The 57,671-nt window shown below is 30.8% G+C and carries 54 protein-coding genes, 1 tRNA gene and 1 other annotated feature; of the genes, 40 read left to right on the top strand and 15 right to left on the bottom strand.

Translation table 11 applies throughout. From position 1 onward, the window contains the following. Window positions 1–141: 141 nt before the first annotated feature. The 4 genes from CLOST_RS07455 (at window position 142) to CLOST_RS07440 (ending at window position 4,300) form a co-directional block, all read left to right on the top strand. On the top strand, window positions 142–816 hold the full coding sequence (locus CLOST_RS07455) for a Crp/Fnr family transcriptional regulator (RefSeq protein WP_013361671.1): 675 nt from the start codon (window positions 142–144) through the stop codon (window positions 814–816). Window positions 817–829: 13 nt separating this feature from the next. Continuing rightward, on the top strand, window positions 830–1,744 hold the full coding sequence (locus tag CLOST_RS13570; RefSeq protein WP_013361670.1) for a C40 family peptidase: 915 nt from the start codon (window positions 830–832) through the stop codon (window positions 1,742–1,744). Window positions 1,745–1,788: 44 nt separating this feature from the next. Further along, window positions 1,789–2,742: an HD-GYP domain-containing protein gene (locus CLOST_RS07445; protein ID WP_013361669.1), complete on the top strand. Its 954-nt coding sequence runs from the start codon at window positions 1,789–1,791 to the stop codon at window positions 2,740–2,742. A gap of 157 nt (window positions 2,743–2,899) precedes the next feature. Further along, complete coding sequence (locus CLOST_RS07440) at window positions 2,900–4,300, top strand: aminopeptidase (RefSeq protein ID WP_013361668.1); 1,401 nt, start codon at window positions 2,900–2,902, stop codon at window positions 4,298–4,300. Between the two features lie 236 nt (window positions 4,301–4,536). On the opposite strand, the gene CLOST_RS07435 is transcribed toward CLOST_RS07440, so the two are convergent. Then, window positions 4,537–5,427: a selenium metabolism-associated LysR family transcriptional regulator gene (locus CLOST_RS07435; RefSeq protein WP_013361667.1), complete on the bottom strand. Its 891-nt coding sequence runs from the start codon at window positions 5,425–5,427 to the stop codon at window positions 4,537–4,539. 184 nt (window positions 5,428–5,611) lie between these two features. Between CLOST_RS07435 and CLOST_RS07430 the strand changes: the two genes are divergently transcribed. The 6 genes from CLOST_RS07430 (at window position 5,612) to CLOST_RS07405 (ending at window position 11,898) form a co-directional block, all read left to right on the top strand. After that, on the top strand, window positions 5,612–7,714 hold the full coding sequence (locus CLOST_RS07430; protein ID WP_013361666.1) for a cell division protein FtsA: 2,103 nt from the start codon (window positions 5,612–5,614) through the stop codon (window positions 7,712–7,714). A gap of 37 nt (window positions 7,715–7,751) precedes the next feature. Beyond that, the gene (locus tag CLOST_RS07425) at window positions 7,752–8,030 is read left to right on the top strand and encodes a chorismate mutase (RefSeq protein ID WP_013361665.1); all 279 of its coding nucleotides are present in this window, start codon (window positions 7,752–7,754) and stop codon (window positions 8,028–8,030) included. 31 nt (window positions 8,031–8,061) lie between these two features. After that, window positions 8,062–8,598 (top strand): TDE2712 family protein, encoded by a 537-nt coding sequence (locus CLOST_RS07420; protein ID WP_013361664.1) that lies wholly within the window; start codon window positions 8,062–8,064, stop codon window positions 8,596–8,598. A 29-nt stretch (window positions 8,599–8,627) separates the two neighbouring features. Then, window positions 8,628–9,821 carry a BaiN/RdsA family NAD(P)/FAD-dependent oxidoreductase gene (locus tag CLOST_RS07415; RefSeq protein WP_013361663.1) on the top strand — a complete coding sequence of 398 codons (1,194 nt, stop codon included), beginning with the start codon at window positions 8,628–8,630 and terminating at the stop codon, window positions 9,819–9,821. 142 nt (window positions 9,822–9,963) lie between these two features. Beyond that, window positions 9,964–11,118, top strand: a complete 1,155-nt coding sequence (locus CLOST_RS07410; RefSeq protein WP_013361662.1) for a double-cubane-cluster-containing anaerobic reductase — start codon at window positions 9,964–9,966, stop codon at window positions 11,116–11,118. 9 nt (window positions 11,119–11,127) lie between these two features. Beyond that, window positions 11,128–11,898 (top strand): acyl-CoA dehydratase activase, encoded by a 771-nt coding sequence (locus tag CLOST_RS07405; protein WP_013361661.1) that lies wholly within the window; start codon window positions 11,128–11,130, stop codon window positions 11,896–11,898. Window positions 11,899–12,023: 125 nt separating this feature from the next. Here CLOST_RS07405 and CLOST_RS07400 read toward each other — a convergent pair whose 3' ends face one another. Further along, the gene (locus CLOST_RS07400; protein WP_013361660.1) at window positions 12,024–13,001 is read right to left on the bottom strand and encodes an asparaginase; all 978 of its coding nucleotides are present in this window, start codon (window positions 12,999–13,001) and stop codon (window positions 12,024–12,026) included. A gap of 313 nt (window positions 13,002–13,314) precedes the next feature. Between CLOST_RS07400 and CLOST_RS07395 the strand changes: the two genes are divergently transcribed. From CLOST_RS07395 to CLOST_RS07380, 4 genes are read left to right on the top strand one after another with little or no spacing between them, the layout of a single operon-like run. Continuing rightward, complete coding sequence (locus CLOST_RS07395; protein ID WP_013361659.1) at window positions 13,315–13,920, top strand: lactate utilization protein; 606 nt, start codon at window positions 13,315–13,317, stop codon at window positions 13,918–13,920. 9 nt (window positions 13,921–13,929) lie between these two features. Continuing rightward, window positions 13,930–15,081, top strand: coding sequence for a cysteine desulfurase family protein (locus tag CLOST_RS07390; protein WP_013361658.1), 1,152 nt, complete (start codon window positions 13,930–13,932; stop codon window positions 15,079–15,081). Window positions 15,082–15,100: 19 nt separating this feature from the next. Beyond that, window positions 15,101–16,285, top strand: coding sequence for a tRNA uracil 4-sulfurtransferase ThiI (thiI, locus tag CLOST_RS07385; protein ID WP_013361657.1), 1,185 nt, complete (start codon window positions 15,101–15,103; stop codon window positions 16,283–16,285). Continuing rightward, on the top strand, window positions 16,278–16,628 hold the full coding sequence (locus tag CLOST_RS07380) for a phage holin family protein (protein ID WP_041487146.1): 351 nt from the start codon (window positions 16,278–16,280) through the stop codon (window positions 16,626–16,628). Before thiI ends, CLOST_RS07380 begins: the two co-directional genes overlap by 8 nt. 90 nt (window positions 16,629–16,718) lie before the next feature. On the opposite strand, the gene CLOST_RS07375 is transcribed toward CLOST_RS07380, so the two are convergent. Both CLOST_RS07375 and CLOST_RS07370 read right to left on the bottom strand, forming a co-directional pair. After that, complete coding sequence (locus CLOST_RS07375) at window positions 16,719–18,167, bottom strand: aminoacyl-histidine dipeptidase (protein WP_013361655.1); 1,449 nt, start codon at window positions 18,165–18,167, stop codon at window positions 16,719–16,721. Between the two features lie 77 nt (window positions 18,168–18,244). Continuing rightward, window positions 18,245–19,381, bottom strand: a complete 1,137-nt coding sequence (locus tag CLOST_RS07370) for an HpcH/HpaI aldolase/citrate lyase family protein (RefSeq protein WP_013361654.1) — start codon at window positions 19,379–19,381, stop codon at window positions 18,245–18,247. Window positions 19,382–19,559: 178 nt separating this feature from the next. On the opposite strand from CLOST_RS07370, the gene CLOST_RS07365 reads away from it, so the two are divergent. Together CLOST_RS07365 and CLOST_RS07360 are read left to right on the top strand one after the other, a co-directional pair. Next, complete coding sequence (locus tag CLOST_RS07365) at window positions 19,560–19,970, top strand: hypothetical protein (protein WP_013361653.1); 411 nt, start codon at window positions 19,560–19,562, stop codon at window positions 19,968–19,970. Window positions 19,971–19,987: 17 nt separating this feature from the next. Beyond that, window positions 19,988–21,943, top strand: coding sequence for a molybdopterin-dependent oxidoreductase (locus CLOST_RS07360; RefSeq protein ID WP_013361652.1), 1,956 nt, complete (start codon window positions 19,988–19,990; stop codon window positions 21,941–21,943). Between the two features lie 61 nt (window positions 21,944–22,004). Here CLOST_RS07360 and CLOST_RS07355 read toward each other — a convergent pair whose 3' ends face one another. From CLOST_RS07355 to CLOST_RS07340, 4 genes are read right to left on the bottom strand one after another with little or no spacing between them, the layout of a single operon-like run. Then, window positions 22,005–23,228 (bottom strand): FAD-dependent oxidoreductase, encoded by a 1,224-nt coding sequence (locus CLOST_RS07355; protein ID WP_013361651.1) that lies wholly within the window; start codon window positions 23,226–23,228, stop codon window positions 22,005–22,007. 9 nt (window positions 23,229–23,237) lie between these two features. Beyond that, complete coding sequence (locus CLOST_RS07350; RefSeq protein WP_013361650.1) at window positions 23,238–23,771, bottom strand: YeeE/YedE thiosulfate transporter family protein; 534 nt, start codon at window positions 23,769–23,771, stop codon at window positions 23,238–23,240. A gap of 45 nt (window positions 23,772–23,816) precedes the next feature. Beyond that, the gene (locus CLOST_RS07345) at window positions 23,817–24,041 is read right to left on the bottom strand and encodes a sulfurtransferase TusA family protein (RefSeq protein ID WP_013361649.1); all 225 of its coding nucleotides are present in this window, start codon (window positions 24,039–24,041) and stop codon (window positions 23,817–23,819) included. A 42-nt stretch (window positions 24,042–24,083) separates the two neighbouring features. Beyond that, window positions 24,084–24,794, bottom strand: coding sequence for a YeeE/YedE thiosulfate transporter family protein (locus CLOST_RS07340; protein WP_013361648.1), 711 nt, complete (start codon window positions 24,792–24,794; stop codon window positions 24,084–24,086). 228 nt (window positions 24,795–25,022) lie between these two features. Here CLOST_RS07340 and CLOST_RS07335 point away from each other — a divergent pair, with 228 nt between their 5' ends. Then, window positions 25,023–25,919 carry a LysR family transcriptional regulator gene (locus CLOST_RS07335; RefSeq protein WP_013361647.1) on the top strand — a complete coding sequence of 299 codons (897 nt, stop codon included), beginning with the start codon at window positions 25,023–25,025 and terminating at the stop codon, window positions 25,917–25,919. Here the strand turns inward: CLOST_RS07335 and CLOST_RS07330 are convergent. Beyond that, a complete protein-coding gene (locus tag CLOST_RS07330; protein ID WP_013361646.1) occupies window positions 25,916–26,134 on the bottom strand; it encodes a sulfurtransferase TusA family protein in 219 nt (72 codons plus the stop codon). The genes CLOST_RS07335 and CLOST_RS07330 overlap by 4 nt on opposite strands. 119 nt (window positions 26,135–26,253) lie before the next feature. Here CLOST_RS07330 and rffA point away from each other — a divergent pair, with 119 nt between their 5' ends. From rffA to CLOST_RS07300, 6 genes are read left to right on the top strand one after another with little or no spacing between them, the layout of a single operon-like run. Then, complete coding sequence (gene rffA / locus CLOST_RS07325) at window positions 26,254–27,402, top strand: dTDP-4-amino-4,6-dideoxygalactose transaminase (RefSeq protein WP_013361645.1); 1,149 nt, start codon at window positions 26,254–26,256, stop codon at window positions 27,400–27,402. Next, window positions 27,399–28,151 carry a glycosyltransferase family 2 protein gene (locus CLOST_RS07320; protein WP_013361644.1) on the top strand — a complete coding sequence of 251 codons (753 nt, stop codon included), beginning with the start codon at window positions 27,399–27,401 and terminating at the stop codon, window positions 28,149–28,151. The genes rffA and CLOST_RS07320 overlap by 4 nt, the downstream gene beginning before the upstream one ends. Before the next feature lie 5 nt (window positions 28,152–28,156). After that, window positions 28,157–29,383 (top strand): ATP-grasp domain-containing protein, encoded by a 1,227-nt coding sequence (locus tag CLOST_RS07315; RefSeq protein WP_013361643.1) that lies wholly within the window; start codon window positions 28,157–28,159, stop codon window positions 29,381–29,383. Window positions 29,384–29,405: 22 nt separating this feature from the next. Next, window positions 29,406–30,383 (top strand): ABC transporter substrate-binding protein, encoded by a 978-nt coding sequence (locus tag CLOST_RS07310; protein ID WP_013361642.1) that lies wholly within the window; start codon window positions 29,406–29,408, stop codon window positions 30,381–30,383. Then, window positions 30,376–31,131 (top strand): ABC transporter permease, encoded by a 756-nt coding sequence (locus CLOST_RS07305; RefSeq protein ID WP_013361640.1) that lies wholly within the window; start codon window positions 30,376–30,378, stop codon window positions 31,129–31,131. The genes CLOST_RS07310 and CLOST_RS07305 overlap by 8 nt, the downstream gene beginning before the upstream one ends. Continuing rightward, window positions 31,131–31,853, top strand: a complete 723-nt coding sequence (locus tag CLOST_RS07300; RefSeq protein WP_013361639.1) for an ABC transporter ATP-binding protein — start codon at window positions 31,131–31,133, stop codon at window positions 31,851–31,853. The genes CLOST_RS07305 and CLOST_RS07300 overlap by 1 nt, the downstream gene beginning before the upstream one ends. Here the strand turns inward: CLOST_RS07300 and CLOST_RS07295 are convergent. Then, complete coding sequence (locus tag CLOST_RS07295) at window positions 31,838–33,493, bottom strand: ArnT family glycosyltransferase (RefSeq protein ID WP_041487144.1); 1,656 nt, start codon at window positions 33,491–33,493, stop codon at window positions 31,838–31,840. The two genes, CLOST_RS07300 and CLOST_RS07295, sit on opposite strands and share 16 nt — an antisense overlap. Window positions 33,494–33,681: 188 nt before the next feature. Between CLOST_RS07295 and CLOST_RS07290 the strand changes: the two genes are divergently transcribed. Continuing rightward, window positions 33,682–34,653, top strand: a complete 972-nt coding sequence (locus CLOST_RS07290; protein WP_013361638.1) for a rhodanese-like domain-containing protein — start codon at window positions 33,682–33,684, stop codon at window positions 34,651–34,653. Between the two features lie 202 nt (window positions 34,654–34,855). Beyond that, the gene (locus tag CLOST_RS07285; RefSeq protein WP_013361637.1) at window positions 34,856–35,788 is read left to right on the top strand and encodes a cation diffusion facilitator family transporter; all 933 of its coding nucleotides are present in this window, start codon (window positions 34,856–34,858) and stop codon (window positions 35,786–35,788) included. Here CLOST_RS07285 and ilvB read toward each other — a convergent pair. The 4 genes from ilvB to CLOST_RS07265 all read right to left on the bottom strand — a co-directional run bounded on the left by ilvB (window position 35,785) and on the right by CLOST_RS07265 (window position 40,348). Then, window positions 35,785–37,428: a biosynthetic-type acetolactate synthase large subunit gene (gene ilvB, locus CLOST_RS07280; RefSeq protein ID WP_013361636.1), complete on the bottom strand. Its 1,644-nt coding sequence runs from the start codon at window positions 37,426–37,428 to the stop codon at window positions 35,785–35,787. The two genes, CLOST_RS07285 and ilvB, sit on opposite strands and share 4 nt — an antisense overlap. Window positions 37,429–37,434: 6 nt before the next feature. Beyond that, window positions 37,435–39,093 carry a dihydroxy-acid dehydratase gene (gene ilvD / locus CLOST_RS07275; protein ID WP_013361635.1) on the bottom strand — a complete coding sequence of 553 codons (1,659 nt, stop codon included), beginning with the start codon at window positions 39,091–39,093 and terminating at the stop codon, window positions 37,435–37,437. Continuing rightward, on the bottom strand, window positions 39,093–40,079 hold the full coding sequence (gene ilvC / locus CLOST_RS07270) for a ketol-acid reductoisomerase (RefSeq protein ID WP_013361634.1): 987 nt from the start codon (window positions 40,077–40,079) through the stop codon (window positions 39,093–39,095). The genes ilvD and ilvC overlap by 1 nt, the downstream gene beginning before the upstream one ends. Before the next feature lie 65 nt (window positions 40,080–40,144). Continuing rightward, entirely contained in the window at window positions 40,145–40,348 is a 204-nt protein-coding gene (locus tag CLOST_RS07265; RefSeq protein ID WP_013361633.1) for a hypothetical protein, read from the bottom strand. A 67-nt stretch (window positions 40,349–40,415) separates the two neighbouring features. Beyond that, window positions 40,416–40,649: a binding site (T-box leader), on the bottom strand. Window positions 40,650–40,929: 280 nt separating this feature from the next. Between CLOST_RS07265 and CLOST_RS07260 the strand changes: the two genes are divergently transcribed. From CLOST_RS07260 to CLOST_RS07205, 12 genes are all read left to right on the top strand, one after another. Next, window positions 40,930–42,945 carry an NAD(P)/FAD-dependent oxidoreductase gene (locus CLOST_RS07260; protein WP_013361632.1) on the top strand — a complete coding sequence of 672 codons (2,016 nt, stop codon included), beginning with the start codon at window positions 40,930–40,932 and terminating at the stop codon, window positions 42,943–42,945. Beyond that, window positions 42,938–43,873: a polyprenyl synthetase family protein gene (locus CLOST_RS07255; protein ID WP_013361631.1), complete on the top strand. Its 936-nt coding sequence runs from the start codon at window positions 42,938–42,940 to the stop codon at window positions 43,871–43,873. The genes CLOST_RS07260 and CLOST_RS07255 overlap by 8 nt, the downstream gene beginning before the upstream one ends. A 2-nt stretch (window positions 43,874–43,875) precedes the next feature. After that, the gene (locus CLOST_RS07250; protein WP_013361630.1) at window positions 43,876–44,796 is read left to right on the top strand and encodes a UbiA family prenyltransferase; all 921 of its coding nucleotides are present in this window, start codon (window positions 43,876–43,878) and stop codon (window positions 44,794–44,796) included. A 148-nt stretch (window positions 44,797–44,944) separates the two neighbouring features. Next, window positions 44,945–46,006: a hypothetical protein gene (locus tag CLOST_RS07245; protein WP_013361629.1), complete on the top strand. Its 1,062-nt coding sequence runs from the start codon at window positions 44,945–44,947 to the stop codon at window positions 46,004–46,006. Window positions 46,007–46,030: 24 nt separating this feature from the next. Then, on the top strand, window positions 46,031–47,062 hold the full coding sequence (locus tag CLOST_RS07240; protein WP_231853127.1) for an FAD:protein FMN transferase: 1,032 nt from the start codon (window positions 46,031–46,033) through the stop codon (window positions 47,060–47,062). A gap of 158 nt (window positions 47,063–47,220) precedes the next feature. Beyond that, entirely contained in the window at window positions 47,221–48,099 is an 879-nt protein-coding gene (locus CLOST_RS07235) for an MBL fold metallo-hydrolase (protein ID WP_013361627.1), read from the top strand. A gap of 125 nt (window positions 48,100–48,224) precedes the next feature. Next, window positions 48,225–49,553 (top strand): aspartate kinase, encoded by a 1,329-nt coding sequence (locus CLOST_RS07230; RefSeq protein WP_013361626.1) that lies wholly within the window; start codon window positions 48,225–48,227, stop codon window positions 49,551–49,553. 780 nt (window positions 49,554–50,333) lie between these two features. Next, entirely contained in the window at window positions 50,334–50,822 is a 489-nt protein-coding gene (locus CLOST_RS07225; RefSeq protein WP_013361625.1) for a hypothetical protein, read from the top strand. A 488-nt stretch (window positions 50,823–51,310) separates the two neighbouring features. Then, on the top strand, window positions 51,311–51,520 hold the full coding sequence (locus CLOST_RS07220) for a hypothetical protein (RefSeq protein WP_041487143.1): 210 nt from the start codon (window positions 51,311–51,313) through the stop codon (window positions 51,518–51,520). 74 nt (window positions 51,521–51,594) lie between these two features. Further along, window positions 51,595–52,086 carry a hypothetical protein gene (locus tag CLOST_RS07215; protein ID WP_013361623.1) on the top strand — a complete coding sequence of 164 codons (492 nt, stop codon included), beginning with the start codon at window positions 51,595–51,597 and terminating at the stop codon, window positions 52,084–52,086. A gap of 58 nt (window positions 52,087–52,144) precedes the next feature. Further along, entirely contained in the window at window positions 52,145–52,549 is a 405-nt protein-coding gene (locus CLOST_RS07210) for a hypothetical protein (RefSeq protein ID WP_013361622.1), read from the top strand. Between the two features lie 25 nt (window positions 52,550–52,574). After that, on the top strand, window positions 52,575–53,060 hold the full coding sequence (locus CLOST_RS07205; protein WP_157858291.1) for a hypothetical protein: 486 nt from the start codon (window positions 52,575–52,577) through the stop codon (window positions 53,058–53,060). A 505-nt stretch (window positions 53,061–53,565) separates the two neighbouring features. On the opposite strand, the gene CLOST_RS07200 is transcribed toward CLOST_RS07205, so the two are convergent. Continuing rightward, window positions 53,566–53,651 (bottom strand) — tRNA-Leu (locus tag CLOST_RS07200). 201 nt (window positions 53,652–53,852) lie between these two features. Here CLOST_RS07200 and polA point away from each other — a divergent pair. The 3 genes from polA to CLOST_RS07185 are packed head-to-tail and all read left to right on the top strand — an operon-like array spanning window position 53,853 to window position 57,628. Further along, entirely contained in the window at window positions 53,853–56,486 is a 2,634-nt protein-coding gene (polA, locus tag CLOST_RS07195; RefSeq protein WP_041487142.1) for a DNA polymerase I, read from the top strand. Further along, window positions 56,473–57,090 (top strand): dephospho-CoA kinase, encoded by a 618-nt coding sequence (coaE, locus tag CLOST_RS07190; protein WP_157858290.1) that lies wholly within the window; start codon window positions 56,473–56,475, stop codon window positions 57,088–57,090. The genes polA and coaE overlap by 14 nt, the downstream gene beginning before the upstream one ends. A gap of 13 nt (window positions 57,091–57,103) precedes the next feature. Next, a complete protein-coding gene (locus tag CLOST_RS07185; RefSeq protein ID WP_162091643.1) occupies window positions 57,104–57,628 on the top strand; it encodes a lytic transglycosylase domain-containing protein in 525 nt (174 codons plus the stop codon). The last annotated feature ends 43 nt before the right edge of the window (window positions 57,629–57,671 follow it).

Below are 57,671 nucleotides of genomic sequence, written 5' to 3'. Positions count from 1 at the left end.
TTGTTCTATTCTTAGTCATTGTATATTTAATCCTCATTGCTAAGAACAGCTTGAATCTAAACAAAAGAGTTAACAGGCTATCTAGTAAAATCAATAATATATTAAATAAGTATAATCTATAGAAAATAGGTGTAGGAAACTATGGATACTAGACTATATAATTCTTTGCGTAAAAGCATTATATTTAAGGAAGTTTCTGAATTTAATTTTAATGAGATAGTTAACGAAATTCCGTTTAGAATTCTTGATTATAAAAAAAATGAAATACTATTTTTTGAAGGTGATGATTGCAATTCTATAGGGATAGTTATAGATGGAGAAGTGGAAGTTAATAAAGGCCTTACAATTGGGAAAAAGGTCAATATTACTAAAATTAAAGCTGGTGATATGTTTGCTGAAGCTGTAGTTTTTTCTCAATATCATAAATTTCCAGCTACTATTGAAGCTTCTTCTGACTCAAAGGTATTATTTATATCTAGGGAAAACATAGTGAAAATGTGTTCTAAATACCCTGATTTTATAGAGAAGTTTATGGGGATTTTATCAACCAAAATCAGTATTTTGAATAATAAGGTGTCTCTTCTTTCTATGAAAAGTATCAGACATAAGATATTATTTTATATTTCGAAAGAAGGAAAGCAAGATAAAAATGGGCATTTATCAATTAAGATAGCAAAACAGGATTTGGCAAATAAAATTGGCGTTGAAAGACCATCCTTATCAAGAGAATTGATTAAGATGCAAGATGAAAATATGTTAAATATGGATGGAAAAAAAATAACTGTTATTTGTGATATCAACGAATATTTAATATAAAGGACGAAATGCTATGAAAAAAGACAACTTAATTTTAAAACTTGGAGTATCTATAATAATTTTTAATCTGTTTTCTTCATCAGCTTTTGCCCAGACAAAAGCATTGGTTACTGCAGACATCTTGAATGTAAGAACTTCACCACAAATCAACTCAGAAATAATTGGAAAGATTCCAAAAGGAGAATTTGTTACGGTTCTTGAATCTGGGGAATGGTCAAAAATAGATTACTACAGCCAAGAGGCTTATGTTTCATCACAATATCTTACTTATAATGGTAATTCTATAGATATTATAAACGATGTTTCTACTCAGACTTATTTTGAAGAAAATTATTTTGATGATTTATCTAAAGTACTTTTTGACCATAATGCTTCAAACTCTACAAGCTATAATTTACCTAAAGAGGTAATGGACAATACTAAATATACTGAGCTAATGAAAAGCAATCCTTTATTCGAGTATGCCTTTAAGCAATTAGATAAACCATATGTTTATTCAATGGCAGGACCAGAAAGCTTTGATTGTTCTGGTTTTACCTACTATATTTATAAGGAAATAGGAATAAAAATACCTAGAACCTCTGAGCAGCAATCTCAAAAAGGGCTTAATGTTGATAAAAGTAGCCTTATGCCTGGCGATTTAGTTTTTTTCGATACTAGAAGTGTAAATAATAGTTTTGATATAACTGATTCCTATGAAGATAGTGAGCAATACATCGATATATTATTTCAAAATGAGCTATCGTCATTAAGAAATCAAAAAACTTCATCAAACTCATTTATTCCGGAGAAAGTAACCCATGTTGGTATGTATATTGGAGATAATAAGTTTATTCATGCCTCATCTGGAGGGAAGAAAGTAATTATAAGTGATCTTACGACTGGATATTATAAAACTAGATATTTATTCTCAAAGAGATATTTATAAAGGGATAATGCCATTAATTTATAGAACTGCGGAGGCATGCCTATATGTATAGAAATAATAAGATATTGTTAGATACTAGCGACGTTATTAATATTTTTAATGAAAAATTGAGACATATGTTAGATAAAAATTTTTATTTTGGATTGGACTCGAGATTGTCTGAAGTTTTACGCGAAAATATGTATGAAAAATTGGCATCAATTTTTACTTCTTTGATGAAAAATATAGATTTTTCGAATAATATTTTTTTAATAAAAAATGCTAACATTGATTTGTTAGAGCACAGCATTAACACAGCCTTATATTCGGGAATTATTGCATCATTTATGAACCTTCCAAATAGCAATATTAAAAATACTATTATGGGAGGGGCTCTTCATGATATTGGAAAAATTTTTGAAGAGGAAGCCTTTGGACTGAAAAATACAGTATTTTTTGATGAAGATGATGAAAGTATTTATACTCATGTTTTAAGAGGTAAACAGCATATAGATAGCTTTTCGGATATCAGCGAAGATGCAAAAAAAATAATATTAGAGCATCATGAGCATTATGACGGCTCTGGTCACCCAAATGGAATAGACTTTGAAAAAATTTCTTTACTAAGTAGAATAGTTTCAATTGCTAATGTATACGATGCAATGAACAATAAGAATGGAGAGAATGGAATTTTTGCTCCCTATGATTCTGTAGAGTATATTATGGCTTATTCAGGAACCATGTTCGATTACGACATAGTAAAGGTTTTTTTTAAGAAAATAATTCCATATCCTATAGGAACTTTAGTTAGATTAAGCGATGGTAGGGTTGGAGTAGTGGAAAGAATTCCTGATGGCTTCTTATTTAGACCTGTAATAAAAATAGTAAAACAATTAGATACAAGAATCATTATGGAAGAAGTATCTTTGATGGATAATCCTTCAATTACTGTTAAGGCAATTTTGGAAAAAACTCCTAACCCTTCAGTACAGTCATATTTAAAACATGGATTTAATTAAAGACTGAATCACTTTGCAAAGTGATTCAGTTTTTTAAATATATTTAAAAAATATCTAACTATATAATTAAATTTATATTTATAACCAAAACTTTATGATATAATTTTAATAGATTATCGCAATGTTAAAAAAATTAAATATATTTTGGAGGTAATTTATGGCGTTGAAACATGAATCGAAAAATGTTTGGAAAAATTTAAAAGAAAATGAACTTGACTTAGTTATGGATTATGCAAATCGCTATATGGCATTTCTAGATAATTCTAAAACTGAAAGACGTTGTGCTAATGAAATCATAAAATTAGCTAAAAATAATGGCTTTGAAGATTATAATGAAGTTCTAAAAACAGGAAAGATCGAACCTGGAACTAAGATATATCTCAATAATAAAGAAAAGTCAGTAGCACTTGTAGTTATAGGAAAACAAAGCTTAGAATCTGGAATGAATATTGTTGGTTCGCATATCGATGCGCCACGACTTGATTTAAAGCCATTTCCACTTTATGAAGATGGGAATATGGCATTATTAAAAACACATTATTATGGTGGAGTTAAGAAATATCAGTGGACATGCATACCACTTAGCCTACATGGAATAGTATTTACTAAAGATGGAAATAAAATAGATATTTCTATTGGAGAGAATCAAGATGAGCCAGTGTTTTATATTAATGATTTACTAATTCATTTATCAGCTGACCAAATGCAAAAGAAATTATCTGAAGGAATAACAGGTGAGCAATTAAATGTTGTTGTAGGCCATAGACCTATGATTTCAATTGACAGCGAAGAAAAAGAAATTAAAGACCCAGTAAAAGAAAATATTCTACATATACTTAATGAAAAATACGGAATAATTGAAGAGGATTTTATGCTTGCAGAGTTTGAAATAGTTCCAGCAGATAAAGCAAGACATGTTGGACTTGATAGCTCTATGATTTCAGCTCACGGCCATGATGATAGAGTATGTGCATATGCTGGTTTAGAGGCTATATTTGATGTGGAAATCCCTGAGATTACTGCAGTTTCTTTATTTGTAGATAAAGAAGAGATAGGCTCAGTAGGAAACACTAGTATGGAATCTAAATTCTTTGAGAATATGATAGCTGAACTTATTGCCTTACAGGGAGAATATTCTGATCTAAAGGTAAGAAGAGCATTTGCTAACTCTAAAGTATTATCTGCAGACGTTACAGTTGGATTTGATCCTACATTCCCAGAAGTTTTAGATAAAAAGAATGCCGCTATGATTGGTCATGGAGTTACAATTTCAAAATATACTGGAGCAAGAGGCAAGGGTGGCTGTAATGATGCAAATGCTGAATACCTTGCATATGTAAGAAAAGTGTTTGAACAAAACGAGGTTATCTGGCAAATTGGTGAACTTGGAAAAGTTGATCAAGGCGGTGGTGGAACTATAGCTTATATTCTTGCGCAATATGGTGCAGAAGTAGTTGATTGTGGTGTTCCTATGCTTAGCATGCACGCACCTCTTGAGCTTGTAAGCAAAGCAGATATCTATATGACTTATAGAGCTTACAGCAGTTTCTTAAAATAGGCACAATAACCTTAGCAATAAAAGTAATGAAGACTTGCTATAGAATTTAGCAAAGCTTAGTGCTTTTTCAAAATGAAAATTATTTTATTAAGAATAAAAACCTCTGTTTAGAGTAATCTATAATTAGATTTTCTAAATGGAGGTTTTTTGTTTTATTTTGAAGACAATAAGATTTTATATAACCATTTGAAATCTTTAATTTTTCTAATAGTTTTAATTCTTATGGGGATTATAATTTACTTGTAAATAGAAGAAATATAATCAATAAAGTTCTTTTCTAGGTGAGAAAAAATTCTTTCTTTTGAATAAACAAAATAAAAATTTCTTTCCAAATTCAAGTCAGCAACTTTATATTTTTTTATAAGTCCAAGCTTAAGTTCATTTTCAATAGCTTTGGATGAAACAATAGAGCAGCAAAGTCCAGCTTGAACTAAGCTTTTTATTGTTTGGGTGTTTTCTGCCATGGATTTAATTTTTAAATCATAGATACTTATTTTATGTCTTTTTAATTCTTTTGATAAAAGATTTCTAGTTCCTGAGCCTTCCTCTCTTAAAACCATTGGAAGAGTTTGCAAAGTTTCTAAGCTTACTACATCTGATTCATTATCAAAATCTACTGGAGTAATTAAAACAAGATCATCTTTCATAATAGGAAGGTATTCTAAAGATGAATCTTTAAAGAATGAGCCTGTAAACCCAAATGGAATCTTACAATCTTTTAATGATTCTACTATTTCAAAAGAATCTAGATGATTTACCTTATATGTAATATTTGGATAGAGGGAGCTAAAGTCAGTTAGAAGACTAGGAATTATGTATTGCTCTGGTATAGTACTTGCATTTATAGTAAGAGTACCTTCTATTTTTCCAACATATTCGCCTAGGTTATACTGGGCAGTGTCTTTTAAAGATAAAATCTTTTGTGCGTAATCATAAAATATTTCGCCAGCTCTAGTTAACGAGATTTCTCTATTTGTTCTATTGAGAAGAAAAGTACCTAGCTCTTTTTCTAAATTCTGCATATGATTGCTAAGTGTAGGCTGAGTCAAGTAAAGCTCACGGGCAGCCTTAGAAAAACTTTTATTTTTTGCAATAGCTATAAAAGATTCTAATTGTCTAAAGTCCATTATATTTCCTCCATCTATTTATTCTGTATTATATTATATCTTAGATTTAATAATATTGTTCCACTTTTTAGTATAAGATTATATTAATAGAAATTCAACAAGCTTAGTCGATTATATCTATTAATAAAAACTATTTATGCTATAATTTATATTGTTATTAATGATTATCAGGAAGGGTGTTGTCATGAATACCATAGATAACCAAAATAAAATATTTTTTTGTCTTGATATAGGAACTAGAAGCATAATGGGTATAGTAGCAGAGTTTATTGACGATAAGCTGAATATTATCCATAGTGTAACTGAATTTCATAAAGATAGAGTTATGCTTGACGGGCAAATTCATGATATTGAGGGCGTAACCAAAATAGCAAGATTAGTAAAAGAAAAGCTAGAATTTGAAATTGGATATGAATTAAAGGAAGTATCTATAGCTGCGGCAGGAAGATCATTAAAAACAATTAGAACAGATTCAAGTATCAAAATAGAGCCTGATGTACCTGTAGACAAACATATACTAAAGAGCTTAGAAATAGAGGCTATCCAAAAAGCTAGACAAATACTTGTTCAGCAAGATGAAAATAACCATAACTATTATAATGTAGGTCATACAGTTATAAATTATATGCTTGATAATTCAATGATAATTAACCCACTTGGTCATAAAGGCTCAAATCTGTATATTGAAATTATCGCTACTTTTCTACCTCAAATTGTAGTTGATGGGCTTTATAAGGTTATGGATAATATAGGTTTAGATGTGGGATTCATGACTCTAGAGCCTATTGCAGCCATAGAAGCAGCTGTGCCAAATAATATAAGATTATTAAATGTTGCACTTGTAGATATTGGAGCTGGAACATCAGATATTGCAATTACAAAAGATGGTACAATTGCGGCCTATGCTATGACCTCTACAGCTGGAGATGAAATTACAGAAATGTTAGCAAAGACGTATCTTTTAGATTTTGATACTGCTGAAGCTGTAAAATGTAATTTATGTAATAGCAGTGAGCAATCATTTAATGACATTTTGGGCATCAATCAAAGTATGTCATCAGCTGACATCCTAGATACTATAGAACCATCTATTGAAAGTGTAGCATCAGAGATAGCTGAAAATATAATAAAACATAATGGTAAGTCTCCTAGTGCAGTATTTTTGATTGGTGGAGCCAGCCAAATACCTAGACTGAATAATTTCATTGCATCAAAGCTGGAGCTTCCAAAAGAAAGAGTTGCAATGAAAACTATTGAGGCTATCCCAAATTTGATTGCATCAAAAGGTATGGTAAATGGGCCAGAAGGAGTTACCCCTATTGGTATAATTTTGTGCACATCAAAAAATAAGAGAAATGATTTTATAGAAGTAAGAGTCAATGACTCTAAAGTAAAAATGTTTAGAAGTAAAAAGCTCAAAATTAGTGATGCTATAATTTTAGCTGGATTTGATCCAATTGACCTTATACCAAGAAAAGGTAAGTCCTTAAAAATTTATGTTAATAATACTGAGAAGTTAATTACAGGCGAGTACGGCAAGGAAGCAAATATATTTTTAAATGGAAAAATTGCAAACTTAGATTCTGACATCAACGATGGAGATAGTATAATAATAGATCCTGCTATTCAGGGTAAAAATGCTAAGATTTATTTAAATCAAATTTTGGATGAAAAAGATGTAGTGTATTTAAAAAAAGAACCTAAAAATAGAATAGTAGATGTTACATTAAATGGCCAAAGCATAGATGCTTGGGATTGTGAGTTAAATGACAATGACAAGATAGATTATAAATATTTGTACTCAGTCAAAGACTTATTTGATTACTATAATATTGGTGAGATAGATAGCATATTAGTAAACGATAAGCTGTCTGAGCTTACATCTCCTCTTGTTTCTGGATGTGAAATAGATTTTACGAATGAGTATGAGAATTTACAAGCTTATGATATTGATGAAGAAGAATTAGAAGAAACTAAAGAAAATTATTTTGAGAACTTTACAATCGATATCAAAAGCGACAACATAACAGATCAACATAATAAGGTGTATAATGATATTGGGCAAACTAGAGATTTAGTATATTCAACGTTTAAGATTAAATATAATGATGAGCTAATAGAACTAGAGCCTAAAAAATCAAAATTACTATTTATTGATATTTTTGATTATATAGATTTTGATAGAACTAAGGCAAATGGAAAGCTGCTTTTGCTTCATAATGGAAGTCAAGCTGATTTTATGAAGGAGCTAAAAAATGGCGATGAAGTTGTTATAAAATGGATATAGTTTTGTTGTGAAGTAATTAGTTAGGAGTAAGATTTTATTGAAAGATTTAAAAACATATAGGGCCCAAATAGATGAAATTGACAAAAAGCTGATTGATTTGTTTGAGCAAAGGTTAGATATAGTAACAAATATCGATAAGGTTAAAAAAAATAATGATATACCTATTGTAAATGAGCTTAGAGAAGCAGAAGTGATAAGCCAAGCAATCTTTAACTTAAATAATAAGGCTTATAGTGATGAGATAACTGAGTATATGAAAGCTATAATTGCAATATCTAGAAAGCTACAACTTAAATCAAAGGATACAGGAAATTAAAATTATATTAATTATTTTAGGAGGCTGAAAAATGTTAAAGAGAATAGTTTTAAACCTAGAAGTTTTAGAGGGAATGCTTTATTTTTGGCAAGCAACAAAAGATAAGGAAAAGGTAGGAGAGGCATATATAATGAGCATAGCAGGAAAAGATGCTATGAAAGAAGTATATGATTCTGAGTTTGGTATGGAATCTGTAAGAGTAGTTTTAAGCGCTATATCAAATAGAGAGCTACTTAATAGCACAAATAAAAAAGAAAGAAGATTTTGGAATAATAACATGTGGATGCTTGAAGACATGACCCTAATGCAACAGATGATAGCTCCGTTAAAAAAATTAAATTTAGATAATGTAGCTAAAGAAATTAATGAAAGTAAAGCTGATTTTCCTTATGAAGAAATAGAGATTGTGTTTTTCCCTGGACATATGGATGCTAATAAGATTGAAAATAATAAACTATATTTAAATTTCTTTTTAGTAAAACCAGATTTATTTAATGAGGAAGTAGTTTTATTTGAAGATAAAGAAGTAAAGGATTATATTAAAAATTTAATTTTATCAATGAATTAATTTGACGGGGTAAGATAAAGGAGATTATATTGAAAAAGATAGTTATAATTGGCGCAGGACCATCAGGTATGATGGCTGCGCTTTATGCTTCGAAACAAAGTTCAAGTGTAACACTGCTTGATAAGAATAAAATTTTAGGTAAAAAATTGCTTATAACAGGTGGAGGCAGATGCAATATTACTAGCAATCTGCCTCTAAGTGATTTTTATTCTCATATTACTAGCAATGAAAAATTTCTTTATAGCTCATTTAATTTTTTTGGAAAAGATGAGCTTTTGGAAATGTTTAAAAGTGAAGGTGTTAAATTTAAATCTGAAGGGCAAAAAATATATCCAGTAAGCAATAGGGCAGATGAGATTTTATCTGTGTTAGAAAAGCTGCTCATTGAAAGTAAAGTAGATATTAAGCTAAACGAAGACGTATCTGACATAATAATCCAAGATTCCAAAGTATTGGGTGTGAAAACGGATAAAAATTTATATACTTCGGACTGCGTTGTTGTGTGTTCAGGTGGATGCAGTTATCCTTTAACAGGCTCTGATGGAAAGCTATTTTCTATTTTAAAAAAGCTAGGTATAAAAACAACTGAATTATATCCAGCTCTAGTTCCACTAAAAACTTCCATGACTTCAAACTTAGCGGGGATATCATTAGATGATGTTATACTAACTTCAAAGCATGGTAAAAAACTATACTCAACTAGAGGCTCTATGATATTTACTCATAATGGAATTAGTGGACCTGCGGTGTTAGATTTGAGCAGCTATATATCTAGCTATAAGCTAAGCGATATAAGTTTATTCATAGATTTTTTACCAGACATATCTAGCGATAAAATTACTGACATACTATATGAAAAGTCGAAGAAGAATCTTTACAATAGATTCAAGGGATATCTTCCAACTGAGCTTATTAAAACAATACTTCCAGATATAGATGCAGATAAGATTTTTAATTTGAAAAAAGCTCAAGCAAATGAATTAGTTGGCAATTTAAAATCATATAATGTCGAAGTAACTGGGTTTGGAAAGCTCTCTGAAGGGATAGTTACAAAAGGAGGCGTAGATTTAAAAAAAGTAAATCCATCAACCTTAGAATCTAGAATTGTAAAGGGTCTTTATTTTGCGGGAGAAGTGCTTGATTTAGATGCTAATACGGGAGGATATAACCTGCAAATAGCATTTTCTACAGGGGCACTAAGTGGTTATAGCGCATCAATTTGAGATTAAACCTTTAATATACTACACTAAAAAAATGCAGGTATTTGAAATTTCTATTTGTTGAATAAAATCTTTCTATTAGACGGGTATTTTTTTCTATCTTATGATTAGTATTGAAGTATTATTAATACTAGGAGGTTATTTAATGGAAATAAGAAAAGACTTACCAGAAATTTTTGAGGATTTTTCTGAAGCAAGAAGAAATGGATTTATTTCTGCAAAACAATTCAAAGATCAAAATAAACCAATGATTGGAACATTTTGTACATATATGCCTCAAGAACTACCACTTGCTATGGGAGCAGCAGTAGTTTCTTTATGTGCGACATCTGACGAAACTATAGCTGATGCTGAGGTTGATTTACCGAGAAATCTCTGTCCACTTATTAAGTCAAGTTATGGTTTTGGAAAAACAGACAAATGTCCATATTTTTATTTTTCTGATTTAGTAGTAGGAGAGACAACCTGTGATGGTAAAAAGAAAATGTACGAGCATATGGGGCAGTTTAAAGATGTATATGTGATGCAGCTTCCTAATACTCAGTTTGGAGATCAGGCATTTGAGCTGTGGAAAAGTGAAATAGTAAAATTAAAAGAGTTACTAGAGGAAAAATTTGATGTTGAAATAACTGAAGATGCAATAAAATCAGCTATTAATTTAAAAAATAGAGAGCGTTCAGCTCTTAAGGATTTTTATTCTCTTGGAAAACTAAATCCACCAGCAATTTCAGGAGGAGATATTTTAAAAGTTCTTTATGGTTCAACATTTAAGTTTAATAGAGAAGACACTATTGAAGAAGTAAAAAATCTTACAAGTCGAATTTTAGATGAGTATAATTCTGGGAAGAAGCTAGACTCAAAACCTAGAATATTAATTACAGGCTGTCCAATTGGAGGAGTAACTGAAAAGGTTGTAAAAGCAATCGAAGACAATGGTGCTTATGTTGTTTTCTTTGAAAACTGTATGGGAGCTAAAGCTATTGAAGAAAATGTATCAGAAGATAATAACGATGTTTATGCTGCTCTTGCTGAGAAATATCTTTCAATAGGCTGTTCATGCATGACTCCTAACCCTAATAGGATAACTATGCTTAATAAAGCTATAGATGAATATAAGGTAGATGCAGTTGTAGATGTTTTATTGCAAGCCTGTCATACCTATAGCGTTGAAACTCTTACAATCAAGCAATTTGTAAATAAAGAAAAAAATATTCCGTATATGAGTATAGAAACTGATTATTCTACATCTGATGTAGGACAGCTTAATACTAGAATGTCGGCGTTTATAGAGATGCTATAGGAGGAATTGATGTTAATTGTAGGAATTGATTCTGGCTCTACTACCACAAAAGGAGTTTTGTTTGAAAATAATTCAATTATAAAAACTCTTATTGAGCCAACTGGCTATAATCCAAAGAGTACGATGATGAGTATACACTCAGAACTGACTAAGGGAAAAGAAGCCTTTACTGTAACAACTGGATATGGCAGGAACTTACTTGAAAATGCCGATAAATCTATTACGGAGATAACTTGTCATGCAAAGGGTGCTGCTTATCTATGTAATGGAATTGATGCAGTAATCGACATTGGAGGTCAAGATAGTAAAGCAATCATGCTAAGCTCTGATGGCCAAGTTATAGATTTTCTTATGAATGATAAGTGCGCAGCAGGAACTGGCAGGTTTATTGAAGTAATGATGAAAATACTTCATAAAGACATTGGACATATAGATAGCTTTATCAAGGATAAAACTGCTGTTAAGATTTCGAGTATGTGTACAGTTTTTGCAGAGAGTGAAGTGATTAGTCTTTTAGCTAATAATAATGATCCAGGAAATATAGCAAAGGGAATTATTGATTCTATTTGTATTAGAACTTCAAATTTTGCAAAAAAAATGCCAATCAATTCTAAATCTAAAGTATTTTTTAGTGGAGGCCTTGCTAAGAGCAATGAAGTAAGATTACTATTAGCTGAAAAGCTAAATTGCGAAGTGGTGACTCATGAATATGCTCAGTATGTTGGAGCAATTGGGGCAGCTGTTATTGGCAATCAAAAAGCAAATAAAATAATAATGTAGTTTAGAACGTTAGTGTTAAAAGAAAAACAGGGCTATTGGAAATGAAAGTTCTTTATTTCCAATTAGCCCTACTATTTTTATTGAGACTACTAAAATCCTAATTGAATTTTTGTAGAAATTTGCTATTAAGATATTTTAAAAATATTTCTAATTTCATCAATATCATCGGTATATCCAAGTGCTACCATTAGCTTAAGTCTTGCTTTTTGACCATTTAGCTCGCCGCCTAGAACTACTCCCATAGAGGTCAAATCCTTTCCCCCACCTTCATATCCATAAGATTCCATAACTCTACCTGAAGGGCATCTAGATACTATAACTACTACTACATTATTTTTTAGGGCATACTTAACTCCAGCTAAGGCCTTTGGAGGCAAATTACCTCTTCCCATTGCTTCTATTACTATTCCTTTTGCTCCGGCATTTACAGCACAATTTATAAGAGAATCATCCATGTCTAAATAGGATTTAATTAGATAGACATTATTTTCTATGGTATCAGTATCGATAAATTGTTTTGTTACTATATCTCTATGTACGATTAAATCATTTGTATCAATTGTTCCAATTGCACCATATGGAGACTGAAAGGTATTAAGTGACAAGGTATTAGTTTTTGTAACTTCCATTGCAAGGTTAACTTCGTTGTTTAATACTACTAAGACTCCCTTGTTCATAGCAAGAGGAGATATCGCAGTACAAACTGCTGCAGCTAAATTGCTTGGACCATCATATCCAAGCTCTGAACTGTTTCTCATAGCACCCACAACAACTACTGGTTTAGGTGTATTAATCGTTAAGTCAAGAAAATATGCAGTTTCTTCAAGGGAATCTGTTCCATGTGTTATTATGACTCCACTTATATCATTTCTTTTCACTAAATCTTGAATCAATGAGCGAATTTCCATTAATCTATCTATAGTCATATGAGGACCAGGAATTTCAGCATACTCAATTACTTCAATTTCTGCTAGCTTGTCTATGTTTGATACCATAGAAAGGATTTGGCTACCAGTTAATGTAGGAATTGCTGCTCCTACTTTTTCGTCTACGGTCATAGAAATAGTTCCACCTGTAAATATAATTGCCACTTTTGGTTTCATTTAGTCTAACCCCTCTCGTGAATTTCAGCATAATAAAATTCTAACATTTTAAAGTTATAAAAGTCTACATAAATAGAAAAAAACCTCTGCATTTGCAGAGGTAAACGAAAAACTCGTTTCAAAGGGGTATTGGGAATAGAGATTTTGAGGTTATCAGGGGGGATAACCGTCTTTAATAGTATACCAAATAAATGTATTATCTGCAATAATTTTTTAAAAAGCTGCATAAAACATAATTATGATAGGTAATTTTTTTGTTTTAAGTTATAATAAATAATATATTATATAAAATTATCGTTAGAGGTGAGTAAAATTGAGTATAGATAATTTAATTAAAAATCTAAGAATAAGAAGATTTAAAGCAGAGTTCTTTGTAGATAGAGATGAATTATTTAAATACATCATGAAGGAAACAAATGAGGATGAAAAAATAGGATTTGGTGGATCAAAAACATTAGATGACTTAGGTCTTTATGAGAAGTTCATAGATCAAGGAAAAGAAGTTTTTTGGCACTGGAAGGCTGAGCCAAATGAGAGACTCGAAGTGCTAAAGAAAGCTCAGCACGTAGATTCATATTTTTCAAGCACAAATGCGATTACCTTAGATGGCAGACTTGTGAATATCGACGGTAATGCAAACAGAGTTGCGTCTATGATTTTTGGGCCTAAAAAAGTTTTTATAATAGCTGGAGAAAATAAAATTGCGAATGATTTAGATAGCGCTCTGAATCGTATTAAAACTATTGCATGCCCTCAAAATGCAAGAAGACTTGAAAGAAACTTGCCTTGTGCAGTGACAGGACAATGTACTGACTGTAGAAGTGATGAAAGAATGTGTAATGTAACAACTATAATTGAAGGAAATATCCCTACTACCGATATTAGGATATGTATAGTTGGAGAAAATTTAGGTTATTAGAGGTGAAAAATGCAAATATATTTAGACAATAGCTCAACAACTATACCGAATTCAGAAGTAATAGATGAAATCACATCAAATCTTAGGGAGTGCTTTGGCAACCCATCATCTATACACAAAATTGGAATAGAAGCTGAGAAAATTATAAAAAAATCAAGAAGCACTCTAGCTGATGCGTTAGGAGATGCAAAACCTAAAGAAATTGTGTTCACTTCTTGTGGAACTGAGTCGAATAATATGGCTATTGGAGGCGCTTTATCTGCAAACAAAAGAGCTGGTAAGCATATAATTAGTTCTTTTTCTGAGCATGACTCAGTATACAAAACACTAGAAGATTTACAACAAAGAGAAGATTATAAGGTGACATTTTTAAAGCCGAACAAAGATGGAATTATAACTGCAGACCAAGTTAAAAATGCATTGAAAGAAGATACTATTTTTGTTAGTCTTATGCATGTAAATAATGAAATAGGAGCTATTAATCCTATAAATGAAATAGGCCAAGTTATAAAATCATATAAACAAAGCATAGTCTATCATGTAGATGCTGTTCAATCATTTTTGAAGCTGAAAATTAATCTAGAAAATATAGATTTATTAAGCATAAGCGGACACAAGGTTCATGCACCTAAGGGGATAGGAGCTTTATATATAAGAGAAAAGACGAAAATCCATCCACTGCTTACAGGTGGAGGGCAGGAGATGCAATTTAGGTCAGGCACCGAAAATACTGCTTATATAGCTGGGTTATCAAAAGCAATAGATATACAAAAGAGTAGCTTAAGTGAGGATTTAAATAGAATAAAAAAACTTAGAGAAAAGTTTATTTTAAATTTAAAATCAGAAATAACGGATATTGTTGTAAACTCATCTGAAAGTTCATTACCTTATATTTGCAACATCTCTTTTTTAGGAGTAAAAGGAGAAATCCTACTTCATACTCTTGAACAAAAAGGTATTTTCGTTTCTACCGGCTCAGCTTGTTCTTCAAAAAAGAAAGGGTCAAGAGTTTTAGAATCCTTGAATTTAAGTTTAGGAATCAAAGATTCAGCAATTAGATTTTCATTTTCAAAAAATACCACTGATGACGAGCTTCAGTTTACAGTAGAAGTATTAAAAAAAGAAATTACAAAGCTAAGAAAATTATTGAATTATAAATAAAGCTTAGGAAGGAGCAAGAATGTACGATATTTTAATAATAAGAAATGGTGAGGTTGCAATAAAAGGATTAAATAGACCAGTTTTTGAAAACAAACTAATCAAAAATATAGAGTACACCCTATATCAATTCAAAAGCGTGAAAGTAAAAAAAGGTGATGGAAGGATTTATGTACATCTTAATGGTGAGGATCCTAACCAAATAGTTAAAAAAATTAAGAATGTTTTTGGAGTTGTATCTATTAGTCCAGCTATTGTTACAGAGTCTGGATATGAGAATCTTAAAGAGGGAATAAAAAAGCTTGTTGATGAAAAAACTAAAGATAGCAAGCTTATGACTTTTAAAGTAAATGCTAAAAGACTAGACAAAAGATTTCCAATGAAATCTCCTGAAATGAGCATAGATCTTGGAGGTTATGTTCTCAAGACATTCCCTCAAAGGTTTAAAGTTGATGTAGTAAATCCGGATTTAAATATTACTGCTGAGTTAAGAGCGGATTCTAATATAATATTTGCTGACAAGATAAAAGGAGTTGGAGGTTTACCAAGGGGAATAAATGGCAAGGGTTGTATCTTGCTTTCAGGAGGAATTGATAGCCCTGTTGCTGCCTATCTTATGTCTAAAAGAGGACTTTATATTGAAGCTGTTCATTTTCATAGCTTTCCTTTTACAAGTGAAAAATCACAGGAAAAAATCATGGATTTAGCAAGAACCTTATTACCATATACCGGTCAGATTAAAATTCATATGGTAAATCTTTTAGAAATACAGCAATCAATTGCAGAAAATTGTCCAGAGGAATTAATGACTATTCTATCTAGACGCTTTATGATGGCTATAGCTGAAAGAATAGCAACAGAAACAGAGTGTAATTGCCTTATTACAGGTGAAAGCATGGGTCAAGTAGCTTCTCAGACGGCTGAAGGGCTACTAGCAACGAATAACGCTGTAAAGCTGCTTCCGGTGTTTAGGCCTCTTATATCTTATGATAAAGAGGATATAATAACCTTAGCCAAAGAGATTGATACCTTTGATGTATCAATTATACCTGAAGAGGATTGCTGTACTGTGTTTCTACCAAAGAGGCCAGCTACAAAGCCGAAGCTTGAAAAAATATTAAAAGCAGAAGAGAACTTGAATATTGAAATGCTTATTAACAATGCTATAGATTCTAGAGTTATTAAGGAGATGAAAAAATTTGAGTAAATTTCTAGTCAGATGTTTTGTATTTGCACTTGCTCTGATGGCTACTTCCTATCTTTTAGGTTCTGTTGAGGTTACTGGATTTGTGGCTGCATTTATAGCAGCGATAATATTTGCTGGATTTAATACTATTATAAAGCCTATCCTTTTTATATTATCCTTGCCTATAACTATTCTTACATTTGGCTTATTTACTTTAGTATTAAATGGCATAATTTTTTCAATGGTGGCAGGGCTAGTTCCTGGATTTGAGGTTTATAGCTTTTCAGGTGCAATTTTTGGATCTATAATTGTAAGTATAATAAATATGATTCTATCAAATTTTTTAGATGTGAATGATAAATAAAAAAAATCCTAGAAGAAAATTCTTCTAGGATTTTTAATTATTGTAAATAGAATTAGGCTTAATAAGCCAAATATACATTAAGGGCTGTTATTATTTTAATGTTTTTAATAGTTCAACTAAGAATCCAAAAACTCTATCAGCTGAATTTATATCGAGATATTCATCAGGAGAGTGAACCCCATCCATATTAGGACCGAACGATAAAATATCTATATCGTTATTTTTTAGAGCATCTGCAAAGAAACCACATTCTAGACCTGCATGAATAGCTTTAATTATTGGCTTATTACCTGTTAAATCCTCATATAGCTTACATGCTATATCTCTTAAATCTGAGTTTGGCTTATATTGCCACTCAGGATAATCTGCTTCAGATTCAAATCTAAGGTTAAAAGCGTTTGCAATTATATCAAGCTTTTGAACCATTGCTGTTTTTAAGCTTTTTATTGAGCTTCTTAAGGAATTTGAAATAATTACTGTATTATCTTCAAATTTAACTACTCCTAAATTTTGAGAGCTGATTACAAAATCTTCTATATCTACGCTTTTATGATCTATACCAGAATGGATTAGTAAAAGTACATTAATTAATTTATCTGTAGATTCTTTATCCATAACAGCATCAAATTCATGATTTTTTTCGATACTTAAAGTTACAGAATCAGCAGAGCCCATCTCGTTATTATATAGATTTTCTAGCTCTTTAATCATTTTATTTAAATCTGATTCAAAGCTTTTATCAATATAAAATGCACAAGATGCTTCTCTAGGGATTGCGTTTATTTTAGAACCACCATTAAAATCAGCTAGTTCAAGGTTGAATTTTGAGTTTAGCTCAGCCAAGGTTCTTGCTAAAAGCTTGATTGAATTTCCTCTTTCTTTATGAATATCTGAACCTGAATGGCCACCTTTTAAACCTGAAATAAGGACTTTATATTTTGAATCCAAACTAGGCTTTGATTTCTTGAAATCCAAATACATGTGATGGTCAATTCCTCCAGCAGAAGAAATATAAAATACGCCTTCTTCTTCAGCATCTAGATTTAACAATCTGCTACCTTTTAAATTCTGTGGATTGAAAAATTCGGCTCCCTTCATAGAAGTTTCTTCTTCTGTAGTAAGAATTACTTCAATAGGAGGATGCTCAAATTCATCAGAAGAAAGTATAGTAAGTGCATATGCTATAGCAATTCCATTATCTGCACCAAGTGTAGTTCCAGTAGCTCTAAGCAAACCTTCATGTTCTGTAAGCTTTAATGCATCCTTAGAAAAATCATGAACTATACCTTGATTTTTTTCACATACCATGTCTAGATGGCCTTGTAAAATGACAGTCTTTGAATTTTCATAGTCTTTGGTAGCATTTTTTTTAATTATTACGTTACCAGTAGTTTCTTCAATAAATGCTTCTAAATTGTTATCTTTGGCAAACTTTATAAGGAATTCAGATATTCCCGCTTCTTCTCCTGAACATCTAGGAATTTTAGTTATTTCTTTAAACCAGTCCATTACAATCTGTCCATTTTTTGATAATTGCATAACAAAACCTCCATCATAAAATTTCTTTTATATATATAGAATATCATACATAATTTGTTATTAAAAGTTATATTAACTTAAAATAAATCTACTGCAGAATAGTTCTCATTTAAAACGCCGTAAATCTTGCTTAAGCTTAGAATTTTATTTGACCAAATTTTATTATTAATCTGCTCGCCATAATTTAATGAAGGTTCGTTTGAAGAATTGATACTAAGAGCAAGCTCATAGTCTTTCCTTTCAACACTATAAAGAGCGTTGACAATAGATATTTGATTTGGGTAAACGACTGTTTTGCCTACACAGCCATTTAATTTATCAAGCAATATCTCCCTTATGAAGCCATCTAGAGAAGGATCATGTGTAAAGGCATGATTATATATAACTTTGTTTTGGTCAAATGAATTGCTGCTTTTTGAAACAGTCTGAAAAGAAGTTATTTTTTTATCCCATGAAGATGAGTATATTGCTATATCTTCGTAACTTAAATTTATAAAGCTGTTTATTATGTCGTAAATTATACTAGCTGTTATTCCTACATCATAAATTGACATTGCTTCAAGTGAATTTACTCCAAGAACTGAATTAATATAAGAACCGCCAATTCTTATACCTAAAATCATATCTCTATACTCAAATATTGTTTTTTCTAGAGTAATTAATTCAGATATTCTAGAAGCTAGAGAAATAATTTCTTTGCTTTCTATTATTGGAAGTGCATATATATATTCTGAAATCAATCTTATTTTTTTTACTGTACTTAGATAAGCATCTGCGTTATTTGAGTTAAAGTTTGGCAAAAAAAATCCAGAAATATATGAAATTATGTCTTTTTCTTTAATTAAAATTTCATATAGTCTTTCGAATTGTAAAGGATCCCTAACGTGAATAAAAAACAAGGGAAGCTCATCTTTATTTATTCGATTTTCATTTTCAGCCATTTTTAAAGTCCTTAATGTATTGAGCAGAGTTTTTTCTGCAATATTAATATTTCTCTCTTCGATTAGATTTTCAAAGCACATTACGAAAGATGTAAGATGAGAATATCTTTTTTCTAGCAAATAGGGAGCAATATATTTAGTTGCTGGAAGGTATAAGGTTGCGCCTAGAGCATATCTTAACTGATTTTTCTTTGTTGTATTATCAAAGGCTTCTGGTTTTTTATAGAAAATTTTATTAAGTTCAGAATCTGATAAGTGCATATAATGTCTCATAGTAATTCCCCTTTCAAAGTTTATGTAATTAGCGTTAACCTTAAGGGAAAAGCTGATATTAGATTTATACTCATAATCTAGAACGTAGAAACATTATTTTATAATTGGAATTATTTATATAAAAAGGTTATAATGATTTTGTAACAAGACATTAAATTTATGGGTTGAAGGTGATGAAATGAAAGAAAACATGTTATATTTTGACTGGTATGTAGATGATAGAGTTTATTCGTTAGAATACGCAGGAATAGAAGATGATTTGGCTGTTTTTGAAACTGACAACTACATTTTGTATTTAACAATAGTTGGAGATACTTTAATTAAGAAAGATAATTTAAAATATAAAAATTACGATGATTTTCCTTTGGACTTGAGGGAGCTAATTTCTAAAAATGGAATACAAGAGGAGTATGGATCATATAAAGTTATAGAAAGCTGTTATTTTAACTATTGTGTAAGCAAAAAAATAGGAGACGAAGAAGAGTTTCTATGTTGCTTTAATACGTTTAACCAAATAGGGTCTCAAGATGAAGAAAAATCTAAAATGAATCAATTGATTAATAGTTATATCGATACAATTAATCAATAATATTCTAGGAGGATGGTATGGAGTTTAAACGTGCTTGTACTTTAGATTGTTTTGATTTATGTACATATGTGGCTAAAGTAGACGAAAATAAAGTAGTCTCTATAAAACCAGATAAAAATCATCCTTACACTAAAGGGTTTATGTGTTCGAAAGGGATGAAGCACTTAGATAGACTTTATGATAAGAATAGATTAAAAACGCCTTTATTAAAGGTAGATGGGAAATTTGAAGAAATCTCATTTGAAGAAGCTGTTAATATTTTTGCTGATAAAATAACAAAATATACATCGCAGTATGGCTCCACATCGATTTTAAGATATAGCGAATCAGGAGATTCGTCAGTTATGAAAAGCATAGCTTGGGAGCATTTTTTTAATTACTTAGGAGGAATAACTACTTCTAAAGGAGGGACCTGCTGGGCAGCTGGAATGGAAGCTCAGAAATGTGATTTTGGAGGAGCTTTAGGTCATTCGTTAGAAGATTTATTAAACTCAAATGCTGTAATTTTGTGGGGGAGAAATCCTGCTAATACATCGGTTCATTTAATGAAAGCTGTGTTAGATGCACAAAAAAATGGAGCGACGATAATAACAATAGATCCTATAAGCACAGAAACTGCAAAAAAATCTGATTACCATATAAAGCCAAAGCCTGGAAGTGATGATGCGCTTGCTATAGGAATCATTAAAAAACTTTTATTCAAAGACAAGTTAGATTATCAATATATAGATAAATATTCTCATAAGGCGAATGAGTTTATTGATTATATTAAAAGCATAGATATGAAAATCATATATGATAGAACTAGTCTTAGTGAAGAAACCTTTGATTTTCTTGCAGATATTTATATCAACTCTCCGTGTGCAACCTATATAGGATATGGAATGCAAAAATACAACAATGGCGGAAACTCAGTTAGACTTATTGATGCTCTTTGTTTTTTAAGCAAAAATATAGGAGTAGAGGGTGCAGGAGCAAATTATGCAAATAGAATTTATCCTTTGCTTTTGAATCTAGATCCTTTTAAGAGTGAAAAATATAAAAAAAATGAAAGGGAATTCTTTGTAAATGAATTTGCTGATTTTATTAAAGCCCAAGTAGAAGAACCTGTTAAGATGGCTATTATTTCTACTGCTAACCCAATGTCTCAATTTGCAGATGTACTTAAGTCTCATCAGGCATTTATATCTATTGATTTTACAGTAACCTTCGATATGTTTATGACAGATACTGCAAATTTATCTGATTTAGTTATACCATGTAGCAATACTCTAGAAACTGAAGATTTGATTTATAGCTCGATGAATTCCCCATATCTCAATTACAATGCTAAGGTAGTAGAACCTGATAATATTTTGATGGATGAATTCGAGTTTATAAAAGCGGTTTCAAAATTGATAGGTATAGATTTTTCAGATATACCAAAGGAAGATTACATTAATGCTGTAATTGAGTCTGTTAAATCACAGGGAGTAACGCTAGAATCTCTAAAGAATGATTATGTAAATTTGCAAGCTAGTAGTGTACCCTATAAGGATTTGATATTTCAAACTCCATCAATGAAATATGAGTTCTATTCAGAAAGAGCTAAAGCTTGGGGATATCCTATGGCAATGCTACAAAAAAATACAGAACTTGCTAAGTATCCATATAGGCTTATTACTCCACACAGAAAAGACTCATTATTTAGCCAACATCTATTCGACTATGAGGGAATACCAGTAGTTTATATATCTGAAAAAATTGCAAACGAAAAAGAACTAAAAAATGAAGATATAGTTATAGTCAGAAATGACAAAGGAAGTATAGAAGCCAAAGTTAGGGTACAAGGTGATGATGAAGTAGTATATATTTATACAGGCTATCACCAAAAACACGGAAATCCAAATATTTTGACCTCTAGCGAGAGCTCTGATATTGGAGGACAAGTCTCTTACCATGAAACATTCATAGATATTGAAATGAAAAAATAGACCCTTTAAAGGGTCTATTTTTTAGGGTTTTACTATGATTAGGTTTAGTCAGTTTGTTTAGTTAAATAAATGCTGCTTCTATATCTTGCTCATTATCTATTTCTTTGATGATTTTAGATATTTTACCATCTCTAGTAGCAACAAGAGCAGGGAAAGTAGTAACTCCAAGTCTGTTAGCAAGACCGGTTGATTTATATATATCTACTTTTGTCACTTTAACTTTGTCTTTATATTTTGCTTCAAAGTTGTCTATTATTGGAAGAAGCTCTCTACATTTTTCATCAACAGCATTCCAAATATAAACTACGCCTGGAAGGTCTTTGCTCATGATTTGAGTGTGGAAGGTCTCGCTTTCTGCAAGATATTTTTCTGCTGCGTAACCAGCAATAGCGCCATCACCAACTGCTGTTGCAACCTGCTTAAGGAATTTATCTCTAACATCACCAGCAGCAAAAACGCCTTCGATATTAGTTTCCATTTTTTCATTTGTAAGCATATAACCATTCTTATTCATATCAAGAATACCTTTGAATATTTCTGTGTTAGGAATATATCCAATGAATAAGAAACAAGAATCTACATCTATAGGAATAATTTCATTAGTTTTAACATTTCTTAAGTTTACTCTAGTTAGTCTTTCATCACCTTCAAAACTATCAACTACTGTATTCCATTTGAAATCCATTTTTGAGTTTTGAAGAGCTTCATTTTTTGCTATTTCGTTACAGTCCATCTTACCTGTATCATGCATTACAGAAACGATAACTTTTTTAGCGAACTTAGTTAAAAACATACCCTCTTCAATAGCAGCATCTCCACTACCAATTACTAATACTGTTTTATCTGTATTTGAAGCAGCGTCGCAAGTAGCACAAAATGAAATTCCTTTATCATATAGGAAAAGCTCCTCATTTTTAGCTCCAGTTAATCTAGGTTTTCCGCCTGAAGCAACTATAACGACTTTAGCCTCGAATATATTTCTAAATGTTTCTACTTTTTTTATTTCGCCTTCTAAATCAACAGATTTTACATCTGTAAGCTTGAATTTTACTCCAAATTTCTTTGCTTGCTTATGAAAGTTGTCCATTAAACCTAGACCTGTTGTTCCTTCTGGAAACCCAGGATAGTTTTCAATTTCATTTGTATATGTAGCAAGTCCACCTACTAAAGATTTTTCTATTACTAGAGTGTTTAATCTAGCTCTGCCGCAATAGATTGCAGCTGTAAGTGCAGCAGCTCCACCACCTATAACTACTACATCATATGATTCAACTTTTTTATTCATTTTGACCTCCTACATGAAGTATTTTACTAAAAGTTTGCTACCTAAAAAAGCTCCTATGAAAAGCGCTATTCCAAATACCCATCCAGATAATGATAGGGAAGCAATACCACTATAGAATGCTCCTATATTACATCCATAAGCTAGTCTAGCGCCATAACCCATCAAAAATCCTCCTAGAACGGCAGCTATTACTTGTTTCTTACTTTTTATTTTTTTGAATTTAAACTGAGATGCCATTAGCGTAGAAAAAAGTGCTCCAACAATTACACCTAAATTTCTTATTGACCCTGGATCATTTAAAAATCCAGCTTTTAAAGTTGCTTGAGCACTTTTTGTACTAAAATAGCTCCAGCTATCCACACTTCCACCAAATAATTCAAATACCCAAGCGCCCCAATTTGCAAATGGTCCACTAACACCCCATGGGTTACCAGTAACAGCAAAGGTTATTATTTGAAAAACTGAAAGTAATACAGCGCCCATAACATAAGTCATTGGATCCTTAAACCATAATTTATAGTATTTATTATTCTTTATATCCAAAGAGATTACCTCCTTAATTTTCGTTTGTATAATAGAAAAGGCATATTATGCCTTTTCTATTATTACTTCCCACTCACCGTCGTCTACTTCTTCGATTTCTACATTATGTCCTTCTTTTCTTGCCCACTCAGGTACGTTTTTCATTGCACAGCTGTGGTCGATTTGTACTATAAGTACATCACCAGCAGATAACTCTTTCATAGCATTTTCTGCTTTAACTAGTGGAATTGGACAAGCCTCGCCTAGACAATCTAATATTACTTCTTTCATTTTAGAAATCCTCCTTAAAATTTTTAATTAAAAATTAGTATTTTAATTAGCTTCATTGGTTTTTTTATTTTCCCATTTATCAGCTAAAATATACACACCTGCAATAATAAGTAACTGTACAACTAAGGCCCCGGCCCAGCCGAAAATATCTGGAAGGAAAACTGATGGTCCTTTAGAAATAAATACTTTATGCCACCAGCCAAAATTATTTGCACCAACCAAAGAACCTATTACAAAGAATACTAATGATAGCATTTGCATTTGAAATCCTTCTCCAACTCTCATTAGAGTTCCAGAAGCACAACCTCCTGCTATAACCATACCTATACCGAAAATTACTCCGCCAACTATAGTTGCAAAGCTTATTGGTACTATGTAACCTTGACCAGGAATAGGAAGCCCGTTTATATGTGCTCCGTATTTTATTGCTGTAAATCCAAGAGTAGCAATTGCTAAAGCTACCATTACAGCTCTAGTAACACTAGTGCTTCCGGTTAAAAGTGGGTCTCTCATGGAAGCTGTAAAGCAAAATCTTGATTTTTGAAGTATAAATCCAAAAGCATTACCCGTAATCCAAAAGAAAGCTAAACTACTAGATTTTGTTGATAGATAAATACCAAACAATACAATGAAGAAAAAAATTCCTATTCCAAAGGGAATCTGATTCTTCTTAGGTTTTCTGCGTGAGCTAGATGAAGCTCTACTACTTCTTCTTGAAGAAGCAGAAGTTTCTGTAGAATTAATTTCAGACATCTTTCGCACTCCTCTTGTTATATTTTTATTAATCTCTTTATGCTTTGATTATAGCATAAGGCAATAGGTATTACTTATTGCTTGTGATTATATAATATAAGTACTTTCTATGGTAGAGGTTTTGCTATAAGTATTGCTTATAATCTTATAACTAGATATAATATTTGTTAATAAAATAACTGTTTAGATATTTCATATAAATTTTGGATTAATAAGGAGATTACTCAAATGAACATTGAATATTTAAGATTTTTTTATGAGGTAGCATCAGTGAAAAGCATATCAAAAGTGGCTAATAATTCACATATTTCACAGCCTGCACTCAGCCAGCAGATACATAAATTGGAGGATAATTTAGGATATAAGCTTTTAGATAGAAGCAATAAAGGAGTTCAATTAACTGAGGCTGGTAAAATTGTTGAAAAATATGCAAAGAATATATTAAAGGTATATGAAAATATGCTAGTAGATTTAAATGATATAAGCAATAACAATAAAGCTATAAGAATAGATGCCTTTCCTACGATGGCAACTTATGCACTTCCATGTACTATATATATGATAAAAGAAAAATACTCGAATTATAATTACTATCTTAATTCCGACTACTCACAGAAGGTTGAAAGCAACATAATAAATGACGTTTGCGATGTGGGATTTATTGAAGGAGCACCTGATAATAATGATTTATTTTATTCCTCAGTTGGTAGAGATAGAATGGTGATTGTTGCAGGAAAAGATTATGATATACCAGATAAAATAGCTGTGGATGAGTTAAATAGGTTTCCAATGATACTTTTAATCGAAGAGTATAAAGCACAAAAAGTATTAGAAAAAAAACTTATGGATTTAGGCTTTGATATAAAAAAACAGAATGTGTTATTTAGTTTAGATTCTATAGAATCTATAAAAACATTATTGATAAAGAGCTTAGGAATATCGATTCTTCCATATAGCTCTATTAAAAAGGAGCTGTATCTTAAACAATTAAAAGAAATTAAAGTTTTTGATGAGAGCTTAGAATATGATGTAAACATAATTTATAAAAAGGATAAAGAGATGGATACAAGCGTAAAAGAGTTTATTGATTTCTTTAAAAAAGTAGGAGAAAAAAGCTTTTGTTAATTTACCTCTACAAAAATTTCCCATACACCAGTTATAACTTCATCAAAATAGAAAGTGTAGGGGGATTTTTGAAGAATATCTTTTATATTTTCTAAAACGCAGCTATGGTCAGTGATTAATTTTATAGTTTGGTTAGCAGAAGCAGTTTTAATTGCGTCTTTAAGTTTAAGGATTGGAACTGGACACATATCACCTAGACAATCAATCTCTATCATTTTTATTCTCCTGACTGTGGTTTGATTACTAAATAAAATTAATAATTAAGTTAACACTATAAGTATAACTCATACTTACACAAATAAACAATTATAAAAAGCAAAGAAGGTTAATAGTTATGGAAATACCTTTTCATAAGGAATATCACTTTGAACAAGAACTAGAATATGTTAAAGATGCCTTTGATATTGGAGTTACAGCTTCAGATGGAAAATATACAAGCAAGGCAAAAGCTTTATTAAAAGATAAATTTGGGTTTCAAGAAGTATATATGACAACCTCAGCTACTCATGCTCTGGAAATGGCGGCACTTATACTTGATTTTAAGCAAGGAGATGAGGTTATATTGGCTTCATTTAATTTCCCATCGGCAGCTAATTGCATAGTATTAAGAGGAGCTACTCCTGTTTTTGTTGATTTGGATCCAAAAACCATGAATATATCTCCTAAGGAAATTGAAAAAAATATCTCTAGTAAGACAAAGGCAATTATAGTTATGCATTATGCAGGAATAGCCTGCGATATGGATAAAATTATGGAAATATCAAAAAAATATAAACTACCTGTTATTGAAGATGCGGCTCAAGCATTAGGTTCAAAATTTTATGATAAAAATCTAGGAAGCATGGGGGATATGGCATGCATTAGCTTTCATAGTACCAAGAATGTCATAGCAGGAGAAGCAGGATGTTTAATTATAAATAGAAAAGATAAAGAGTGGCTAAAAAAAGCTGAAATTATAAGACAAAAAGGGACAAATAGACAAGATTTAATTAATGGAAAGGTGTCGAAATATGAGTGGGTAGATCAAGGATCAAGTTATTGTCCATCAGAAATTCTGATGGCAGTTTTGTGTAGTCAACTTGAAAACTTTGATAGAATAAATAGTAACAGAAAAAAACTTGCTGGCGTATATTTAGAAAGATTGAATAAAAAGAAATATAAAAACTATTTTAGACCTATGATTTTACCTGAGTATGCAAATTCCAATAATCATATTTTTTATATAATTACAAAGAACAAAATTATTAGAGATGAACTTCAGATTTTTTTAAAAAAACATAATATAGGTTCAGCTTTTCATTTTATTCCGCTACATAATTCAATTATGGGGAAAAAATATGGTTTTGATTGTAATAAGCTAAAGTATACTGATAATCTAAGCCAGCGCTTACTAAGGCTTCCGTTGTATAATTCTATTTCTGAGAAAGAGATTAATTATGTTTGTGATTATATAGATAATTTTGTTGGAGAACAGATACTATGAAATCCAAAATATCAATTGTAGTTCCTGTTTATAATAGTAGCTTAACTTTGATGAGTTTATTTAAAGAAATATATAGTGAGTTTTTAAATAAAAATAAAGACTTTGAAGTGATATTTGTTAATGATTCAAGCAAAGATGAAAGTTTAGATGTACTGAATAAAATCTACAGCGAATATCCAGATAAAACAACTGTAATTTCATTAAAGAAAAATTATGGACAACAAAATGCAATTTTGTGTGGGCTTAGATACTGTGAGCATGATTTAGTTGTTACTATGGATGATGATTTGCAAAATCCAGTATCTGAGATTTTTAAAATGGAAGAAAGACTCAACCAAGGCTTCGATGCAGTTTATGGTGTTGCTAAGCATAAGCAACATAGTTTATATAGAAATTTAGGTAGTAAATTGACAAATATTACATTTAATGTACTTATTGGAAAACCAAAACATATAAAAATAGGAAGTTTTAGAGTAATAAGAAAAAATATCATAGACGAAATAATAAAAACAGATAAAAACTTTATTTATATATCAGCTTTATTATTTAAAAGAACTAGAAATATAACATATATAGATGTAAGTCATAGACGAAGAGAAGTGGGGAAATCAAATTATAATATAAGAAAATTAGCTAGGCTTTATATAAATTTAGTTATTTATTATAGCAGATTAAATTTTGATACTTATATCAATAAAAGACCTCAGTATGAAATAGATTTTATCAAATTAAGGAGGAAAAACTCTTGAAATTAATGATATTAGGAGGAGGCTCATGCCAAGTCAATGCAATAAATAAAGCAAAAGAATTTGGTCATGAAGTTATTGTAGCTGATTATCTTGATAATCCACCAGGCAGAGAAATTGCAGATACTTTTGTTAAAGCGAGCACTTTTGATTATGGCAGATGCTTAGAGGAAGCGAAAAAACTTAATATAAATGGAATAATGACATTAGGTACGGATCAGCCAGTTTTGACTTGCGCAAAAGTTTCTGAAGAATTAGGGTTACCTTTTTGTATTGATGTAGAAACGGCAGTAAACGTTACTAACAAAAGTAAAATGAAACAAATATTTGAAAAAAATAATATACCAACTGCAAAATTCAGATTTATAAGTAAAAATTTTATGGAGGAAGAATTAAGTAATTTAAATCCTCCCTACGTTATAAAACCCATTGATAGTCAAGGACAAAGAGGAGTGTACAAATTAAATACTATAGAGGAAATAAAGACTGATATCGACTCAGTGTTGACATTTTCAAGAGATAATATAGCACTCATTGAAGAGTATTATGAATCAGACGAGATTACTGTAAGTGGGTGGGTCTATAATAAAAAGCTGAAAATACTTACTATAACAGATAGAAATACTTTTAGCTCAGGTAAACATATAGGTATATGCAAGAGCCATGTTTTTCCTTCTAAATATTATGATAAATATTATAAAGAAATACATGATATAAGTGAAAGAATAACAACAGCATTTAATATTGAAAATGGACCTATTTATTATCAACTGTTAATTGGAAATAGGGGAATAATTGTAAATGAAATCGCTGCGAGAATAGGAGGGGCTTATGAAGATATTTTTATTCCGATAATAACTGGAGTCGACTTTTTAGATTTTCTGATTAAATCGAGCCTTGGAGAAGAAATCGATATTTCTAAAATTGAGAACTATGATATAGATAAAAACAAAGAGTTTCTAAAGGTTATTATGTTATTTGCAAAGCCAGGTTTAATAAATAAAATGACTGATATAAATGAAATCTTATCAATAAATGGGGTTTTATCAGCTGGATATAATTATAAGGATGGAGATATACTTGGAGACATTCAAGACGCTAGACTTAGAGTTGGCTATGTAGTTATAAAAGGAGATAATAAAGCTAGCCTAGATGAAAATATTGATAAAGTTTTAAGTAAACTAAAAATATATAATGAACACAATGAAAATATTCTACTTGATTTAGAAAATTAATGATGTAGTGGGGGTAATTACGATGAGAATATATAATAAATTAAAAACGTCAGTTGTGATTTTGCTTGTATTAATAGTTTCAATGAATTTAGTATCGTGTTCTTCAAAAAAAGCCGAGAATCCAGATAATCTAGAGATTAATATAGGATATCAATTTGGAACTGCCTATTTTCCACTTGAGATAATCCAAATTAATAAAATTATAGAAAATAAATATCCTAATACAACTATTAGCTGGAAGCAGCTTGGAAATACTGCAGCAATAAGAGAAGGAATGCTCTCTGGTGATATAGATTTTGGATTTATGGCGATTCCTCCATTTTTGATTGGTTATGATAAAGGTATGAACTGGAAAGCTTTTACAGGACTTTCGAGTGTTCCTTCGTCGCTTGTAGTAAATTCGCCAAGTATAAATACTTTAGCAGACTTCACTGCTCAGGATAAAATAGCACTACCTCAGCAAGGGAGTGTACAGCACATTTTGCTTTCAATGGCAGCAGATAAAGCTTTTAATGAGCCGAAAAAATTTGATTCTATGCTACTTGCAATGAGTCACCCTGATGCTATGGATATACTTAGAGCTAAAAACGAAATAAAAGGACACTTTACAACACCCCCGTATACTCAGATGGAATTAAAAGACAAAGACATGAAAATAATACTGGAATCTAAGGAAGCTTTTGGAGAAGAATTCACATTTATAATAGGTGCTGGAAAAATTGAAAATGAAACAGATATAAAAAAAGTTAAAATCTTAAATGAAGCTATTAAGGATGCCCTTATTTATATTGAAGCTAACCCTGAAGAAAGTGCTGCTATTTTTTCTGATAAATACAATATGACAATACCCGAAAGCAAGGATTTTATGAATATGGAAGGGGTAAAGTTCAATCAGGAAATAAAGGGAGTAAATAGATTTAGTGAATTTATGAATAAGGTAGAGTATATATCAAAAGCTTATAACGAAAAAGAAGTAATATGGGATGGGTACTATGATTAAAATTAAATTTTTTTGGATTTTTATAATAGTAATGCTATGGTCAATAATGTTTAAACTTGAGATATTTAATCCAATATTATTTCCGTCTCCTAGCGCAGTTATTACTGCTCTAGGACACTCGTTTCTTCAGGAAGATTTACACATTAAATTAGCATATTCTATTTCATTTATTCTCAAAGGTCTTGCTTTGGGATTTTTAGTTGCATGTATATTAGTAATTTTTTCTTTGAATAACAAATATATAGAAAGCTTATCAGATACATTGGCTTCAATGCTAGATCCACTTCCTTCCTTAGCTATACTTCCTATAGTTATTTTGTGGTTTGGAACTGGGAAAAATTCTATTATTTTTATTATTCTTCACTCTGTAATTTGGCCTGTTATGGTAAATATTAAGAGTGGAATAAAAACTCAGCCTATAGTATATAGAGAGTTATCAGATTTGATTGGAATAAATAAGCTTCAGCGTTTTTTTGAAATTCAGCTAATCGGTGCACTGCCAAGCGTTATTACAGGGCTGAAAGTAGCTTGGGCTAGAGCCTGGAGAGCTTTAATAGGAGCAGAAATGATATTTGGAGCTATCGATGGAAAAAGTGGTATTGGGTACTATATATTTGAAAAAAGAGTTTTTATGGATACAAATGCTATGTATGCAAGTCTTATAGTAATTGTACTATTAGGTACTTTGGTGGATTATTTATTTTCAGTTTTTGAAAACAAAACTTTAAAAAAATGGGGAATGATATAATGAAGCCTATTTTAGAAATTAAAAGTTTAAATAAGTCATATAAAGGAAACAAAGTTATTTCAGATTTATCGCTTAGTATTATGAAAGGCGAATTTGTTAGCATACTTGGGAAATCAGGTTGTGGCAAATCAACTTTACTTAGATTAATTGCATCGATGGAAACAAAAGATGAAGGCTATATAGAGATAAACAATAGTGCTTATGATTATAAAGTATTTATGATTTTTCAGAATTTCAATCAACTTTTTCCTTGGAAAACAGTGCTTCAAAATGTTAGCTTTCCTCTTGAAAAGCATAAAAAATCTAAATTTAGAAAAAATGATATAGGCAGTCTGGCAAGAAACTATTTGTCACTTGTAGAATACGATGATGATTTAAATAAATATCCTTTTCAGCTTTCTGGAGGGATGAAGCAAAAGGTAGCACTGGCAAGAGCACTTTGTCTTAATCCAGCACTTTTTCTCATGGATGAGCCATTTGCCAGTCTAGATGCACAAACTAGAACCTCCATGCAAAATCTACTAGTCGATTTGAGTGAGAAAAAAGAGATGACAGTTTTATTTGTCACCCATGATATTTTAGAGGCGCTAAATATATCAGATAGAATAGTTGTTTTAGGAGATACTATTATAGACATTCCTCTAAACATACCTAAAGAACATCGATTAAAAAATAATGAGATTTTAGCTTTATACGATAAGATATATCAGTTAATTGGGTAATTAACTTTATAAATTGTAATGTCCCAATAATCCTTAACAGCCATGGATTTGTACTCTTCATAAAGGCCAGTGAATTTAACCATATGCATGGGATAAAGTCTAGATTTAATTTTTGAAATTATACTGCACCTTTTAGCTAAAAATGCTTCTAAATCTGGATAAAAATCTATATTGCCATAAACCCCATTATAGTGAGGCTTATTATTATAAAAAAAACTTAGATCTTCAGTGATTACTATATATTCAATTTTATTTTTTTCAATATATTCCTTAATGCTTAAATTATTTTCTTCAAGATATGGCAAATTTCTATAATCATAAAAATTTGAGCTTTGAAAATAATAGTGAGTATTTAGATTGCTTAATACTACACTATCCGATGGTATAGCATTTAAGACCTTTAGATATGAATTATATTCGAGATTCTTATATGGCATTATATTTATATATGAAAAATAGCTAGAAATAATTATTATGCTAATTAAGACTAGATTTTGGGCTTTAGAACTTAAGTTTCTGATTAATAACACGGCTAGGATATAATAAAGTGGGAACTGAAAAATAATACTTGTTTGGTTAAATCTTCCAATAATCATAGCTCCTAAATTTAAACCTGCTATACTTAAAATTATATATAATAAACATGTAAATTCAGCCTTTTTATTATTTATATGGTTTTTTACTAATTCAATCAGAGATAAAATAAAAGTAGTTATAAAAAATACAAACTGGAAATCCAGATTAGGTATGTAATATGTTTTTCCGTTTCGCTCTATAATATCCTTGTAAAATTTAGCAAAACCTTTTATTTTTCCCACAATAGATGAGTCAACCTTAAAACTTTTGCCATAAGAAAAGTAATGAGCTACAAAGTCACTATCGAAATAAAAGCTAATTAACACAAATGAAGCAGCGAAAAAAGAGACTGTTGTTAAAAATATAAAAATTTTATAATCTTTTTTTGGTTTATTGTAAAAAAATTCAAAACTATAAATTAAAAAAATAGGTAAAAATATTATAAAACTATTAGGATGAATTCCTATAGATACGCCAATTAGCGAGCCAATTAAAAGTGGCTCGCTTTTTATTGTAAAAACAGAAAGCTTATTAAGAAGCTTATTTAAATTTTGGTTTCTATATGGTGTTAAAGTTATATTAAATCTACAGATAAATAAAATGTATAGGGAAACTAAAAATATAAAAAGCAAGAGTATTTCTTGCCTTGCAAAATGTGAAGCATAAATAAATTGAATGTCTACAGCTAATAAAAGTGTGCCTAAATAGGAAAGTAAAGTTTTATTTGTAAGCTTTTTTAACAAAATATAAAATATAAATAGTGTCAATAGACCAAAAATAAGAGATATTAATCTCACTGAAAAAATATTATAACCAAAAAAGTAGATGAAAGGGATTTGAATCAAATGAAAAACTACTTTTAATGCGTGAGGATATCTAGGCATTAAATCAAAAAAAGGTTCAGTAACAGATAATGAGGTATTTTCGAGCATATTTTTAGATAAGCCGCTAAGCCATGGCTCATCAGAATGAACGAAAGGAAATTTATCTAGATAAATTATATTTAAGCATATATATGAAATTATAGTTATGGATAACAATATTTGATTTTTATTTATTTTCATTTTACTACTCCTAATTTTTTAACTTAATATATCTTAATATAGATTTTAATTATTGTCACATGTGAAATGTATAACAAAACCTTATGTAGTATAACTAATATATATTAGTTGGAATGAAAATTAGATGTTAATATTTAGTTAAAGATAAAACGTTAAAAAGATAACGTTAACATTAGGAGGGTATATAAATGAAAAGATTGAAATCAAAGTTTTCTGTTATTTCACTTGCATTAATTATGTCTTTATCACTTGCAGCATGTGCTCCATCTCAAGAGCCAGCTCAAGAAGCTCCTCAAGCACCAGTTGAGAGCACTGAAACTGAGCAAGTAGAAGAAGCGGATGTAGTTAAAGACGCTGCAAATGCATATTTTGCTAATATGCCTGAAAACATTTACAAAATTGATGAAAAAGAATTGGTTGAAAAAGTAAAAGCAGAAGAAGATATTTTGGTTGTTGACATTAGATCAAACGAAGACTACAACAAAGGACATCTTAAGAATGCAGTAAACATTCCTTGGGGCCCAGCAATAGCTGAAAATCTTGAGAATTTACCAGTAGATAAAGATATTTACTTATACTGCTATACAGGACAAACAGCTGGACAAGCTACAGCTCTTCTTAATATGGCTGGATATAATGTTCGTTCTATAAACTTAGGATGGAAATTAGGACTTTCAAATGTTGAAGGTATCGAGGAAGTAACTCAAACAGAAGCTGTAGAGCTAGTAAAATCTACTCCAGCAGATATTGCTCCAGAGTTAAAGGATGCAATAAAAGTGTACTTTGATGAGTTAGTAGCAGCAAAAGGAACTACTTACGAAAATCATAAGATAAGTGAAGATGATGCAAAAGCGTTATTAGACGCAAAGGATGAAACTATACAGTTCCTATCAGTTAGAAAAGCAGAAGATTATGCTAAAGGACATATTGAAGGAGCAATCAACATTCCGTTTGGAAAAGGAATGCAAGAATCATTTGGAACTTTACCAACAGACAAAAAAATTATTGTTTACTGCTATACAGGACAAACAGCTGGACAAGCAGTAGCAGGCCTAAGAATTTTAGGATATGATGCAGTTTCCATGAACTTTGGAGCAGGAACACCAGCAACAGGTGAAGGTGGATGGATTAATAAGGGATACCCTCTAGTACAAGAATAATAAAATTAAGAACTCACAAAAGTTTAGTCTTTTGTGAGTTTTTTTATGTTTGTTTTTAAGAAAAATGTTATTATATATAGAAATGACTAAACTTATTCTAATAAATTTCTAAACAAAACATAAGCTTAGGGCTATAATATAATTTTGAATATAATATAAAGCATTGAGTAAATTTGATTATTTTAGAAGAGGATGTTATAAATTGATAAAATTAATTATAAAAAAATTTGTAAAAAACTATAATGACGTAGAAAATAAATATGTAAGAGAATCCTATGGGATATTGTCAGGTATTTTAGGCATCCTATGTAATTTATTTTTGTTTGGACTCAAGCTGACTATAGGATTAATTATGAACAGTATAGCCATAATATCTGATGCATTTAACAATCTATCCGACATGGGTACCTCTATAGTAACTATACTAGGAGTGAAAATGAGTAATTCTTTACCCGATGAGGAACATCCATTTGGTCATGGAAGAATAGAATATATATCTTCTCTAATAGTCTCTTTTATAATCATGTTAGTAGGCTTTGAACTATTAAAAAGCTCAGTAGATAAAATACGAAATCCTGAAGAAGTAATATTTAATCCTATATTAATGTTGATTTTACTTATGTCAATTTTAGTTAAAATATGGATGTTTTCCTATAACTCTTATATTGGAAAAACTATAAATTCAAGTATAAATAAAGCAACTGCAGCTGATAGCCTTAACGATGTTATAGCAACTAGTGCAGTGATTTTATCTACAGTAATTCAGCGCTATGTAAATGCTCCAGTGGATGGGTTTGTAGGAGTCCTTGTTTCTCTTATAATAATCTACACTGGGTTTAATATATCAAAAGACACTGTAAATATACTTCTTGGACAATCACCATCAGAGGAAACTGTAGAGAAAGTATGTAGTTTCATCCAAAAAAATGAGTATATTATTGGAATACATGATTTGAGAATACACGATTATGGTCCAGGAAGATCGATAGGTTCTGTTCATGTTGAGCTGCTTGATTCACTTGAGTTAGTTCATGCTCACTCAATCGTAGATAAAATAGAAAAAGATATTATGAGCCAAACTGGGATAGATATAGTAATCCATGTAGACCCAGTTGGCAAAGTAAGCAAAATTTAATCCTCAGTGAGTAGAGTATCAATAGATTTCCCAGGAGGGACTATTGGATATGCTCCTATATCACTATCTAAAAGGCATTCTATTAAATTAATCTGAGATTTATCCTGAACTTTTAGGATTGATTCTAATGTATCTAAATCTGAAGCTTTATAATAGTTTATTCCATATGCTTTTGATAAAAACTCTAGGTTTAAGCCATCGTTTATATCTGTTTGAGCATACCTTGAATTGCAAAATAGATTCTGCCACTGCCTTACCATTCCTAGTGACGAGTTATTAAAAAGCAAAATTGTAATAGGGATGTTGTGCCTTGAAAGAGTAAGTAGTTCAGGGTGGTTCATTCTAAATGAGCCATCTCCGGTTATAAGCAGAACATGAGAATCTGGATTTCCAAGCTTTGCACCAAGAGCTGCGCCCATACCAAAACCCATAGTACCAAGTCCACCAGATGTTGCAAATTTCATAGGAAGCGAAAACTTCCAGAATTTAGCGGTCCAGATTTGATGCTGACCGACATCGGTTACAACTACAGTATTTTCTGGTACAGATTTTTGAGTTACAGTTAAAATATTTTTTGGATGAAAGCCTTCATAATCTTTTGCTAAATAATCATTGCTTCTAGTATGAGGGGATTTATATTCCATAAGCTTAGTGCTTATTTCATTCATGATTTCGTTTAAATCACCTAGAATTTCATATGAAACATCAATATTTTTACCTAGTTCAGTCTCATCAACATCAATGTGAACTATAGTTGAATTTTTAGTAAACCCGTTTCTATTACCTATAGCTCTATCAGAGAATCTTACCCCTACACCTAAAATTAAATCACTTTCATAGCAAAGCATATTTGCGTCTTTATCGCCATGCATTCCGACAATGCCATAAGATAGGTTAGAATTTCTATCAAAAGAACCTAGACCCATAATTGAGTTCACTACAGGAATATTGTGTTTAGTAGAAAGCTCATGCAAGCTATCCCAAGATTTACTTTTTATTACTCCACCACCAGCGTAAATAACAGGCTGTCTAGATGATTTAATTAGATTAACCACCTTGTCGATTTCAGCTTGATAGTTTAGATGTCTTTTATCTGTAGTTTTATCAATCTTATGATATTCCTTAGTCTCTATTTCCTGCATAAAAGCATCCTTAGATATATCTATTAATACAGGGCCAGGCCGGCCATTTTGAGCTATATAAAAGGCTTTAGAGACTACATCTTTTAAGTCATTAGCATCTGTTACTAGGAAATTATGTTTTGTTATTCCCATAGTCAAGCCAGTTATATCTATTTCTTGAAATGAGTCCTTGCCAAGTAGTGATTTTCCTACTTGACCAGTGATTGCTATAACTGGAACAGAGTCCATAAAAGCAGTAGCCAGCCCAGTAATTATATTAGTTGCGCCGGGACCTGAGGTTGCGATGCAAACACCAACTTTACCTGTAGTTCTGGCATAACCATCTGCAGCGTGAGAAGCACCTTGTTCATGACAAGTTCGAATTTGTATAAAATCCTCAGACTCATACAGGGCATCAAAAAGTGGAATCACAGCTCCACCAGGATAACCAAAAATAACATCCACGCCTTCTTTAGAAAGGCAATCTATCAGGTATTTTGCACCGTTCAATGTATTCATTCCTTTCTATTTATAAATTGCACCTTTAGAAGCTGATGATACTGAATCAGCATATCTTTTTAAGTATCCAATATTTTGTTTTGGCAATTTTAATTCAAATTCTGCAGAAGCTTTTCTTCTATTTAGTTCTTCTGTAGATAAATCGAGATTAATAGAACCCTTATCAATATCAAGAATTATAATATCACCATCTAAAACTAATGATATAGGACCGCAAACCGCTGCTTCTGGAGAAACATGACCAATTGCAGCTCCTCTGCTTCCACCAGAAAAACGTCCATCTGTGATTAGGCAAACTTTATCATCTAAGCCCATTCCACATAAAGCTGAAGTAGGGGATAACATTTCTCTCATTCCTGGTCCCCCTTTAGGACCCTCATATCTTATTAATACTGCATCATCTGGCTGTATATTTCCAGACAATATTTCAGTTACTGCTTCCTCTTCGGAATCAAAAACTCTAGCATTAAGAGTTTTATTGAACATCTTTTCATCTACTGCAGATTTTTTTACAACGCAGCCGTCTGGAGCTATATTTCCATACAAGACTTTTATTCCTCCTGTAGGTGAATATGGACTACTTATATCTCTAATTACTAATCCTTTTTTTATATCAGCTATAAGCTCGCCAAGAGCTTTATCGTATACAGTTTTTACATTTAGATTTATTAGATTTGCTTTAGAAAGCTCATTCATTACAGCATATATTCCACCACTGTCGTTGAGATCCTCTATATGAGCTTCACCAGCTGGTGATAGCCTACATAAGTTGGGAACTTTTTTGCTAACCTCATCAACCAAGGATAAATCAAAATCCACCATTGCTTCATTTGCGATAGCAGTTAAATGAAGGATGGTATTTGTAGAACATCCAAGTGCCATATCTACAGCTAGTGCATTTTGGAAAGCTTCCTTGGTCATTATATCTCTAGGAAGAATATTTTTATTTACTAAATCAACGACTAACTTACCTGATTTACGTGCCAATAGCTTTCGTTTTGAAAGTACGGCTGGAACAGTACCATTTCCTCTCATAGCCATACCTAAAGCTTCTGTAATACAGTTCATAGAATTTGCTGTGAACATTCCTGCACAGCTTCCACAGGTAGGACAAGCCATATTCTCTATTTCTAATAATTCCTCAGATGTGATTTTATTATCAGCAAAGCTTCCAACAGCCTCAAAGGCGCTAACTAAATCCAAATCTTTAGTAGCGGATTTTCCTTTAAGCATGGGGCCTCCACTTACTATTATTGAAGGAATATTAAGTCTGGCTGCAGCCATAAGCATAGCTGGAACAGATTTATCACAGTTTGGAATCATCACTAGGCCGTCAAATGCATGTGCTTTTACCATCACTTCTATACTGTCAACAATAAGCTCTCTACTTGGCAAAGAATATCTCATTCCCTCATGATTCATTGCTAAACCATCGCATACTGTTATGACAGGAAACTCAAATGGTATAGCTCCAGCAGCATAGATTCCATTTTTTACTTCTTGGGCTAGTTCTCGTAGATGGATATGGCCAGGGACAATTTCATTAAATGCATTTACGACTCCAATGAAAGGTTTTTCAAAGTCCTCATCATCAAGTCCCAGAGACTTAAGCAGAGCTCTATGAGGAGCTCTTGCATAGCCTTTTTTTAGGTTGTCACTATTCATTACTTATCACCTTCAAGTTTCATCATTGTTCTTAAGCTTTTGCCTGTATTAACAATAGGGTGTTTAAGCTCATCGGCTTTAACCTGGTTATAAAAAGGTCTACCTGTTCTATTTTCTTCAATCCACTGATTTGCAAATGTAGCATCTTGTATCTCTGAAAGTACTTTTTTCATTTCATTTCTCACTTCCTGATTTACTATCCTACGTCCTACCCTATAATCTCCATATTCAGCAGTATCACTAATGCTATAACGCATTTTCTCAAATCCACCTTCATAAAGTAAGTCCACAATTAGTTTCATTTCATGAAGACATTCAAAATATGCTATTTCACTTTGATAGCCAGCTTCTACTAAGGTATCGAATCCTGCTTTAATTAATTCTGTAACCCCACCACAAAGTACAGCTTGTTCACCGAATAAATCAGTTTCTGTTTCCTCTTTAAAGCTTGTTTCAATAGCTCCTACTCTTAATGAACCTAGGGCTTTTGCATATGCAAGTGCTTTATCTTTAGCATTACTGCTGTAGTCTTGGTGTACAGCAATGAGGGCAGGTACTCCGCTTCCTTTTTCATAGGTTCTTCTTACAAGATGCCCTGGTCCCTTTGGAGCAACCATAAAAACATCTACAAACTCTGGTGGAACGATTTGTTTATAGTGAATATTAAATCCATGAGCAAATACAAGTGATTGACCAGGTTTTAAATTTTTTTCAATCTGGCTGTCATATACTTCCTTCTGCTTTTCATCAGGTAATAGAACCATAACAACATCAGCTTCTTTAACGCAATCATCAACAGACTTAACAGTAAGCCCGCTTTCCAGAGCCTTTGACCTGCTATTACTATCTTCTCTAAGGCCAACTAATACATCAAGACCTGATTCTTTTAAGTTAAGTGCATGAGCGTGACCCTGGCTACCGTAACCAAGAATAGCTATTTTTTTACCTTTAAGTACATCTGCTTGAACATCATTTTCGTAATACATTTTAAATTCCTCCTAAGTAATATTTAAATTATTTTGTGAATATTGTATTTTGAATACAATAAAAATTAATTAACTAATACTTCTATATCTGATAGCTTGGAGAGCTGTGCTCTTACTATAGATTCAGTTTCAATAGGAATGATGAGGCTTAACGAAGTGCTATAAATAGATATCTCATAAAATTTGATACCCTTTCGTCTTAGCATAGTTACAGCTCTAAGAGCAGAATCAATTCCAGAAATTAAATTAACTTGTACATTCGTCTGCATTTTGTTACCTCCTATTTAAAATATAAAATAAAAAAACCTCCGTATCTATAAATCTAATTAATAGACTTATAGGGACGAAGGATTCGCGGTACCACCCTATTTATGGCGTTCATGCCATCACTTTATTCAGGTCTATCAACCTTAGCCTTGTTAACGGTGGCATCCGTTTTCTTCTACTTGTTTAATCTTTCGAAGAAACTGCTCAAGAGTGATCATTGTATTCTGCTATTGTCGGTTCTCAGCACTTCCGACTCTCTGTAAATAGCTAAGTGAATAGTTTTGTCTCTTTCAAAGCATTTAAATGATTGTTTTAGTTATTCTAGTATAAGAAATTCAACTTGTCAACACCAAATTCAATAAATTTTGAAAATTTTGCAAATATTTTTTTATTTTTTAGTAGGAAAAAGATTTCCTGGGTATAAATTGTAAAATAATTGAAATTTAAATAAATTTTACTATGATTACAATTATCATATAAAAAAAACTATCAAATTTAATTATTTTTTTATCAAAAATAGTTGTAAGAGCAACTAACTGATGATATACTTTATTAGTATATTATAGAACAGGAGGATGTATTAATGGAGAGAATTGTTGTCTTAGGAGCTGGATACGCAGGGGTTTTAACTGCTAAAAAGCTTGAGAAAAAGTTTAAAAAAAATACCGATATATCTATAAAAATAATCGACAAAAATCCATTTCACACTATGCTTACTGAGCTACATGAAGTAGCTGCAAATAGAGTTGATGAAGACAGTATAAAAATGAGTCTAAAGAAAATATTTGCTGGCAGAAAAGTAAATGTAGTAATGGATGATATAGATAATGTTGATTTTGAAAACAAAAAACTGGTAGGAAAAACTACTGATTATCCTTATGATTACTTGGTTATTGCAGCTGGTTCAAAGCCTACATATTTTGGTGTAGAGGGCGCTGAAGAATTCAGTCACAAACTATGGTCTTATGATGATGCAGTTAAATTAAGAGAGCATATACATGAATCATTTAGAAAAGCTGCACTTGAAACTGATGCACAGAAAAGAAAGTTACTGCTTAGCTTTTATGTAGTTGGAGCTGGATTTACAGGCGTAGAAATGATAGGAGAGCTTGCAGAATATGTTCCATTTTTATGTCATAAGTACGAAATTAATAAATCAGATGTTTCGCTAAATAATGTAGATATATTACCAAGAACAGTACCAATTCTTCCAGAAAAATTATCGGATAAAGTTGAAAATAGACTTAAAAAAATGAATGTAAATATGATTCTTGGTGCTGGGGTAGTTGGAATAGGCAAGGACTTTATAAAAGTTAAAATTAATGACAAGGAAAATGTTTTTCCAGCTGGAACAGTAATATGGGCTGCGGGAATTGAAGGGTCAGATATTACAAATGACGCTGCTTCAAAAATAAGCTCTGAAAGAAGAGGCAGAATTAAAGTAGACCCTTATTTAAGATCAATTGACGATGAAAAAGTATATGTTATTGGAGATAACATGTTTTATATACCAGAGGGAGAAGCAGCTCCGGTTCCACAGATGGTTGAAAACTGTGAACATTCCGCTTCTACAGCTGCACATAATATTTTTACTTCAATTACAAAGAGTGGTCAGCTAAAAAAATATAAGCCTGAGTTTCACGGAGTTATGGTTTCAGTTGGAGGAAGATATGCAGTAGCAAGAGTTGGTACTCCTAAAATGATGATGAATCTTCCATCTTTCTTTGCAATGATGGTAAAACATCTTATCAATATGGTTTATTTCATTCAAGTAATGGGTTGGACTAAGATATTCAGCTATTTAAAACATGAATTTTTTACAATTAGGAATAATAGAAGTATAGTCGGAGGACATTTCTCTAACGTTACTCCAAGCTTTTTGATGGTACCACTTAGAGTATGGCTTGGTATGGTGTGGCTATTTGAGGGTATAAAGAAAGTAATGGAAGGCTGGCTAGATGCACCAAAGCTATCTGGCTTCTTTGGAGGAGCAAATGCTTGGTATCAAAGTATTATTAATCCTGGAGCTTGGGCTGAGGCTGGAGCAGATGCTGTAAGTGCTGCAACAGGAACTGCTGAGGCTGCAGCTGATGCAGTTACAGCTGCGACAGGTGCTGGTGAGGCCCTAGGAGAAGCAGTTCAGGCTGCTGGACAAGCGATAATAAACTGGGATATATTTGGATTATTAAAAGTGTTCTTTGTAAGTGGAAAGCCTGTAGCTGAAGCTGGACTTAGTGATTTCGCTTTCAAAATTGACATACCTTTTTTAAATTCTATGTTAGATAAATTTGTAATATCAAGTGATGGTATGCAAGTATTTATGCAATCATTTATAGTTCTTGCGGAAATTGCAATTGGACTTGCTCTAATAGCAGGGTTATTTACTTTCTTATCTGCTGGGGCATCGGTAGTGCTTCAGATAATGTTTGTAACTACAACAGGATTATATTTAAATACTTTCTGGATGATATTTGCTGGAATTGCTGTGCTTATCGGTGCTGGTAGAACCTTAGGACTTGATTACTATGTAATGCCATGGCTAAAGAAAGCATGGAGAAATAATGGTTTTGCTAGGAAGTGGTATCTATATCATGATTAGTTTAGAATCAGCAAAAAATGAATTTAATAATAAGCTAGTAGAGGTTTTAAGGAAAACGCCACCTTCTATTAGAGAATGCACTTCGTATTTATCAAAATCACTAGGGAAAAATCTTAGAGGGAATTGTATTCTTATTGTAGCATCGGATGAAAATCAATTTGTTCACGAGGATGCGATTAATTTAGCAGTTGCAATCGAGCTTTTTCATTTAGCTACACTGGTACACGATGATATCATAGATGATTCCCCTAAAAGAAGAGGGATGGATAGCTTACAAAGTAGATTCGATAAGAAAACTGCAGTTATCTGTGGAGACTATATCCTAGCTATGGCTATTGAATTAGCTCTAAAAGTGGATATAAAAGATGAGTACAAAAAGTATTCACTTGCAAATTATGCGAAATCTGTATGTCTTGGCGAGCTTATGCAGGATACGAATCTATTCAATTATAATTTGAGCTTAAAAAGATATCTAACAATAATTAGAGGTAAGACAGCAGCGCTCTTTGAAGCCGCATTTGTCAGTGGAGCTATCGTTCTAGGAGAGCCAAAGTCCAATGTGGATTTATACAAAAATATTGGAAGATATATAGGAATGATTTTCCAAATGTCTGATGATTGTATGGATTATGAGCTTACTCAAGCTGAATCAAATAAACCGGTTTTATCTGATATTGCAAAAGGAGTCATTACTCTTCCGTTAATATATGCAATGAAGAAAAATGAAACTATTCGCGAGAAGCTAGAGCAAGGATATGATAAAAATATTCTAGCTAGAGAAATAATAAATTTTGGTGGAGTGGAATTTACAAAAGCTTTTAGTGACAGATATTATGACAAGAGTATAGTTTGCTTAGATAAGCTAGAAATATCTTCTGAAAAATATACTATGATAAAAAATGTTTTAGATGTAGCAGCAAGGAGATAAATATGGAAAAAAGCAGCACTACTATATCCAGATACTTTCAGTTTACTGAAATTAAAACTAAGATAACCAGCTTATTTCCTTTTCTAATATCAATACTGTATCTTATGTCTAAAAACCAACAAGTAAAAATATTTGAAACTATCCTATTTTTTATGGCTATGTTTTTATTTGATTTAGAAACAACTGCAATTAACAACTATATTGATACTAAAACCAATGGTGAAAGTATTCCATATAGCAGGAAAAAGGGCAGAACATTAATATATATAATGTTAGCAATTAGTATAGCTCTAGGATTAGTATTGGTTTACTATACAGATTGGATAGTTTTGGTTTTAGGAAGTTTATGCTTTGCCTTTGGTATTTTTTATACCTTTGGACCACTTCCTATTTCAAGAACTCCCTTTGGAGAAATAATTTCGGGGATATTCTATGGATTCTTTATTCCTCTGATTTTACTGTACATTAATTTTCCTGAGGGATATTATTTAAAAGTCTTGTTTACCGATACACACATTTTATTAGAGGCAAACTATATTAATTTAATTCATTTAGTATTATTGTTTGCCATCCCAACACTTACAACTGCAGGGATAATGCTTGCAAACAATACTTGTGATTTAGAAAAGGATATTTTGCAAAAAAGACATACTTTACCTTACTATATCGGTAAAAAAGCTTCAGTTAGTATCTTTAAATGGATATATATAATATCATATTTAATGATTCCTGTTCTTGTATTTATAGGAGAATTAGGAGTAATTTCACTAGTAGCATTAGTCGGAATAATTCCTGTGGCAAAAAAATTAAAAGAATTTGAGAACCAACAGGTTAAATCAGAAACCTTTATAGTTTCTATAAAAAATTATGTAATCTTAAATTTAGGATTAGTCATAACCATGATGATAGATAATTTACTTTAAAAAGAATAGGACTAAATATCTTAAGCTAAAGAATTTACTTTAATTATTTGTTTTTATTTTTGCTTTATGAACTTGGTTTAATGGAAGGTAGTTCATACCTATCCTTTAAATAAAAAATTTATTTTACAAAATAGGAGGAGTTTTGTTTATGAAGAAAAAAATGTTAGCAGGTTTATTGTCATTTGCAATGATCTTTTCACTAACAGCTTGTGGAGGATCAACAACTACTGAGGAGCCAGCACCAACTGAAGAGCCTGCAGTTGAGGAAACTGCTGAGCCAGCAGCTGGAGACGCAAAAACTGGTTTTGCTGTTATTTCAAGTGTTGCTAAATCTAAGGATGCAGCAGAAGAAGATGGTCTAGCTCAGACAGATTCTTTAGCGATTGCAGTTATCGTTGATAAAGACGGTAAAATTGTAAACGCAGTAATTGATAGTGCTCAAACTAAAATCAATTTTTCTAAAGAAGGAAAAATCACTACTGATTTAGCTACAATATTTAAATCAAAGGTTGATATGGGAACTGAATATGGAATGCAAAAAGCATCTTCTATCGGTAAAGAGTGGAATGAGCAAGCTGCTGCTTTTGCTGATTATGTAAAAGGTAAGACAGTTGAAGAAATAAAAGGTATTGCAGTTACAGAAGAAGGCGTGCCAACTGGTGACGACATTAAAGGATCTGTTACTGTTAAAGTTAAAGATTTTATAGCTGGTATTGAAAAAGCTGCAGCTAATGCTAAAGAAATCGGTGCATCTTCTACTGACAAATTAGGTCTTGCGATTGAAACTAATATTGCAAAATCTAAAGATGCAGGAGATGAGGCAGGACTTGCTCAAGCATATTCTACTTATGTTGTTACAACTACAGATGCTGATGGAAAAATCACTAGCGCTATGATAGATGGTTCTCAAGCTAATATTAATTTTGATGCTACAGGTAAAATCACTTCTGATTTAACAGCTGAGCTAAAAACTAAGCAAGAGCTTGGAGAAGGCTACGGAATGAAAAAAGCTTCAGCAATTGGCAAAGAGTGGAATGAGCAAGCTGATGCTTTTGCAGAATTTATAAAAGGTAAAACAGCCGATGAAGTAAAAGGTATGAAAGTTTCTGCTGATGGGTTAACTGAAGAAGAAGAACTTAAGTCATCTGTAACTGTACATGTTACTGATTTCATTAAACTAGCTGAAGCTTCAGTTAAAAAAGCAAACTAATCTATGCAAAGAAGTACTAAAATAGTGAAGATCATAATGATCTTCACTATTTTTTCAATATTAATTACTGGCTGTGTACCTAAAAAGCAATCCTATAGTGCAGAATTTATGATTTTATTTAATACTGTAACTAAAATAATATCTTATTCTGAAAGTGAAGAAGAATTTAAAAAGCAATCAGAATTTATTTATAAAGAATTAGAACATTATCATCAGCTATATAATATCTATGATGATTTTGAAGGTGTAAACAATATCAAAACAATTAACGATAATGCTGGAATTAAACCAGTAGAAGTTGATAAAGAAATAATTGATTTAATTAATTTTTCCAAAGAGATGTATAGTGAAACAGGTAAAAAGGTTAATATAGCTTTTGGACCAGTGCTTAGAATTTGGAGCAGATATAGGGATAATGGAGTTGAAGAACCTGAGAAGGCAGAGCTTCCGAAGCTTATAGATTTACAAAATGCAAATAAGTTCACAGATATAAATGAAATCATTATAGATGAAATAAATTCTACAGTATATTTACCTGACAAAAATATGAAACTTGATGTAGGAGCAATAGCTAAAGGCTATGCAACTCAAAAAGTGGTAGAGAAGGCTAAGAAAAATGGATTTGATAACGGAGTTATAAGTGTTGGTGGTAATGTATGCGCAATTGGACTTAAGGATAATAATAAGCCCTGGGGAGTAGGTATTCAAAATCCAAACAAGGATAGTGACGAGGATATAACAGGAACTTTATACTTAAGCGATATGTCGCTAGTGTCAAGTGGAGACTATGAAAGATATTATATGGTAGATGGAAAAAGATATCACCATATTATAGATACAAGTACGTTATTTCCATCAGAATATTTTAGACAAGTGAGTATAGTTGCTAAAGATTCAGGTATAGCTGATGCATATTCTACAGCTGTATTTAATTTACCTCTTGAAGAAGGTAAAAAACTAGTTGAATCCAAAGAAGGATTAGAAGCAATGTGGGTTTTAAAAGACAATAGTATTGTATATTCAGAGGGATTTAAAAACTTTCAAAAAAAGCCCTAATTGTTTTTGATAAAAATTATCAAAAAATGTAATGTTGATACTCTATTTTAAAATAATTAATAAATTATGCAAAAAAATATTTTTATGGAAGATAAATAGAAGATTAAGTGATATTATAGTAAAAATATCATTTAATCTTTTTTTATGGAGGTAGAATCATGTATGAATTAATTTCATTAACTAATAAAACCTATTATATTAACTCTCCTTCAAAGGTAGGATTATTTAAAATAAATGATAAAGAGATATATTTGATTGACAGTGGTAATGACAAAGATGCAGCTAGAAAAATTGACAAGCATATTAAAGAAAATAATTGGACCTTGAAAGGAATAATAAATACTCATTCAAATGCAGATCATGTTGGGGGCAATAAAATGCTTCAGGCAAGACACGACTGCGAAATTATATCTACAAGTATTGAAAATTCGTTTACTAAGCATCCAGTTTTAGAACCCTCATTTTTGTATGGAGGATATCCATTTAAAGCTATCAGAAACAAATTTATAATGGCAGAAGCAAGCAATCCAACCTCTGATATAGAAACAGCTGGAATCATAGGCTTATCTTATATTAAGCTTCCAGGGCATTTTTTTGATATGATTGGTATTATAACTGACGATAAAGTAGCTTTTTTAGGAGACAGTCTTTTTTCAGAGGAAATAATAAATAAGTATCACATATTTTTTATATATGATATTAAAGCATATATAGAAACTCTCAATATGCTAGATGGATTAGAGGCTGATATTTACGTACCATCTCACTGTGAGCCTACGAAAAATATTAAGAGCTTGATAAAAGCTAATAGAAATAAGATAGAAGAAATTGTTAATCATATTTTGCTATTTTGTGAAAATCCACAATTATTTGAAGATATTCTTCAGTATATATTTTCTGTATATTCATTAAAAATGGATGCTAACCAATATATACTAGTAGGAAGTACATTACGGTCGTACTTATCATATATGTCTGATGAAAATTTACTGACATATGAATTTTCTGACAGCAAAATGTATTGGAAGAAAATTTAATTCATAAATAAAAATAATCTTTTATCCTTGACAACCCCACTAAAAAGCTATAAGATCATTAAATCTTTATATTGAAAACATCTGTTTGTATAGTGAAGACAAATTGATTTAAGGGGGAAACATTGTTGAGTGAAATAATCGTAGCAAAATTTGGAGGAAGCTCACTAGCTGATTCTAATCAGTTTAAAAAAGTGAAGGATATAGTTTTTTCCAATAAAAAGAGAAAATATATTGTGCCTTCAGCACCAGGCAAAAGATATAAGGACGATGAAAAGATAACTGATTTGCTATTTCAATGCTATAATAGCATTGAAAATAAAGAGAAATTTATTGAGACATTCAAAATAATTGAAGATAGATATATACAAATATGTAATGAGCTTGAACTTGATTTAGATATATCAAGTTATTGTGAAGAAATTAAAAATACAGTCTATCAGAATAAGAGCCTTGATTACATAGTAAGTAGAGGAGAATATCTTAATGCAATTGTGTTAGCTGGATATTTAGGGTTTAAGTTTGTAGATGCAGCTGAAGTGATAGTTTTTCTTGAAGATGGCAAATTAAACTTTGATGAGACTCAGTCAAGGCTTTATAAAATGTCGCTAGACTATGATTATGCTGTTATTCCTGGATTTTATGGAGCTACTGATAAAGGGATTGTAAAAGTATTTTCAAGGGGGGGTTCTGACTTTTCGGGCTCACTAGTTGCAAATGGAGTTAACGCTTCTTTGTATGAAAATTGGACTGATGTATCTGGATTTTTAAAAGCAGATCCTAGAATAGTTGACCATCCAAGACATATCGAAAAAATAACATATAAAGAGCTTAGAGAGCTATCTTACATGGGAGCTTCTGTACTTCATGAAGATGCTGTGTTTCCAGTAAAAAAATCAAAAATTCCTATTCAGATAAGAAATACTAATAACCCTATGGATGAAGGAACTCTTATTCTAAGTGATTTTGAAAGCCCTAAATATCCTAAAACTATTACAGGAATAGCAGGGAAAAAAGATTTTACAGTTATAGCAATTGAAAAAATGCTTATGAATGAGGAAAAAGGATTTTTAAGAAAGCTATTATCAATAATTGAAGATAATGATATTTCAGTAGAACATATACCTTCAGGCATAGATTCTGTATCATTAATTATTAGTGATGAAGAGCTCAGAAATAAACTTGATAAGGTTATCGAGGAGATAAGGATTAAATTAAGCCCAGATTCTGTAGAGGTATATCCAAACATGGCATTAATGGCAGTAGTTGGTAAAGGCATGATAAGAACAAGAGGAATATCTGCTAGATTATTTACTGCCCTAAAAGAACAGCAAATTAACGTGAGAATGATATCGCAGGGTTCTAGTGAGATTAATATAATTATAGGAATAGAAAATGAAGATTTTGAAAGCGCAGTAAACGCAGTGTATTATGCTTTCGAGCAAGCTAATATTTAAAAATATTATCAAAATTTAGATTTTATTAGTTGTAAATCATGCAATAATACATCGAAGTAATTATAATTACTTTTAGATTAAAGTAATTAGATAGAAACTCCTTATAAATTATGAATAGGTATAAGACCTTTTAAATTAAGGAGTTTTTTGTTTTGAATTTGGAATAATTTCAGTATGCTAAATGAAGCTATAATGCTGAGCAGTTTACATAAATAATCTTTTAAATTTTTTTAGGATTTTAAAAAAACATTTGCTAAAAAGAAAAGCTATATCTCTAATCTTCTTTGTAATAATAATTGATAAAATTATTCCTAGCCAAATAGCCCAGACTAAATCAAGTTCAATATTGAATAGGTTATTATAGTTTGAATGCATATATTAATCACCTCAAACATTCTTAAAATTATATAGAGTTAATTATTGTTTAATTATAAAGTTAGATTTCAAGAAATGTAATACAATAAAGTAACAAGTTTTATATTTCCAACTTGAAAAATGTACAGATTGATATTTCTAATAGTTAAGTTAAACTATAAATCTCATAGAATCTTATTTATCTAAAAAAATAAGATTCAGACCATAGACAAAACACCTTTGAATTTTTAATAAAACTATAAATAATTTTGTGTATGATAATAATTCTGGATTTAGAAAAAATATAATAAATTTTTAAGTATCCTCAAGAGGTTAGAACCATAACTTTTACTACTACTACAATAGTAAGACTATATGATTTACCTAAATGGATTAAAGCCGGATATCATGGAGAGTATAATACTTATGTATAAACTAATTAAAAAAATAATATTACTTTTTCTTTTTATTATTATTTTCTCTAGTATCTTTTATTTTGCATATGCAAAGCAAAAGATACGTTCTGATGTAGCTTTACATGCTGTTCATAGTTTTCTAAAGACAACGGATGATTTTCAGTATATTGAAGACTCTTGGTCTGGTAGAGATAAAGTTTGGGGAGATAGATATATTGTAGGAGTTAAATTTATAGATGAAGAAGCCATAATATATGATTATAGATATTTTTGGGAATATCAAAGTTTAGTTGGCCCACCAAGAGTAATTTTAAATAACGATTCTCCAAAAGAAACTCTGATTCCAAAACACTTTAAGGATTATAAAGAAGCTCAGGCTAAATCTTATGCAACAAAGGATGACTATGAAAATGACATTTTATATGAATATACTTTTAATGATTACTATAAAGAAGTTAAAGTAAAAGGCTTGATTTCTGGAATATTTAATTCTAAATAATCCTGAATTTAAAAATTCATACAAACTATGTATGGGTTTTTTAAATTGTTTTTTAAATACTATATTTTATTTTATAAAAAGGAAGGTGGAATCAAATATGCTTATAGGATATGCAAGGGTAAGCGCTCAAGATTAAAATCTCCATAGACAAATTGCCCAACTCAATGAATCAAAATGAGAAAAAATATTTTGTGAGAAAATAATAAGAACGTTATTAAGACTTCTTAATTAATAATTAAATAGCCAATTAATATAACAATAGAAATTAAATGTCTCAATCTGTTAATTTTTTGTATTAAAATTTTAACAATATTTACCATTCTTTTTCGTATAATAATATTAATATAAAATTATTTTTTAATCGTTAACCTTTCACAGCCTTATTCAATTATTTAAAAATTAATTTTATATTTTATGGTATTAAGTATTTGTTTATGTTGTTAAGAACGTTTATTTATCCTAACTACGAAAAAGATTGGAAAGAAAATATGAAGTTATTAAAATCTTTATCTGTTCTAATTTTATTCCTTAATATCATCATTGTTAATATAGGAACATCCTATGCATCTGAACGATATACCTACGAAGATTATTTTAGAGACAAGAATGATGGATATATCGCTGAAGATGTTACTTTTGTAGACCTTATAGGCCCAGATGACATGACATTTGAAAATATGATAGAGTTTACAGAATAAAATTCGAACTTCACTAAAATTTACGAATCTGACAATATGGACTCAAGCCGGACATCATGGAGAGTATAATACTTATGAATAAACTAATAAAAAAAACTATACTATTTATTATCATATTTATTATTTTATCTAGCATCTTTTATATTTTCTATGCAAAACAAAGGATACGTTCTGATGTAGCTTTACATGCTGTCCATAATTTTTTAAAGGAAACTGATGACTTTGAGTATATTGAAGATTCATACTCAGGTAGAGATAAAGTCTGGGGCGATAGATATATTGTAGGAATTACATTTGTTGACGAAAAAGATATAACATATAGGTTCAAATATTTTTGGGAGTATCAAAGTTTAATTGGGACTCCATATATAACTATAAAAAGTGAAGCAATAAAAGATGATATGATACCAAAACACTTTAAAAATTACCAAGAAGCTATGGACAAAACTTTATCAACAGATGATAAAAAAGATGACATTTTATATGAATATTCTTTTAATGATTATTATAATGAAGTTAAGTTAAAAGGCTTGATTTCAGGGATGTTTATGCCAAATACAAATTAGCTTACGCTCAATTCAAAATGCTAATCCTTTGAATTTCTTACAGAAGGAGAACTCATTAATGAAAAAGAAGTATTTTCTAGGTTTGATTTTATTAATTGCTATTATTATTTTTATGAAATCTTTATATTCTCCAAATGCTTTCGCTAAACCAGATGTATTAAATGGAACCTATAATTGTGACGAGCTAAATTTTTCCTCTATAAGTTTTGATGAAAAAGATCAATTATATTATTACTATAATCATTTAGAAAAAGAAAAAAGTGATACGGACTTAGTCAGCAAAGGCAGCTATAAAAAAGTTGGCAAAGGTCTTTATAGCATTGAATCTAGTAATATTATTCCTGAGCAAGAGATTATTTGTAGCGATAATTCATTTACAATACTTATTAATGATGCAAAATATAATTTTTATAAAATTGATGATAACCCTATAATTAACATCAAGGATTCTCAGGATGATTAATTTAATCAAGGAGATTTCTACACTTATGAATAAACTAATTAAAAAAACTATAATTACTATTGTTGTTTTTATTATTATGTCTAGCATCTTTTATTTTTTCTATGCAAAACAAAAGATCCGTTCTGATGTAGCTTTACATGCTGTCCATAATTTTTTAAAGACAACAGATGATTTTCAGTACATTGAAGGTTCATGGGCTAGTAGAGATATAGTTTGGGGAGATAGATATACTGTAGTGGTTAGATTTATTGATGAAAAAGACATAATATACGAATTTAGATATTTTTGGGAGTATCAAAGTTTAGTTGGTTCTCCATATATTATGATAAAAAATGAAGAAATAAAAGATGATATGGTACCAAAACACTTTGAAAACTACCAAGAAGCTAAAGCTAAATCTTATGAAACAGTTGACAACAAAGATGACATTTTATATGAATATACTTTTGATGATTACTATAAAGAAGTTAAATTAAAAGGCTTGTTCTTAGGAATATTTAATTTTAAGTAAAATCAAATGCATTTGATAAGGTATGTATTATTTTTGCACGCTCAATAAAGAGAGTTATCTTGATGAAGGTAAGTGATATACAAAATATATAAAATAACTTGTGAGAATCCATCAAAAGAAAAAGACTTATCTATATTTAAGGCCGGCCTTAAATATAGATAAGTCTTTTTCTTTTCTAATACAATGTAATATTTATGCTAAAGAAATTGACTCTATAAGTTTGTGCGATGGAAAAAGTACGAAGCCTAATTTATTTTTTATGAATAATTTGGGTAAGTATACTGAATAAGAAAAATTTAGAAAATTAAATGGTTAAAAGTAGAAAAATCGAAAAAGAAAATTTCATGGAGTTGCTAAAAAAGCTATATTACCACTTTATCATATAGCCTTAAACCAAGGGTTTGAAATATAGATAATTAAAAAAACTGATGGTATAAAAAATAGCAAAGTTATCCTGATTGGATGAATTTGCTAAAAATGTTTGGAGAGAACTTTTTGAAGAAAGTGGTGCGGGTGAAGGGATTTGAACCCCCACATAGTCACCTATGGCGGATTTTGAATCCGCTGCGTCTGCCGTTCCGCCACACCCGCATATAGCACTTAATTATATTAGCATATGTTTATATAAAAATCAATAATGACTTGATTGGATATTTGACATTCTTTCTGATATAATTTCTTTAGGAAAATTACTTGAAAAAAACTTATTGTCAATATGACAAGATTTCCAAGAATTGTTAGCAATCATTGATTGCAATAATGGATGGAGCTCTTGTATCACTGGAGGATATAATGGACAAATTATTGATTTTGATAGATGGAAACAGTTTAATGAATAGAGCTTACTATGCTCTGCCTGAATTGATGAATAAAAAAGGACAGCATACAAATGCTATTTATGGATTTGCAAATATATTATTCAAAATAATGGATACCTATAAACCAAGCCATATATCAGTGGCATTTGACTTAAAAGCACCGACCTTTAGGCATAAGCAGTACGATGCGTATAAAGGTAACAGAAAAAAGATGCCGGATGAACTAAGAGAGCAGGTAGAGCCTCTTAAGAAAATGATAGATGCTTTCGGGATAAATAGAATTGAACTTGAAGGCTATGAAGCAGACGACTTAATAGGTACAGTTGCTAAAAATTTTGAGCAAGATGGTTTTGAAGTTTATATAATTACTGGTGATAAGGATGCTCTTCAATTAGTAAGTGATAAAATAAAGGTTTTATTTACTAAAAAAGGAATTTCAGAGCTAGATGAATATGATCCAGATAAAATGACTGAAAAATATGAGCTTACGCCTCAGCAATTTATCGATTTAAAGGGATTAATGGGAGATCAGTCAGATAATATTCCTGGAGTAGCAGGAATAGGCGAAAAAACAGGAATTAAGCTTTTGAAAGAGTATGGAAGCATAGAAAATATCTATATGAATATAGATGAGATTTCTAAAAGCGTAAAAGCAAAGCTTGAGGCTGGATATGATATGGCTTTTCTGAGTAAAAGCCTTGCAACTATTATGGTAGATATCCCTTTAGAGCTTAAAGTTGATGAGTTTGAAAAGAAGGATATAGACAAAAATACTTTAATCAGTTTGTTTTCAGAATTTGAATTTAATAGCTTGATAGGTAAGGTTGGAAATGATGAATCTGGTTTGATTGATAAAGTGCAAAAGGAGTATTTAATTTCAAATGATATTGAGTTATTAATAGATAAAGCAACTAGTTTGAAATCTTTAAATTTATTTTCTATTGCAAAATCTGGATTAGTTAGTGACAAAAGATTGATAAATTTATTTGTGAAGATAGATGAAGAATTTTTTAATATTGAAGAAAAGGATGTATTAAAGCTTAAGGATGTATTTGAGAATCCAGAAATAAAGAAGTATGGATATAATCTAAAAAATGACTGTTTAATTTTAAAGCCATATGAAATAAATTTGACAGGGCTTTATTTTGATATAGCCATAGCTGAATATCTAATTGATTCAACTAGCTCAAACTACGAAATCAAAGATATAGCGCTTAAATACAATCTTGGGGATGTGCTATCTTTAGAAGAGCTTTTGGGCAAAGGTAAAAGTAAAAAAGACTTTAAAGATTTATCAGATGCTCAGATATCAGGCTACGCATGTTCAGTTTTAGATATTGTTGATAAAGGAAAAGAAGCTTTAATCACTACTATTGAAAATTATAATATGCACAATTTATTTTATGAAGTTGAAATGCCACTAGTTGAGATTTTAGCGGATATGGAATATATAGGCATAAGCGCAGATAAAGAAGTACTTAATGAACTAAAACAAAAATTCGATATTGAAATTAAAACTTTAGAAGCAAGCATTTATGAATATGCTGGAGAAAACTTCAATATTAACTCTCCAAAACAGCTTGGACATATTTTATTTGATAAGCTTGGGCTTCCAGCAATCAAAAAAACTAAAACGGGGTATTCTACAAATGCTGAAGTTTTAGAAGCTTTATCAGATAAACATCCTATAATAGATAAAATTACCTTATATAGACAATATACAAAGCTTCAGTCCACATATGTAGATGGGCTTTTAAATATAATTAATCCAAAAACGGGCAGAATTCACTCATCGTTTAATCAAACTATTACAACTACTGGGCGAATATCTTCAACTGAGCCTAATATGCAAAATATACCAGTACGTCTAGAAATTGGGCGCGAACTAAGAAAAGTATTTGTAGCTCCAGAGGACATGTATTTAGTGGATGCTGACTATTCTCAGATTGAGCTTCGAATCCTAGCACACATTGCTAATGACGAAGGACTTATTGATGCTTTTTCAAAAGGTGATGATATTCATACAATTACAGCATCAGAAGTATTTAATGTACCCTTAGATGAGGTCACTAAAGAACTCAGGAGCGCTGCAAAGGCAGTTAATTTTGGAATAGTTTATGGGATAAGTGATTTTGGCTTATCAAATAATCTTGGAATATCAAAGCAAGTTGCTAAAGAATATATCGATAATTACTTTGCAAGATATCCATATGTAAAAAAATACATGGAAGATATAGTAGAAAAGGCAAAAAATGATGGTTATGTAGAAACTTATATTGGAAGAAGAAGATACATTCCTGAACTGGGTTCAAATAATTTTATAATGAAGAATTTAGGAAAAAGATTAGCTATGAACACTCCAATTCAAGGAAGCGCTGCAGATGTTATAAAAATTGCAATGGTAAAAGTATATGCTAGACTTAAATCTGAAGGGTTAAAATCTAAACTGATACTACAAGTTCATGATGAACTTATAATTGAGTCACCTGATAGTGAAAAATCATATGTAGCAGATTTATTAAAAGAAGAAATGGAATCCGCTGTAGACTTAAATGTTAAACTTACAGTTGATGCTAAATGGGGAAAATCTTGGTATGAAACAAAATAAAATGATTATTGGAATAACAGGTTCAATTGGAACAGGAAAGTCAACTGTAAGTAACTATTTAATATCAAAAGGTTATAGTGTTGTAGATGCAGACAAAATATCCAAAGGAGCCTATAATATTGGCTCAAATGGATATAAAGCTATTTTAGAAGTGTTTGGAGTAGAAATTTTAAATAGTAACGGAGAAGTAGATAGAAAAAAAATTAAAAAAATAGTATTTGATAATTCAAATATGCTACAAAGACTAAATATGGCTATTCATCCTATTATTATAAATGAAATTGAAAAGGAGATAGAAATACTGTTAGAGTCTCAAAACGTAGTTTTTCTTGATGCTCCTTTACTTATAGAAACTGAGCTTCATAAGAAGGTAGACAAGATAATTGTTGTTGTCTGCGATAAAAATGAGCAAATTAATAGGATAATAAAAAGAGATAAGATTACGGCTGATATGGCTATTAGTATAATTAATAGTCAAATGAGTATTGATGAGAAGCTTAAGTTTGCAGATTATATAGTTTACAATAATAGCACTATTGAAAATTTATATAGTCAAGTTGACGAAATTATTTTGGAAATAAAAAAGGAAATATCTGATGTTTAATATGAAAAGAATTATGATAATTTTATTTATTGGATTGATTTTATTTTTAGGATATAAATCTGAGCCTAAATTATTGTTGTTTATAAAATATCCACAGCAATATAAAGAGTACGTTTTCAAATACTCAGATTTATATCAAATAGAAGATGAACTTATTTTTTCAATAATTAAAGCAGAGAGTAATTTTTATCCTTATGCTAAATCAAAAAAAGAAGCTAAAGGATTGATGCAAATCATTGACAAAACCTGGAGTTGGGGATGCAGTGAACTTGAGTCTCCAACTATGAATTATTACAATATAGAGGATAATATCAAAGTAGGAACCTGGTATATGAGAAAGCTTATTAATGAATTTGGATCTGAGGAGTTAGCGGTATTGGCATATAATGCTGGCTCAGGTAATGTAAATGCATGGATATCTAAAGGATATTTGTCAGATACTGACTATACAAAATGGGAAATCCCTTTTGAAGAATCTAAAGCATATATAAATAAAGTAATGAGTTATAGAAACAAATATGCTTTAATATACGAATAGAATATTGACATACTGAGCGTTTAGATGCTAAAATCAATTGCGT

The sequence above is a fragment of the Acetoanaerobium sticklandii genome, assembly GCF_000196455.1.
GTDB lineage: Bacteria > Bacillota > Clostridia > Peptostreptococcales > Filifactoraceae > Acetoanaerobium > Acetoanaerobium sticklandii.
Note: the sequence above shows the minus strand (reverse complement) of the source record. Positions and strands in the feature narration are given on the sequence as shown.

Excerpts from the sequence above, each read along its gene's own strand:
- CLOST_RS07305 (WP_013361640.1), top strand. The coding sequence starts at position 30,376 with ATGATTAAAATTAAATTTTTTTGGATTTTTATAATAGTAATGCTATGG.
- CLOST_RS07210 (WP_013361622.1), top strand. The coding sequence starts at position 52,145 with ATGAAAAAGAAGTATTTTCTAGGTTTGATTTTATTAATTGCTATTATT.
- CLOST_RS07440 (WP_013361668.1), top strand. The coding sequence starts at position 2,900 with ATGGCGTTGAAACATGAATCGAAAAATGTTTGGAAAAATTTAAAAGAA.
- CLOST_RS07255 (WP_013361631.1), top strand. The coding sequence starts at position 42,938 with ATGATTAGTTTAGAATCAGCAAAAAATGAATTTAATAATAAGCTAGTA.
- CLOST_RS07455 (WP_013361671.1), top strand. The coding sequence starts at position 142 with ATGGATACTAGACTATATAATTCTTTGCGTAAAAGCATTATATTTAAG.
- CLOST_RS07400 (WP_013361660.1), bottom strand. The coding sequence starts at position 13,001 with ATGAAACCAAAAGTGGCAATTATATTTACAGGTGGAACTATTTCTATG.
- CLOST_RS07445 (WP_013361669.1), top strand. The coding sequence starts at position 1,789 with ATGTATAGAAATAATAAGATATTGTTAGATACTAGCGACGTTATTAAT.
- CLOST_RS07225 (WP_013361625.1), top strand. The coding sequence starts at position 50,334 with ATGTATAAACTAATTAAAAAAATAATATTACTTTTTCTTTTTATTATT.
- CLOST_RS07335 (WP_013361647.1), top strand. The coding sequence starts at position 25,023 with ATGAACATTGAATATTTAAGATTTTTTTATGAGGTAGCATCAGTGAAA.
- CLOST_RS07215 (WP_013361623.1), top strand. The coding sequence starts at position 51,595 with ATGAATAAACTAATAAAAAAAACTATACTATTTATTATCATATTTATT.
- ilvD (WP_013361635.1), bottom strand. The coding sequence starts at position 39,093 with ATGAATAGTGACAACCTAAAAAAAGGCTATGCAAGAGCTCCTCATAGA.
- CLOST_RS07365 (WP_013361653.1), top strand. The coding sequence starts at position 19,560 with ATGAAAGAAAACATGTTATATTTTGACTGGTATGTAGATGATAGAGTT.
- CLOST_RS07340 (WP_013361648.1), bottom strand. The coding sequence starts at position 24,794 with ATGTCTGAAATTAATTCTACAGAAACTTCTGCTTCTTCAAGAAGAAGT.
- CLOST_RS07290 (WP_013361638.1), top strand. The coding sequence starts at position 33,682 with ATGAAAAGATTGAAATCAAAGTTTTCTGTTATTTCACTTGCATTAATT.
- thiI (WP_013361657.1), top strand. The coding sequence starts at position 15,101 with ATGTACGATATTTTAATAATAAGAAATGGTGAGGTTGCAATAAAAGGA.
- CLOST_RS07245 (WP_013361629.1), top strand. The coding sequence starts at position 44,945 with ATGAAGAAAAAAATGTTAGCAGGTTTATTGTCATTTGCAATGATCTTT.
- ilvB (WP_013361636.1), bottom strand. The coding sequence starts at position 37,428 with ATGAATACATTGAACGGTGCAAAATACCTGATAGATTGCCTTTCTAAA.
- CLOST_RS07375 (WP_013361655.1), bottom strand. The coding sequence starts at position 18,167 with ATGCAATTATCAAAAAATGGACAGATTGTAATGGACTGGTTTAAAGAA.
- CLOST_RS07185 (WP_162091643.1), top strand. The coding sequence starts at position 57,104 with ATGATAATTTTATTTATTGGATTGATTTTATTTTTAGGATATAAATCT.
- CLOST_RS07235 (WP_013361627.1), top strand. The coding sequence starts at position 47,221 with ATGTATGAATTAATTTCATTAACTAATAAAACCTATTATATTAACTCT.
- CLOST_RS07315 (WP_013361643.1), top strand. The coding sequence starts at position 28,157 with ATGATATTAGGAGGAGGCTCATGCCAAGTCAATGCAATAAATAAAGCA.
- CLOST_RS07205 (WP_157858291.1), top strand. The coding sequence starts at position 52,575 with ATGAATAAACTAATTAAAAAAACTATAATTACTATTGTTGTTTTTATT.
- polA (WP_041487142.1), top strand. The coding sequence starts at position 53,853 with ATGGACAAATTATTGATTTTGATAGATGGAAACAGTTTAATGAATAGA.
- CLOST_RS07310 (WP_013361642.1), top strand. The coding sequence starts at position 29,406 with ATGAGAATATATAATAAATTAAAAACGTCAGTTGTGATTTTGCTTGTA.
- CLOST_RS07295 (WP_041487144.1), bottom strand. The coding sequence starts at position 33,493 with ATGAAAATAAATAAAAATCAAATATTGTTATCCATAACTATAATTTCA.
- ilvC (WP_013361634.1), bottom strand. The coding sequence starts at position 40,079 with ATGTATTACGAAAATGATGTTCAAGCAGATGTACTTAAAGGTAAAAAA.
- CLOST_RS07405 (WP_013361661.1), top strand. The coding sequence starts at position 11,128 with ATGTTAATTGTAGGAATTGATTCTGGCTCTACTACCACAAAAGGAGTT.
- rffA (WP_013361645.1), top strand. The coding sequence starts at position 26,254 with ATGGAAATACCTTTTCATAAGGAATATCACTTTGAACAAGAACTAGAA.
- CLOST_RS07370 (WP_013361654.1), bottom strand. The coding sequence starts at position 19,381 with ATGAGACATTATATGCACTTATCAGATTCTGAACTTAATAAAATTTTC.
- CLOST_RS07390 (WP_013361658.1), top strand. The coding sequence starts at position 13,930 with ATGCAAATATATTTAGACAATAGCTCAACAACTATACCGAATTCAGAA.
- CLOST_RS07265 (WP_013361633.1), bottom strand. The coding sequence starts at position 40,348 with ATGCAGACGAATGTACAAGTTAATTTAATTTCTGGAATTGATTCTGCT.
- CLOST_RS07435 (WP_013361667.1), bottom strand. The coding sequence starts at position 5,427 with ATGGACTTTAGACAATTAGAATCTTTTATAGCTATTGCAAAAAATAAA.
- CLOST_RS07260 (WP_013361632.1), top strand. The coding sequence starts at position 40,930 with ATGGAGAGAATTGTTGTCTTAGGAGCTGGATACGCAGGGGTTTTAACT.
- CLOST_RS07330 (WP_013361646.1), bottom strand. The coding sequence starts at position 26,134 with ATGATAGAGATTGATTGTCTAGGTGATATGTGTCCAGTTCCAATCCTT.
- CLOST_RS07420 (WP_013361664.1), top strand. The coding sequence starts at position 8,062 with ATGTTAAAGAGAATAGTTTTAAACCTAGAAGTTTTAGAGGGAATGCTT.
- CLOST_RS07345 (WP_013361649.1), bottom strand. The coding sequence starts at position 24,041 with ATGAAAGAAGTAATATTAGATTGTCTAGGCGAGGCTTGTCCAATTCCA.
- CLOST_RS07355 (WP_013361651.1), bottom strand. The coding sequence starts at position 23,228 with ATGAATAAAAAAGTTGAATCATATGATGTAGTAGTTATAGGTGGTGGA.
- CLOST_RS07430 (WP_013361666.1), top strand. The coding sequence starts at position 5,612 with ATGAATACCATAGATAACCAAAATAAAATATTTTTTTGTCTTGATATA.
- CLOST_RS07300 (WP_013361639.1), top strand. The coding sequence starts at position 31,131 with ATGAAGCCTATTTTAGAAATTAAAAGTTTAAATAAGTCATATAAAGGA.
- CLOST_RS13570 (WP_013361670.1), top strand. The coding sequence starts at position 830 with ATGAAAAAAGACAACTTAATTTTAAAACTTGGAGTATCTATAATAATT.
- CLOST_RS07220 (WP_041487143.1), top strand. The coding sequence starts at position 51,311 with ATGAAGTTATTAAAATCTTTATCTGTTCTAATTTTATTCCTTAATATC.
- CLOST_RS07250 (WP_013361630.1), top strand. The coding sequence starts at position 43,876 with ATGGAAAAAAGCAGCACTACTATATCCAGATACTTTCAGTTTACTGAA.
- CLOST_RS07320 (WP_013361644.1), top strand. The coding sequence starts at position 27,399 with ATGAAATCCAAAATATCAATTGTAGTTCCTGTTTATAATAGTAGCTTA.
- coaE (WP_157858290.1), top strand. The coding sequence starts at position 56,473 with ATGAAACAAAATAAAATGATTATTGGAATAACAGGTTCAATTGGAACA.
- CLOST_RS07360 (WP_013361652.1), top strand. The coding sequence starts at position 19,988 with ATGGAGTTTAAACGTGCTTGTACTTTAGATTGTTTTGATTTATGTACA.
- CLOST_RS07410 (WP_013361662.1), top strand. The coding sequence starts at position 9,964 with ATGGAAATAAGAAAAGACTTACCAGAAATTTTTGAGGATTTTTCTGAA.